The 57,128-nt window shown below is 55.9% G+C and carries 55 protein-coding genes (2 of these 55 cut by a window edge); 27 read left to right on the top strand and 28 right to left on the bottom strand.

Features of this window, described 5'->3' with window-relative positions; all coding sequences use genetic code 11:
• The 4 genes in view from ffh to rplS are tightly spaced (at most 50 nt apart) and all read left to right on the top strand, a layout consistent with a single transcriptional unit that may run on beyond the window.
• Positions 1-546, top strand: partial view of a signal recognition particle protein gene (ffh, locus tag AB1L30_RS02785; RefSeq protein ID WP_367011830.1) — the 3' end only. It extends 912 nt beyond the left edge of the window; the window shows 546 of its 1,458 coding nt (coding positions 913-1,458); the start codon falls outside the window, past its left edge; it ends in the stop codon at positions 544-546.
• Between the two features lie 50 nt (positions 547-596).
• Positions 597-1,052, top strand: coding sequence for a 30S ribosomal protein S16 (rpsP, locus tag AB1L30_RS02780; protein ID WP_367011829.1), 456 nt, complete (start codon positions 597-599; stop codon positions 1,050-1,052).
• A 14-nt stretch (positions 1,053-1,066) separates the two neighbouring features.
• The gene (trmD, locus tag AB1L30_RS02775) at positions 1,067-1,783 is read left to right on the top strand and encodes a tRNA (guanosine(37)-N1)-methyltransferase TrmD (RefSeq protein ID WP_367011828.1); all 717 of its coding nucleotides are present in this window, start codon (positions 1,067-1,069) and stop codon (positions 1,781-1,783) included.
• 26 nt (positions 1,784-1,809) lie between these two features.
• Positions 1,810-2,160, top strand: coding sequence for a 50S ribosomal protein L19 (gene rplS / locus AB1L30_RS02770; RefSeq protein WP_367011827.1), 351 nt, complete (start codon positions 1,810-1,812; stop codon positions 2,158-2,160).
• 82 nt (positions 2,161-2,242) lie between these two features.
• Here the strand turns inward: rplS and AB1L30_RS02765 are convergent, their stop codons facing one another.
• The 3 genes from AB1L30_RS02765 to AB1L30_RS02755 form a co-directional block, all read right to left on the bottom strand.
• On the bottom strand, positions 2,243-3,052 hold the full coding sequence (locus AB1L30_RS02765) for a GNAT family N-acetyltransferase (protein ID WP_367011826.1): 810 nt from the start codon (positions 3,050-3,052) through the stop codon (positions 2,243-2,245).
• 124 nt (positions 3,053-3,176) lie between these two features.
• Positions 3,177-3,680: a dihydrofolate reductase gene (locus AB1L30_RS02760; RefSeq protein WP_367011824.1), complete on the bottom strand. Its 504-nt coding sequence runs from the start codon at positions 3,678-3,680 to the stop codon at positions 3,177-3,179.
• A 132-nt stretch (positions 3,681-3,812) separates the two neighbouring features.
• Positions 3,813-5,378, bottom strand: coding sequence for a hypothetical protein (locus AB1L30_RS02755; RefSeq protein WP_367011823.1), 1,566 nt, complete (start codon positions 5,376-5,378; stop codon positions 3,813-3,815).
• Positions 5,379-6,048: 670 nt separating this feature from the next.
• Here AB1L30_RS02755 and AB1L30_RS02750 point away from each other — a divergent pair.
• The 11 genes from AB1L30_RS02750 (at position 6,049) to AB1L30_RS02700 (ending at position 16,700) form a co-directional block, all read left to right on the top strand.
• Positions 6,049-6,474, top strand: a complete 426-nt coding sequence (locus AB1L30_RS02750; RefSeq protein WP_367011821.1) for a prepilin-type N-terminal cleavage/methylation domain-containing protein — start codon at positions 6,049-6,051, stop codon at positions 6,472-6,474.
• Between the two features lie 202 nt (positions 6,475-6,676).
• Positions 6,677-7,342, top strand: coding sequence for a redox-sensing transcriptional repressor Rex (locus AB1L30_RS02745; RefSeq protein ID WP_367011820.1), 666 nt, complete (start codon positions 6,677-6,679; stop codon positions 7,340-7,342).
• 387 nt (positions 7,343-7,729) lie between these two features.
• Complete coding sequence (locus tag AB1L30_RS02740; RefSeq protein ID WP_367011819.1) at positions 7,730-8,491, top strand: Crp/Fnr family transcriptional regulator; 762 nt, start codon at positions 7,730-7,732, stop codon at positions 8,489-8,491.
• 70 nt (positions 8,492-8,561) lie between these two features.
• Complete coding sequence (locus AB1L30_RS02735; protein WP_367011818.1) at positions 8,562-8,903, top strand: zf-HC2 domain-containing protein; 342 nt, start codon at positions 8,562-8,564, stop codon at positions 8,901-8,903.
• 302 nt (positions 8,904-9,205) lie between these two features.
• Positions 9,206-9,925 (top strand): 30S ribosomal protein S2, encoded by a 720-nt coding sequence (rpsB, locus tag AB1L30_RS02730; protein WP_345084294.1) that lies wholly within the window; start codon positions 9,206-9,208, stop codon positions 9,923-9,925.
• 169 nt (positions 9,926-10,094) lie between these two features.
• Entirely contained in the window at positions 10,095-10,958 is an 864-nt protein-coding gene (gene tsf / locus AB1L30_RS02725) for a translation elongation factor Ts (RefSeq protein WP_367011817.1), read from the top strand.
• 164 nt (positions 10,959-11,122) lie between these two features.
• Entirely contained in the window at positions 11,123-11,869 is a 747-nt protein-coding gene (gene pyrH, locus AB1L30_RS02720) for a UMP kinase (RefSeq protein WP_367011816.1), read from the top strand.
• A 106-nt stretch (positions 11,870-11,975) separates the two neighbouring features.
• On the top strand, positions 11,976-12,452 hold the full coding sequence (locus AB1L30_RS02715; RefSeq protein WP_367011815.1) for a PH domain-containing protein: 477 nt from the start codon (positions 11,976-11,978) through the stop codon (positions 12,450-12,452).
• A gap of 141 nt (positions 12,453-12,593) precedes the next feature.
• Positions 12,594-13,154 (top strand): ribosome recycling factor, encoded by a 561-nt coding sequence (frr, locus tag AB1L30_RS02710; RefSeq protein ID WP_367011813.1) that lies wholly within the window; start codon positions 12,594-12,596, stop codon positions 13,152-13,154.
• A 302-nt stretch (positions 13,155-13,456) separates the two neighbouring features.
• Entirely contained in the window at positions 13,457-15,367 is a 1,911-nt protein-coding gene (locus AB1L30_RS02705) for a peptidylprolyl isomerase (protein WP_367011812.1), read from the top strand.
• A 193-nt stretch (positions 15,368-15,560) separates the two neighbouring features.
• The gene (locus AB1L30_RS02700; RefSeq protein WP_367011811.1) at positions 15,561-16,700 is read left to right on the top strand and encodes a hypothetical protein; all 1,140 of its coding nucleotides are present in this window, start codon (positions 15,561-15,563) and stop codon (positions 16,698-16,700) included.
• Here AB1L30_RS02700 and AB1L30_RS02695 read toward each other — a convergent pair.
• The gene (locus AB1L30_RS02695) at positions 16,697-17,161 is read right to left on the bottom strand and encodes an OsmC family protein (protein ID WP_367011810.1); all 465 of its coding nucleotides are present in this window, start codon (positions 17,159-17,161) and stop codon (positions 16,697-16,699) included. The two genes, AB1L30_RS02700 and AB1L30_RS02695, sit on opposite strands and share 4 nt — an antisense overlap.
• 201 nt (positions 17,162-17,362) lie before the next feature.
• Here AB1L30_RS02695 and AB1L30_RS02690 point away from each other — a divergent pair, with 201 nt between their 5' ends.
• Together AB1L30_RS02690 and carA are read left to right on the top strand one after the other, a co-directional pair.
• A complete protein-coding gene (locus tag AB1L30_RS02690; RefSeq protein WP_367011808.1) occupies positions 17,363-18,619 on the top strand; it encodes an aminotransferase class I/II-fold pyridoxal phosphate-dependent enzyme in 1,257 nt (418 codons plus the stop codon).
• A 409-nt stretch (positions 18,620-19,028) separates the two neighbouring features.
• Positions 19,029-20,183, top strand: coding sequence for a glutamine-hydrolyzing carbamoyl-phosphate synthase small subunit (carA, locus tag AB1L30_RS02685; RefSeq protein WP_367011807.1), 1,155 nt, complete (start codon positions 19,029-19,031; stop codon positions 20,181-20,183).
• On the opposite strand, the gene AB1L30_RS02680 is transcribed toward carA, so the two are convergent.
• Both AB1L30_RS02680 and AB1L30_RS02675 read right to left on the bottom strand, forming a co-directional pair.
• Positions 20,180-20,632 (bottom strand): SRPBCC domain-containing protein, encoded by a 453-nt coding sequence (locus tag AB1L30_RS02680; protein ID WP_367011806.1) that lies wholly within the window; start codon positions 20,630-20,632, stop codon positions 20,180-20,182. The two genes, carA and AB1L30_RS02680, sit on opposite strands and share 4 nt — an antisense overlap.
• A gap of 86 nt (positions 20,633-20,718) precedes the next feature.
• The gene (locus AB1L30_RS02675) at positions 20,719-21,396 is read right to left on the bottom strand and encodes a type II CAAX endopeptidase family protein (RefSeq protein WP_367011805.1); all 678 of its coding nucleotides are present in this window, start codon (positions 21,394-21,396) and stop codon (positions 20,719-20,721) included.
• Positions 21,397-21,828: 432 nt separating this feature from the next.
• Between AB1L30_RS02675 and ppdK the strand changes: the two genes are divergently transcribed.
• A complete protein-coding gene (ppdK, locus tag AB1L30_RS02670; RefSeq protein ID WP_367011876.1) occupies positions 21,829-24,459 on the top strand; it encodes a pyruvate, phosphate dikinase in 2,631 nt (876 codons plus the stop codon).
• A 99-nt stretch (positions 24,460-24,558) separates the two neighbouring features.
• Here the strand turns inward: ppdK and AB1L30_RS02665 are convergent, their stop codons facing one another.
• The 12 genes from AB1L30_RS02665 to AB1L30_RS02610 form a co-directional block, all read right to left on the bottom strand.
• A complete protein-coding gene (locus AB1L30_RS02665) occupies positions 24,559-25,770 on the bottom strand; it encodes a PcfJ domain-containing protein (RefSeq protein WP_367011804.1) in 1,212 nt (403 codons plus the stop codon).
• Between the two features lie 365 nt (positions 25,771-26,135).
• Positions 26,136-26,549: a DoxX family protein gene (locus AB1L30_RS02660; RefSeq protein WP_367011803.1), complete on the bottom strand. Its 414-nt coding sequence runs from the start codon at positions 26,547-26,549 to the stop codon at positions 26,136-26,138.
• Positions 26,550-26,636: 87 nt separating this feature from the next.
• A complete protein-coding gene (locus AB1L30_RS02655; RefSeq protein ID WP_367011801.1) occupies positions 26,637-27,194 on the bottom strand; it encodes an SRPBCC family protein in 558 nt (185 codons plus the stop codon).
• A gap of 61 nt (positions 27,195-27,255) precedes the next feature.
• Complete coding sequence (locus tag AB1L30_RS02650) at positions 27,256-27,744, bottom strand: DUF1579 domain-containing protein (RefSeq protein WP_367011800.1); 489 nt, start codon at positions 27,742-27,744, stop codon at positions 27,256-27,258.
• A 30-nt stretch (positions 27,745-27,774) separates the two neighbouring features.
• The gene (locus AB1L30_RS02645) at positions 27,775-28,176 is read right to left on the bottom strand and encodes a YciI family protein (RefSeq protein ID WP_367011799.1); all 402 of its coding nucleotides are present in this window, start codon (positions 28,174-28,176) and stop codon (positions 27,775-27,777) included.
• Positions 28,177-28,295: 119 nt separating this feature from the next.
• Entirely contained in the window at positions 28,296-29,546 is a 1,251-nt protein-coding gene (locus tag AB1L30_RS02640) for an RNA polymerase sigma factor (RefSeq protein ID WP_367011798.1), read from the bottom strand.
• A 56-nt stretch (positions 29,547-29,602) separates the two neighbouring features.
• Positions 29,603-29,968 (bottom strand): STAS/SEC14 domain-containing protein, encoded by a 366-nt coding sequence (locus AB1L30_RS02635; protein WP_367011797.1) that lies wholly within the window; start codon positions 29,966-29,968, stop codon positions 29,603-29,605.
• Between the two features lie 213 nt (positions 29,969-30,181).
• Positions 30,182-32,401: an acetylxylan esterase gene (locus tag AB1L30_RS02630; protein WP_367011796.1), complete on the bottom strand. Its 2,220-nt coding sequence runs from the start codon at positions 32,399-32,401 to the stop codon at positions 30,182-30,184.
• An 85-nt stretch (positions 32,402-32,486) separates the two neighbouring features.
• Complete coding sequence (locus tag AB1L30_RS02625) at positions 32,487-32,657, bottom strand: hypothetical protein (protein WP_345084233.1); 171 nt, start codon at positions 32,655-32,657, stop codon at positions 32,487-32,489.
• Positions 32,658-32,697: 40 nt separating this feature from the next.
• Positions 32,698-33,399, bottom strand: a complete 702-nt coding sequence (locus tag AB1L30_RS02620) for a hypothetical protein (RefSeq protein ID WP_367011795.1) — start codon at positions 33,397-33,399, stop codon at positions 32,698-32,700.
• Positions 33,400-33,500: 101 nt separating this feature from the next.
• On the bottom strand, positions 33,501-34,022 hold the full coding sequence (locus AB1L30_RS02615; RefSeq protein ID WP_367011794.1) for a hypothetical protein: 522 nt from the start codon (positions 34,020-34,022) through the stop codon (positions 33,501-33,503).
• Positions 34,023-34,082: 60 nt separating this feature from the next.
• Complete coding sequence (locus tag AB1L30_RS02610; protein WP_367011793.1) at positions 34,083-35,363, bottom strand: CCA tRNA nucleotidyltransferase; 1,281 nt, start codon at positions 35,361-35,363, stop codon at positions 34,083-34,085.
• A 133-nt stretch (positions 35,364-35,496) separates the two neighbouring features.
• Between AB1L30_RS02610 and AB1L30_RS02605 the strand changes: the two genes are divergently transcribed.
• A complete protein-coding gene (locus AB1L30_RS02605; RefSeq protein WP_367011791.1) occupies positions 35,497-35,841 on the top strand; it encodes a rhodanese-like domain-containing protein in 345 nt (114 codons plus the stop codon).
• A gap of 6 nt (positions 35,842-35,847) precedes the next feature.
• Here AB1L30_RS02605 and AB1L30_RS02600 read toward each other — a convergent pair whose 3' ends face one another.
• The 3 genes from AB1L30_RS02600 to AB1L30_RS02590 all read right to left on the bottom strand — a co-directional run bounded on the left by AB1L30_RS02600 (position 35,848) and on the right by AB1L30_RS02590 (position 39,231).
• Entirely contained in the window at positions 35,848-36,741 is an 894-nt protein-coding gene (locus AB1L30_RS02600) for a ThuA domain-containing protein (protein ID WP_367011790.1), read from the bottom strand.
• A 115-nt stretch (positions 36,742-36,856) separates the two neighbouring features.
• On the bottom strand, positions 36,857-37,939 hold the full coding sequence (locus AB1L30_RS02595) for a DUF481 domain-containing protein (protein ID WP_367011789.1): 1,083 nt from the start codon (positions 37,937-37,939) through the stop codon (positions 36,857-36,859).
• Positions 37,940-38,226: 287 nt separating this feature from the next.
• The gene (locus AB1L30_RS02590; protein ID WP_367011788.1) at positions 38,227-39,231 is read right to left on the bottom strand and encodes a hypothetical protein; all 1,005 of its coding nucleotides are present in this window, start codon (positions 39,229-39,231) and stop codon (positions 38,227-38,229) included.
• Positions 39,232-39,590: 359 nt separating this feature from the next.
• Between AB1L30_RS02590 and AB1L30_RS02585 the strand changes: the two genes are divergently transcribed.
• A complete protein-coding gene (locus tag AB1L30_RS02585; protein WP_367011787.1) occupies positions 39,591-39,851 on the top strand; it encodes a hypothetical protein in 261 nt (86 codons plus the stop codon).
• A 114-nt stretch (positions 39,852-39,965) separates the two neighbouring features.
• Here the strand turns inward: AB1L30_RS02585 and AB1L30_RS02580 are convergent, their stop codons facing one another.
• The 3 genes from AB1L30_RS02580 to AB1L30_RS02570 all read right to left on the bottom strand — a co-directional run bounded on the left by AB1L30_RS02580 (position 39,966) and on the right by AB1L30_RS02570 (position 43,563).
• The gene (locus tag AB1L30_RS02580; protein ID WP_367011786.1) at positions 39,966-40,952 is read right to left on the bottom strand and encodes a hypothetical protein; all 987 of its coding nucleotides are present in this window, start codon (positions 40,950-40,952) and stop codon (positions 39,966-39,968) included.
• 132 nt (positions 40,953-41,084) lie between these two features.
• A complete protein-coding gene (gene ligA / locus AB1L30_RS02575) occupies positions 41,085-43,112 on the bottom strand; it encodes an NAD-dependent DNA ligase LigA (RefSeq protein WP_367011785.1) in 2,028 nt (675 codons plus the stop codon).
• 76 nt (positions 43,113-43,188) lie between these two features.
• Positions 43,189-43,563 (bottom strand): cupin domain-containing protein, encoded by a 375-nt coding sequence (locus tag AB1L30_RS02570; RefSeq protein ID WP_367011783.1) that lies wholly within the window; start codon positions 43,561-43,563, stop codon positions 43,189-43,191.
• 171 nt (positions 43,564-43,734) lie between these two features.
• On the opposite strand from AB1L30_RS02570, the gene uvrA reads away from it, so the two are divergent.
• The 7 genes from uvrA (at position 43,735) to AB1L30_RS02535 (ending at position 53,769) form a co-directional block, all read left to right on the top strand.
• Entirely contained in the window at positions 43,735-46,578 is a 2,844-nt protein-coding gene (gene uvrA / locus AB1L30_RS02565) for an excinuclease ABC subunit UvrA (protein WP_367011781.1), read from the top strand.
• A 3-nt stretch (positions 46,579-46,581) separates the two neighbouring features.
• Positions 46,582-47,385, top strand: a complete 804-nt coding sequence (locus AB1L30_RS02560) for a hypothetical protein (protein WP_367011780.1) — start codon at positions 46,582-46,584, stop codon at positions 47,383-47,385.
• Positions 47,382-48,416, top strand: a complete 1,035-nt coding sequence (locus AB1L30_RS02555; RefSeq protein WP_367011778.1) for a ThiF family adenylyltransferase — start codon at positions 47,382-47,384, stop codon at positions 48,414-48,416. The genes AB1L30_RS02560 and AB1L30_RS02555 overlap by 4 nt, the downstream gene beginning before the upstream one ends.
• A gap of 108 nt (positions 48,417-48,524) precedes the next feature.
• Positions 48,525-49,106: a hypothetical protein gene (locus tag AB1L30_RS02550; RefSeq protein WP_367011777.1), complete on the top strand. Its 582-nt coding sequence runs from the start codon at positions 48,525-48,527 to the stop codon at positions 49,104-49,106.
• Positions 49,107-49,246: 140 nt separating this feature from the next.
• The gene (locus AB1L30_RS02545; RefSeq protein WP_367011775.1) at positions 49,247-50,296 is read left to right on the top strand and encodes a hypothetical protein; all 1,050 of its coding nucleotides are present in this window, start codon (positions 49,247-49,249) and stop codon (positions 50,294-50,296) included.
• Positions 50,297-50,700: 404 nt separating this feature from the next.
• The gene (locus tag AB1L30_RS02540; protein ID WP_345084183.1) at positions 50,701-52,419 is read left to right on the top strand and encodes a response regulator; all 1,719 of its coding nucleotides are present in this window, start codon (positions 50,701-50,703) and stop codon (positions 52,417-52,419) included.
• A gap of 159 nt (positions 52,420-52,578) precedes the next feature.
• The gene (locus AB1L30_RS02535; protein WP_367011774.1) at positions 52,579-53,769 is read left to right on the top strand and encodes a metallophosphoesterase; all 1,191 of its coding nucleotides are present in this window, start codon (positions 52,579-52,581) and stop codon (positions 53,767-53,769) included.
• Between the two features lie 109 nt (positions 53,770-53,878).
• Here the strand turns inward: AB1L30_RS02535 and AB1L30_RS02530 are convergent, their stop codons facing one another.
• The 4 genes from AB1L30_RS02530 to AB1L30_RS02515 form a co-directional block, all read right to left on the bottom strand.
• On the bottom strand, positions 53,879-54,952 hold the full coding sequence (locus AB1L30_RS02530; RefSeq protein WP_367011773.1) for a DUF932 domain-containing protein: 1,074 nt from the start codon (positions 54,950-54,952) through the stop codon (positions 53,879-53,881).
• Between the two features lie 68 nt (positions 54,953-55,020).
• Complete coding sequence (locus AB1L30_RS02525; protein ID WP_367011772.1) at positions 55,021-56,235, bottom strand: DEAD/DEAH box helicase family protein; 1,215 nt, start codon at positions 56,233-56,235, stop codon at positions 55,021-55,023.
• Positions 56,236-56,431: 196 nt separating this feature from the next.
• Positions 56,432-56,845 carry a YraN family protein gene (locus AB1L30_RS02520; protein WP_367011771.1) on the bottom strand — a complete coding sequence of 138 codons (414 nt, stop codon included), beginning with the start codon at positions 56,843-56,845 and terminating at the stop codon, positions 56,432-56,434.
• 6 nt (positions 56,846-56,851) lie between these two features.
• Positions 56,852-57,128, bottom strand: the 3' portion of a protein-coding gene (locus AB1L30_RS02515; protein ID WP_367011770.1) for an amidase family protein. 1,310 nt of this gene lie beyond the right edge of the window; only the last 277 of its 1,587 coding nucleotides appear in the window; the start codon falls outside the window, past its right edge — the gene reads right to left on this strand; it ends in the stop codon at positions 56,852-56,854.

Genomic DNA, 57,128 nt, shown 5'->3' with positions numbered 1-57,128 from the left:
GCCCAGCGTGAATTCGATCAGGAACAGGTCCAGAAGACCCAGGAACGACTGCAAAAAGGGCAGTTCACCCTGGACGACTTCCGCAAGCAGCTCGATCAAATTGCTCGCCCAGGTCTGATGACCAAGATGCTCGGCTTGATGCCAGGCATGGGTGAAATGAGCAAGATGCTGCAGGGTGGCGATCACGAAAAAGAGATGAAGCGTCTCGGCGGTATGATCGACTCGATGACCGCGGCTGAACGAAACGATCCGAAAGTGATCGACAACAGCCGACGTCAGCGTATCGCCAAGGGTGCCGGTGTTTCCCCGCAAGAGGTCAACGAACTGATCAAACAGTTCGACAGCATGGCTTCGTTGATGAAGGGAATGGCTGGTGGCGGCATGTCCAGCGCGATGGACATGATGCGAAAGCTTCGCAGCGGAGAGTTGATGGACCCGACTGGCAAAATGAAAAAGGCCAAGCAGGGAACCGGCAAACGATTGACGTCGAAAGACGTTGCCAAACAAAACAAGCTTAAAAAGAAGCTCAAGAAACGACGTCGTTAACCTCGTCGTTGAGCTTAGTTCGTCAGAAGGTTTACTTTAGGAGTAACGTAGTGGCAGTTCGCATTCGCATGAAGAAGATGGGCCGGACTCATCGTCCGTTCTATCGTATTTGCGCCATGGATTCTCGCACCCCGCGAGATGGTAAGGCTATTGAATACCTCGGAACCTACGATCCTTTCGTCAAGGAAAAGGATGCTCGCGTTTCGTTGAAGACCGACCGTGTCGATTACTGGCTCGGCGTCGGTGCACAGCCTTCCCCGAAGGTTGCCGTTTTGATTCGTAAGTACGGCACCAACGGTTCGCACGTGGCTGCACGCGAAGAAGCCTTGGCTCGCATGGCGACCAAGACTGCTTACGTTCCTCCGAAAGTGGAAATCAAGGAACCAGAACCAGAAGCTCCAGCACCTGCCGAGGGCGAAGCCCCAGCAGAAGAAGCTGCTGCCGAAGGTGAAGCCGTGGAAGCTGCCGCCACCGAAGGTGGTGAAGAGCAAAAAGCGGAAGGCTAAGGCCTTAGCCTGCCATGCGGTTCGATATCCTGACGCTGTTTCCAGAGATCTTCTCCGGCTATCTCGGAGAGAGCTTGCTCAACAAGGCGATCGGGAAAGAACTGGTCGAAGCCCATGTCTACAACTTGCGGGACTGGGCCAACGACAAGCACAATCGAGTCGACGACCGGCCCTTTGGCGGCGGACCAGGAATGGTCATCCGTGTGCAACCAGTTGTCGAAGCCATCGAGCAGATTCGTCCCTTGGCCCCGTCGCCAGGAAGATTGATTCTGCTCAGCCCGCAAGGCAGAACCCTTGATCAGCCCCTGGTCGAAGAACTCGCCCAGGGACCACGACTGACCATGATTTGCGGCCGCTATGAAGGATTCGATCAACGCGTGATCGATCTTTTGCAGCCGGAAGAGATTTCGCTAGGAGACTTCGTCCTCAACGGGGGTGAAGTCGCGGCGATGGCAATCATCGACACAGTGATTCGCCTGATCCCTGGCGTGCTCGGCGACGAGCAAAGTGCGGTGGACGACTCCTTCAGTGAAGGCAATCGTCTGCTCGAATTCCCGCAGTATACGCGGCCTCGCGAATATCGCGGCCTCGAAGTGCCTGAGGTTTTACTCGGTGGCAATCACCAAGAGATCCTCGCCTGGCGGAAAGCTCAGTCGCTGGAAAAGACAAAAATACGGCGAGCCGATTTGCTCGAGAAGCAAGCGGACGATGCCAACGAAAATAAACGTTAATACGCTGTAGCAGAAGGAAACTGGCAATGAGCCAAGAGTTGATGAAAAAGGTCGAAGCGGCCTACCAAAAGAGCGAAGTCGATTTCTTCGAAATCGGCGACACCGTCGAGGTTCACACCAAGATTCTCGAAGGTCAGAAGGAACGTATCCAGAAGTTCATCGGTACCGTGATCGCCAAGAGCGGCAGCGGCACCCGTGAAATGTTCACCGTTCGCCGCATCGTGGCTGGCGAAGGTGTTGAAAAGAAGTTCCCACTTCACAGCCCACAAATCGCCAAGGTGGAAGTCACTCGTCGCAGTGTCGTTCGCCGCGCCAAGCTGTACTACCTCCGCGATCGCGTTGGTAAGGCAACCCGTCTGCGGGAACGTCGCGTCTAATCGCGATCATTCTCCTACAGCGAGACGAAATCAAAGCACCGCCTGCTGGAAACGGAAGGCGGTGTTTTTCTATGCGCCGATCTCAGCCAGGTATCCGCGTGAAGCAATTCACTTCGCCAAACTTTCCGAAGCCAAGACGTTTGTACAGAGACACCGCTTGCTCCGAAGCGCAGAGAGTGACCAGGTCGTAACCTTGCTCTTCAATCAGGGAGGTCAAAGTCAGCGTCAGCGAAGAGGCAACACCGCGGCGGCGATAGGCTGGCAGGACCGAGATGTTATAGATTCCTCCGGCATTCGATCCGAAGTAGGCAGACCCAACTCCGGCAGGTTCGCCATCGACCAGGGCTAAAACATGCTGCAGCTTGGCATCTTCATGAAGGCCAGCCTTTAGAAGAATCTTTCGCCAAGGTTCCTGCGGAAATGAGTTATCGCTGAACAAGCCCGTCATGATCTCTACCCACGTGCGAAGCTGCGGGGCAGAGCGGACGAGCAAAATCTCTACATCGAGACTCAGCAGTTCAAAATCGACCCCATACGGCCGCGCGGCCATCAAGGTTTCACGGGTTGTGTGTCGCAGGCCATGCTGGACGAGGGCTTCTCCCAGATTCGTTGGTCGAGTTGTCGGGCCAACCCACCAGGTAACCGGTAGATTTCGTTCGCGGAATGGCCCGACTGCGGCTTCGATCTCTTCGGCCAACTTCTCGTCGGCCAGGTTGGCAACAAAGATACTATTGAAATAGGGATGATCGATATCGCTGACGAGCCGGTACCAGCGATCCTCTTGGGTCAGCGAAACTTCCGGGCAGTTGGCCCAGTGCAGACAAAATTCGGTATCGTTTTGCTCGATCGCCAAGGCAATCGCCGCGTACTCGTCCGGCTCGAAATATTTCAACGGGGCATCTCCGGGAGATCGATCGAAAGGTCCGCTGCCTTTCCCTCACTCCCGGACACTGAAGTGGGAAAAGGGTTCACCGTGCGCGCCGTTTGATGCGTTGCGATATCTTCGATCTCGGTGGTCAGGCAGGTGTTCCTTTGGAACGGCGTTTTCTCTCGCGATAGACGAATTCGGCGTAGTCGATTTCGCGGACGATCTCCCAGTCGTTTTCGTCGAACTCAGGAAAGTAGCGGTCGCCGTCGTAATCTTTTTTGATCTCGCTGAGGTAAATCCAATTGGCCAGCGGAAGGGCCAGTGCGTAAATCTCGGAGCCGCCGGCGACGAAGATTTTCATTCCGAACGAATAGGCCTTTTCGAGGGCCTCTTCAATCGAGTGGGTGACGATCGCGTTGACATCGGGTTCGCCACGCGAAACGACAATGTTGTGAACGCTGGTTAAATCGGGCCCGAAGATCTCGTACGACTTGCGACCCATGATGACGGTTTGGCCGCGCACGTTATCTAAGAACGTCTGATAATCTTCCGGGATCTCCCACGGCATTCCGTCGCCAATTCCGATCACGCGGCTGGGAGTCATCGCACCAATCAGGATCACCGGGGGAGGGGAGTTGTCGGGACGCGTCATTTTTGAAAGCCTTTCAGCGAGGGGCAAGAAACAAAAAAAGCGGCTCGAGACCGAAGTCTCGAACCGCCTCAAACTACCAGGCCAGTACCTCAGACTCTCCGGCAGAGAGTCAAAGGAGCCGGTTTTGCAACGTTACGCACCGCAGCCACAATCGCTGGCGGGAGCAGCTTCGCCACCGCAGCATGGGTCGCAGCAAGGAACCGGGCAGCAAACCGTGACCGGAACCGTCTTGCAGACAACCTTAGGGACGCAGCGGGTCACCGTGTAAGCAACCTGCTTTGGCACACACTTGGCAACCTTGACGGTCTTCGTGGTGTGGACAGGCTTCTTGACGCAGTAAGGAACCTGCTTGGTGTGGGTCTCTTGGACCATCTTGCACACCTTGTAAGGAACTTCCTTGGTGTGGCATTCCTTCACCATCTTGCAGACCTTGTAGGTGCAAGTCTTGGTACGCTGTTCTGGCACCATCTTGCAGACCTTGTAGGTGCAAGTCTTGACGCGCTGTTCAGGAACCATCTTGCAAACCTTGTAGGTGCAGGTCTTGGTCTTGTTTTCCTTGACCATGTGGCAGACCTTGTAGGTGCAAGTCTTGGTGTGCTGCTCAGGAACCATCTTGCAGACCTTGTAGGTGCAAGTCTTGGTACGCTGTTCAGGAACCATCTTGCAAACCTTGTAGGTGCAAGTCTTGACGCGTTGTTCCTTTTCCATGCGGCAGACTTCGTAAGGAACCTGCTTCTTGATCACTTCCTGCTCGTAGCGAACGCAGTCGATGGTCTTTTCAGTGACTTCTGGAACCCAGACCTTTTTGCAGCAGGTCTTTGGTGGGCACTGAACTTCAACAACCTTGGTTTCGCCTGGGCAGTAGACGCACTTGCAGCAGCAAGGGTCCCAAGTCCAGCAACCTGGTTCCTGGATGCACTTCTTCACGACTGGACCAGGGATCGTTTCGGTCTTGGTTTCCCAGTGACCGCCACAAACCTTGACCGTCTTGGTGTAGTGAACCGGCTTGCAGACCGTTTCGCACACTTCACGCATCTTGGTTTCACGAACTGGCTTGCACACGGTGTAGCAGATGTCCTTGGTCTTGGTTTCCCAGACTGGCTTGCACACGGTGTAGCAAATTTCCTTGGTCTTGGTTTCCCAGACTGGTTTGCACACGGTGTAGCAGATGTCCTTGGTCTTGGTTTCCCAGACTGGCTTGCACACGGTGTAGCAAATTTCCTTGGTCTTGGTTTCCCAGACAGGCTTGCACACGGTGTAGCAGATTTCCTTGGTCTTGGTTTCCCAGACAGGCTTGCACACGGTGTAGCAAATGTCCTTGGTGCGGGTTTCCCAGACTGGCTTGCAGGTGGTGTAGTTCACCGTGCGAGTCTTGGTTTCCCAAACTGGCTTGCACACAGTGTAGGTGCAATCTTTGTAGCGCGTTTCCGTTTCGTAGGTCACGCAATCCACAGTCTTGTCTTCGTAGACCGTTTCATAAACAGTCTTGTAGCAGGTTTGTTCCTGCTTTTCGTAGACGACCTCTTTGCAGGTCTTGTTAACGGTATAGCACTGCTTTTTGCAGCACTCGTAAGTTGCTGGCTCACAACAGCCAGCGTTACGGAAGCTGAACAATCCGCCATAAGCGGCTTCAGCCGAGTTCGCCGAAAAAGCAGCCAACATGACCGCTAGGATCGGCAATCCCAATACAGCTCGCATTTTCCTTCTCCTTCGATGACAAAACGCCGTACGACTAAGGGCCTGGCCTGGTTTGGGCAAATCCTTGCCGTGTCCTGTGCCCTCAAACATTGAATCGTGCAATATCTCCTGCTATCGCCCGTTTACCTGGACTGCTTACTCAGAACGTCTTTTCTGGCTGTCATTGACTGCCCAAGTCGCCCATTCAGCTTCCAGATGTCCTTCTGTATCGTCAATTTGGGATGTCTGCTTGAGATCGAACAAATAGGTGTTTTTCAAATCCTGGGAAGAGTGCGGTGAATGCACAGAGTGCATGCATCAGTTTGAATGCGCCAATTGAGCATAGTGCTACTTGCTGGGCGCGTTGTAACGATCGCAGGGCCTTCGTCACTTGCACGAGAAATGCGGTCAAAACTGAGTGTTGGCGAGAATTTGGCCCGTCGTTGGGCCGACATGAAGGCACTGCTGGCATTGCCGTGATGTCAGCTTCCCCTTAGCCAAAAATTGGGGCTGGTATTTAGGCGAAATATTCTTGACCGCGCCACGCTGTGACGTATCTACCTTCAGATGGAAACAACAACCGCTGCATTTGACGTAGCTTTATATTGCCCCCGCGGAAGAAAACCTGACTGGCCTAGCCGTGAGAAACAGAGCTTGCCCGCCAGTAATTTATGACTTGGAGTCTTGGGACATGTCGCATTCAAAGAAAAATGGTTTTACGCTGATCGAAGTGCTGATCGTCGTGGTGATCCTGGCCGTTCTGGCAGCTACGGTCATCCCGCAATTCACCGACTCGACCACCGATGCCAAAAAGAGCAGCGTGCTGTTCAACTTGCACACGCTTCGCTCGCAGATTCAACTCTATCGAGCTCATCACGATGGCAAGGTCCCTGGGGCCGCGCTGACCGAACTGACGATCGCCACCGATGCCGATGGCAACGCCGGCGGTTCGTTTGGTCCTTACCTTTCGAAGATCCCGGTCAACAACTTCACCAACAGTGCGACTGTTTCTTCGACCACCGGAGCACCTTCGGCAGTCGTTGAAGGGGCCGGCTGGTTGTACGACAGCACGACTGGTGAAATCTGGGTCAACGATGCGGACCTGCTCAACGAATAATCGCCCCGGCGAGAACTCGAAAAGATTTCACAAAAGCCTGACTGCATCCTCAGTCAGGCTTTTGTTGTTTCTTGTTGGTCCCCAGGATCCGTAACCACCCTTGTTGGGCAGTTAGCCCAGAGAGTAGAGTTGAAATACCCTGATATTCACCGATCCGAGAAACAACCTAGGGCGCTTCCGCGTCACTGCGATCACGCACGTCATGGCGAAGAGCAAAGACAATAAGAAGTCTTCCAGCGATCAGCGCGTCTCTAAGGCTGTAGTCAGTCGTCTGAGTCTCTATCTTCGCGAACTATCGCGGCTGGAACGCAATGGAATCGAGACCACCAGCAGTACCAAGCTGGGCGAGATGCTGGGCTTTTCCGATGCCCAGGTTCGGAAAGACCTGGCGAACTTCGGCCAGTTTGGCTATCCCGGGGTGGGGTATCGCTGCTCCGAGTTGATTGCGACCATTCGGCAAATCATGGGGACCGATCAACGCTGGCCGGTGGCCCTGGTGGGAGTCGGTAACCTCGGTCGCGCACTGCTGGGGTATCGCGGATTTTCCAACCAGGGTTTCAATACCGTGGCCGCCTTCGATCTCGACCCAAAAATTGTTGGATCGGAAATTGAAGGAATTCCGGTTTACAGTCTCGAGAACGTCGACAAGATCGTTGAAGAGAAATCGATTCAACTGGCGATTCTCGCCGTGCCTGCTGCGGCAGCTCAAGAAGTCGCAGAACGGCTCGTGGCTGCGGGGATTCGAGGGTTTTTGAACTTTGCCGCGGTCACCCTTCGCTTGCCGGACGAGGTGACGGTAATCGGAGTCGACCTGGCGATCGAGATGGAGCAGTTGTCATTCGCGATGACTTCGCGGATGAATAGCTAGTTTGCCCCTGAACCGAATCTTTGTTGTGGGGTCCTCTTGTCGAAACGAAAGGTTTTCCGGTACTATCTATAGTCCCTGAAACGGGAATTACCCCCTAGTGTAATGGTAGCACTACAGATTTTGGCTCTGTCAGTCGAGGTTCAAATCCTCGGGGGGTAGCTAAGCACGTCTGAAAATGGCGTGCTTTTTTTATGCGCGGTTCATCCCCCATGGGCCGAGATACCTTTCTGCTAAGGGGATTTTATCTTGCGAGTGTTGGATGGCTAACGTTCGGAAGGCGACTTCCAGCGTAACATCTCAGTGGTGACGGCATCCCAATGGGAACCAACCCAACCACGATTGCCTCGCCGATGGCGAGGTAGCTTGTCGCCCTCAAGAGGAAAACCTATGGCGGGACACATCTGGTACCTCAAAGCATGCCGTCTCTTCGAGACTTGCACGACCGATCAGATTCAAAGGCTCGAGACTGCGAGCCGATCCAAGACCATCGCCAAAGGAAGTCCGGTCTATTTGCCGGCCGATCAAGCAGACTCGGTGCTGGTGCTTGCCAGCGGTCGCGTCAAAATCTGTCACCTGACCGGCGACGGTAAGCAGTCGATCCTGGCGTTCATCGAACCAGGCGAAATTTTCGGCGAGCTTGCGATCTTGGATGTCGGCAGCCGCGACGAATATGCCGAAGCGGTCGAAGAATCACGCGTCATCGCCATCCCAGGCGACGCAATGCGGCGTCTGATGGAAGAGCACGCCGATCTTTGCCTGGGGGTCACCAAGGTCATTGGCTTTCGCCGTCGACGCATCGAACGTCGGGTGAAGAACCTACTGTATCTCTCGAATCGCGAGCGGCTGAGTCATCTACTGCTGGAACTGGCCGAGCAGTATGGTCGAGAAACGCAGAAGGGAATCGAATTGTCGATTCGGCTTTCGCACCAGGATCTGGCGAGTATCGTAGGAAGTACCCGCGAAACAGTCACCGTCGTCCTGGGGGCGATGCAAACCGAAGGGTTGATTGAACTGGGACGCCGGAAGGTGATTCTGAAAGCCCCGGACCGTCTGGCCCATCAGATTGGGATCGAACCGATTCGTCTCGATTCGAACGTGCAGCGGAACACGCCTCCGACTGTCTATTTGCGACATTCCTTCGGAGCCTAAGACGGATCTTCCGGATGGTTGCCATATAAAAGGAGGCCACCTTGCGGAGGGTATCTCGAAAGCAATTGCCATGTCTGAACGCGAGCCTTGGATTAAATGCCCTGCTGGAGAGCTGTCGAAGCTTCAGCAGTCGCTCCAGGCACGCGACGCCCAGACGCTTTCTCGCCGGCGATTTCTGATAGCTGGGGGTGGGGCTGCCGCGGCCGTAGCGGGTGGTGGCTTGTTTGTCCTGACGTTGGGACAGGGACAAAAAGACTGCCAGAATCTGACCTGCATTGCAGCGGTAGAATTAATGCCGAGCTATATCGATGGCACGCTCACCGACCAGCAGGCCCGGACTTCGTTGGAAGCCCATCTCGACCGCTGTCCCAAGTGCCAGCGTCACCTGGAAGAGCTCGAAGCGTTGATTTAGCCTTCCGCTGGGGGGTTATTGACGATTTCGGTGGTTGCTGGTACCTTCATCAGCTTCCATTTCCCCTGCAGGAGTCTAGTAGGGGAACGACTAAGAACCGGGACGGTTTCCTTAACGGAAACCAGCCATGGTTCGACCGTCCAGCTACGACCAGATCGCCGAAAACTGTGTGGGAAGTGAGGTTTTCGGGCTCACGATAGGTCGCGGCATAGGTATCGCTTCCACTTGGCTGGTATGGCGCCAGCATAAGAGCCTGGGACGTTCGATCAGTGGCAACCCATTGAAAGAAAGGAATTTGCGCCATGTCCAGCGGACAACAGTTCGTTCAGGAACTCGTCGAATGCGGCATTCACTTCGGTCACCGCACCAGCCGGTGGAATCCGAAGATGGCTCCGTACATCTACGCGAAGAAGAACCAAATCCACATCATCGACGTCCGCGAAACGATTCGTGGTCTCCTGCGTGCCAAGAAGTATCTGGCCCAGGTCTCTGAAGGTGGTAGCCTCATTCTGTTCGTCGGTACCAAGCGTCAAGCTGGTGCTGCCATCGAACGTGAAGCCGAACGTTGCGGCATGCCGTTCATCAACGAACGTTGGCTCGGTGGTACGCTGACCAACTTCCGCACCATTCGTAGCCGCTTGAGCCGTCTGGAAGAGCTGGAACGAATCATCGAAGGCGATGAACTCGCCAAGTACTCGAAGAAGATGCAGTCGTCGCTGCAGCGTGAGTACCGCAAGATGTACCGCAACCTGAACGGTCTGCGTACGATGAACCGTTTGCCAGAAGCCCTGGTGATCGTCGACCCGAAGAAAGAAAAGAACGCCATCAAGGAAGCCCAGTCGCTGGGAATCACGACGGTGGCTTTGACCGATACCGACTGCGATCCGGATCAGGTCGACCTGCCAATCCCAGGCAACGACGACGGTATCCGTTCGATCGAAATGTTCCTGAAGCTGATGGCCGACGCTGCCATCGACGGCAAGCATCACGCTGCTCAGCAGACGGAACAAGCTGCCAAGTAAGCTTTGTTACCAGCAGAGGGGTCCCCGGTGAACCTTGAAGGAGAAATCAATCTCCTTCAAATGTTAACCGAATCGGCCTTCGCCGAGGGAATCCCGCAGCGGTAGAATTTTCCACGTAGAGCTCCCCAAATTCTTAGAGCGACCAAATTCGAGCATTGGAGATAAGACGATGACGGCAATCACCGCCGGTGCGGTCATGGCACTTCGCGAAAAGACCGGCCTTCCTATGATGGAATGCAAAAAGGCCCTGACCGAGTCGAATGGCGACGAAGAAAAGGCAATCCTGTGGCTGCGTGAAAACGGTAAGGTCAAGCAATTGAACCGTACCGATCGCACCACTGAATTCGGCCGCGTCGGCATTTACACCGATGGCGAAAAGGGTGCCATGGTTGAATTCAAGTGCGAAAGCGCTCCAGTTACCCAACTGGAAGAGTTCATCTCTTTGGCTGACGACCTAGCCAAGGTGCTGGCTGAAAACCCAAGCATCACCACCGCCGAAGAACTGTTGGCTCAGCCGTCCAACGTCAAAGCAGGTAGCACCCTGGGTGACCTCAAGGACGACATGTTCAACCGTATTCGCGAAGTCTTTAACGTAGGTCGTATGATCCGCGTTGAAGGTTCGACCGGTGGTTATAGCCACAACTCGAGCACCGTCAGCGGTGTTCTGGTGGAAGTCGAAGGCGACAACGCCGCTGCTGTTCGTGACGTTGCCATGCACGTGGCCGCCATGAGCCCATCGGTGCTGAGCAAGGACGACATCGATCCTGCTCTGGTCGAAAAGGAACGTGCGATCCTGAAGGCTGCTGCGATGAACGAAGATTCGAGCAAGCCTGAAAACATCATCGACAAGATGGTGGAAGGTCGTCTGCGTAACTACTACGCCCAGGTAGCTCTGCTGGAACAGCCGTTTGTTAAAGAACCAAAGCAGACCGTCGCTCAGTACGCCAAAGACAACGGCGTCACCATCAAGAACTTCACGCACTGGGTGATCGGCGACGACGCTCCAGCCGCTGAAGAAGGTGCTGAAGGCTAGTCCTTCCGGCGGATGCCAATCGATCAAAACTGAAAAATCCCTCGGGTTCATTGCCCGAGGGATTTTTTTATGCGCATCGTTCTCCTGCACAGGGCAAGCGATCTCGGTTAAAATCTGCCCACTGCGTCAACTTTGACACCATAGCCCCTGAGAACGGCCCAACAATGTCCGATACGCCTGAAAATGCTTCTCCCAAATACAAACGCATCATTCTGAAACTCTCGGGCGAAAGCTTCTCGAGAGCAGGCGAACGGGGGATTGCCATGGACGAAGTGGTCAGCATTTCGCGCCAGATTCGCCAGGCATCGGAACTGGGCTGCCAGATCGCTGTGGTGATCGGCGGTGGAAACATTCTCCGTGGTGGTCAGTTCAAAAATGAAAGTGCTTCCATCCAGGAAGCGACTGCTCACTACATGGGAATGCTGGCGACGGTGATCAATGGTCTGGCGCTGCAAGATGCTTTGGAAAGCCTCGATATGCAAACGCGTCTGATGACGGCGATTCATATGCATGGCGTGGCCGAACCATACATCCGCCGCAAGGCAGCTCGTCATTTGGAGAAAGGTCGCATTGTGATTCTGGCCGCCGGAACCGGCAGTCCGTTTGTCACCACCGATACTGCGGCCGCTCAGCGAGCTTTGGAACTGGAAGCCGACATCTTGATGAAGGCAACCCGTGTCGATGGCGTTTACAGCGACGACCCAGAAAAGAACCCGCACGCCGTTTTCTATCGTACGCTCGGTTTCGACCAGGTCGTCAGCGAGAACCTCCGCGTGATGGATGGTACCGCGATCAGCCAATGCCGTGAGCATGGCATGCCGATCCTGGTCTTTAATTTCAAGACCGACGGCAATATCCAGAAGGCTGTCCGAGGCGAACAGGTCGGCACGCTGATCAACCCGAAGTTGTAATTAACAGCGGTTGCTATCCGTAATGGATCGCAATATTGCACCTCCTCGGGCGAATTTCTTTTCATCGCAGAGGCGTTCGAATTGATTTTTCGAGGAGGTTCGACCCATGTCACCGCAGGTCTATCCAGCAAAAATCGCTCCCGCAATCACCGCTCTATTGGCCGGCGGGGCGATTCTATTATTGGCGCTGGGTGTGGTCACGCTCTTGCTTCCACGGTCCGGTGAGCTTCCCGCACTCGCATTTATGGCCACCGGTGGTCTGATGCAGGCGATCTGGATGCGGACGACCTACACCATCAACGGATCGCACCTGGTAATCTGGTCCGGGCCGATTCGCTGGCGAGTCCCGCTCGAAGCGATCACCAAGATCGAAAAGACTTCCAGCACGGCGCTGATGATGGGGGGGACTCATCTGAGATTCGCGCTATCGCCGGAAGCATTGATGATTTACTACGAGAAACGACCAGGCCAAAAATGGTTCGGGCTGGTCGAGCCTGCGGTATTGATTTCACCGCAGAATCGGGACGAGTTTATCCAAGCTCTGCAGGAAGCGGCTCCAGCGGCAAATGTTGTCACCGCATAGCCTTGGGGCAATTGATTCTGCCAACAGAAGAGGCTGGGGTTATCTTTTCACGCTGCATTGCGTGGTGTAGGTTATTCTCGGAGGCCAACCCCGCCTCCATGGTCAATTAGCGAGGATCATTCCTGCGAAAAAGGTAACAAGATGAACGCGGATCAAATCAAGCAAGACGCTACGCAGCGTATGGAAAAAGCGATCGACGTCCTGAAGAACGGCCTCAGCGGCGTTCGTACCGGTCGGGCCACCCCCGGCCTGGTCGATTCGCTGCGAGTGGAAGTTTATGGATCGCTGCAGCCGATCAAGCAGATTGCCTCGGTAAGCGTTCCAGAACCGAGCCAGTTGTTGATCCGTCCTTACGATACTGGTGCGATCAAAGACATTGAAAAGGCAATCGTCGCCAGCGATTTGGGCATGGCCCCGCAGAGTGATGGTCGTGTCATTCGTTTGAACGTTCCGCCATTGTCGACCGAAGTTCGTAAGAAGCTCGTTTCGCGTATTAAAGACCTGGCGGAAGAATCGCGAGTTTCGATCCGAAACATCCGTCGCGATGCCAACAAGGCTGCCGATACCGCGGAAAAGGACAAGACGATCAGCGAAGACATTCGCGACGACATCAAGACCGACGTTCAAGACCTGACCAAGAAGTTTGAAGATCAGGTCAACGAACTGGCTAAGAACAAAGAAAAGGAAGTGATGGAAGACTAGTTCGCTTCCTCGCTTCACCCAATCGATTATCGATCGAGATGAAATTCAAGCGGCACGCTTGGTCCCAGTGACTGATCGTGCCGCTTTTTTTGTGCGCTGGCCGCGATGCTTGAGGCAACGCTTGCAAGGGCTTCGCTCTGCTAGCGTTGGCAATGCTGGAATTCGTGGCAATGGCATCACGGAATCAATCTTGACCCGCTCTCGCGGTACTTCGTATATTCCGCTGCCCGAACCTAGTGGTATCGGAAACTCGAACACCTCTCCTTGAGAAAATCTTGCAAAAAATTTTTGGAGCAAGCGGAATGACTGGCAAGGATGCTACTCGCCGACTTCCCCTGGGTAAGTCCTGGGTACTGGCAGCCGTTGGTTTTGTGATTTTGACCGTTGGTGTTGTCGCCTGGCGACAAATCTCCGGAGGTCCACAACAGGCCGAAGCTCAAGCCCCGGTTCAACGCCAGGCTCAAGCGGCACCTTTGGCCGCTCCGGCTGAGGAAGTCGCCCCAGCTGGCCGCCCCAGCGGAAAGATTCAGACGGTCGCGGTTGTTAATCGTGAACCAATCACTCGCGATGCCCTCGGCGAAGAAACCCTCCGTCGTCACGGCGAACAGGTTCTCGAGAGCCTGCTCAATCGCCACCTGATCGCCATGGCATGCCAGCAGAATGGCATCCAGATCAGCGAAGCGGACATCGACAACGAAATCAACAATATCGCCAAGAAGTTCGGCCTCTCGGTCGATCGCTGGTTGGGACTGTTGCAGGAAGAACGTAACGTGACGCCTGGTCAGTACCGCCGCGACATCATCTGGCCAACGCTGGCTCTGCGAAAGCTGGCCGCCGGTCAGTTGGAAGTGACCGACGCCGAAGTTCAAGTCGAAATGGACAAGAACTACGGCCCGAAGGTCAAGGTTCGTATGATCTCGGTGAATGATCGTGGTCTGGCTGAAGAGCTGCGAGCCAAGGCAGCCGCCAACCCGGACGCTTTCCCGGACATGGCCAAGAATCACTCGCAAGACGTCAACAGCGCGGCTGCTCGCGGGTTGATCCCACCAATTCGCCGTCACATCGGTAACAAAGAAATCGAAGACACCGTCTTCGCACTGCAGGCTGGGGAAGTTTCTCCAGTGGTCTTCGTGGCCGGTCAGTACTTGATCTTCAAGTGCGAAGAGCACCTGTCTGCCGATGAAATCCCAGCAGGCAGCCTGAATGGTATCCGTCAGCGCATGGCCGACGTCGTTCGCGAATCGAAGATGCGTGAAGCCGCTGGCGACATTTACGAAAAGCTGCAGGCCAGTGCCCAGATCGTGAATGTTTACAACGATCCAAGCAAAGCTTCCCGGATGCCTGGGGTGGCCGCCACGCTGAACGGTCAGCCGGTCAGCCTGCAGGAACTAAAAGAAGAATGCATCAGCCGTCACGGGGTGGAAGTCCTGGATGGCGAAATCAACCGCAAGATCCTGCAGCAGGAACTGACTCGCCGTCAGTTGCAAGTCACCGAAGCAGATCTCGAGGCTGAAATTGTTCGTGCCGCCGATTCGTTTGGCTTCCTCACCAAGGAAGGCAAGCCCGACATGGAAGCCTGGTTGAAGCAGGTTACCGAAGAACAGGGCGTTTCGGTCGAACTGTATGTCCGTGATGCGGTCTGGCCAACGGTTGCCTTGAAGAAGTTGGTCGACGATCAGGTCAAGATTTCCGACGACGACATTCAGAAGGGCTTCGTCGCCAACTACGGCGAACGTGCCCAGGTCCTGGCGATCGTTCTGGACAGCCAGCGTCGTGCTCAAGAGGTTTGGGAAATGGCTCGCCGTAACCCAACCGAACAGTTCTTCGGCGAACTGGCACGTCAGTACTCGATCGAGCCAGTCTCGAAGAACAACGACGGTCAGGTTCCTCCGATCCGCATGAATGGCGGTCAGCCAACCATCGAAAACGAGGCCTTCCGTCTGCAGGCAGGCGAGATCTCGGGCATCGTCGCGGTTGGCAACCAGTACATCATTCTGTACGGGTTGGGTCGCACCAAGCCGCTGATCAACAACATCGAAGACGTTCGCTCGGAACTGGTCAAAGAACTGCACGAAAAGAAGCTGCGTCTGGCCATGGCCGACAAGTTTGAAACCCTGCGTGAATCGGCCCAGATCGACAACTTCCTGGCCAACACCACCCAGGCCGGTAAAGCATTCGACGCCGCCGTTCGTCAGCAGATGCAGCGTAAGTAAACGCTCGCTTCGCTGATTGAAATTCAACAAGAACCCGATCGTTCCCTCTGGATCGATCGGGTTTTTTCATGCGCCGAACTAGCTGGTATTTCGTTCGAAAAATTCCAGATGAAGTCGCTACATCTTTAGGGTAGGATGGAGAGGCCCGGACAACGCGGGTCTCCTCATCATGCTCCCTGCCAGGAATCTATTCATGCGTGCTTTGTCTCGCCCCTTTGCGGTATGGCTGCTTCTCGTGGCGTCGTTGGTTCTCGTCCCGACGACCTGGTGTCTGGCGGAAGATTCCGATCCCGCCCATCCTAAGCTGAACATGGTGCTCTACGTTCCATCAGATGTAGATCCGCCGGCCGATATCGGTAAACGTTTTATTCAGATCGCAGCTTATACCGAGCAATATCTCGTCAGCGAGATGACCCGGGCAGGCTATCCACCCGAAGTGAAGCAGATCTTCCCCCGCGATGAAAAAGGCAACTTCAAGTTCCTTTTTGTGAAGGGCGAGCATAAAGCGGACAGCGATCGCTGGGAGAAAGGAGGCGTGAATATGGAGATCATCGAGGCGGCCGTGAAAAAGTACGAACTGCCCCGATCACGCCACGTCTGGTGGATCTGGATGTATCTTGGTGATCCACCTAAGCGGTACTCGAACTATCGAGGAGCCGGCAACTCGATCGACGGCGGCTGGGCGATTTGCAATTACACGAACATCCCTGGCGAGATCGATCCGAAAGTCCCGCTGGCGGCCGGCTTTCATTTCGACTTCACCTTGAAGGCCTGCATTCATGAACTGGGGCATGGCTTCGGATTGCCTCACCTTGGACCGATGGCCCGCGACCGCCGCGGCAACACGCTGATGGGACCACAAGCGAAGGTCTACGCGAAGAAGGTCGATGACCGCAAGAAGGATGTTTACCTGTGCGATGCGTCGGCGGCCATGCTGTGGAAGCATCCGATTTTCAGCGGCACCCACGACCAGCGAGGACAAAAACCACAATTCAAGATGAAGAACCTCAAAGGTGAGTTCAACCGGCAGGGACGTTACCTGGAGCTGACCGGCGACATCGAGACCGATATTCCGGCCCATAGCGTCGTGGTGATTGAAGAAGGAACCGATGGCTACTTCCGCAAATCATTCGCGGGCCGAGTCGACGAGAAGGGGCACTTCTCCGTCGACGTGAAAGAGCTCGATCACGAGAAAGGGGATCTGCGAATCTTGTTCTGCTTCGAGAACGGTATCTGCACCGGCGACGGTAAAGGGTTTGGAGACCAGAGTGCGCTCACCCAGCCGTACGAGGTCACGCGGCGCGGTATCGAACTGATCGGAGCCGGGGACTAGGCCTGAGGCTGGACGCGAATCTCTGATTTCACGGAGTTCGCGATGAAGCACAGGTCGTGCGCTTCGTGATGGAGTTTCTCGATTTCGTCCCACGTAGGCTGCTTCTCCCCACTGAAGACCGTTCTCGGCTGAAGCGTGACGCGCTGGACCGATGTTTTTCCATCCGTGTCCTTGCCCATTTCGCCGGTCGGTTGGTCTTCGTACGAGTCGACCCGCCAGCGATGCTTGGCCGCCAAAGCCAGAAACCAGAGCATATGGCAGCTCGAAATCGACGCGATGAACGCTTCCTCGGGATCGACTCCGTGCGGATCGGACATCGGAACCGGGATCACGTGAGGGGAGGACGAGGCCGGAACGACCGCTCCGCCATCGAACTGCCAGGTATGGGCTCGGCTGTAGCGTTTGTCGAGAAAGTCTTCTTCGCCACGCTGCCAGCTGAGTTTTGCCGAGTACTTTTCCATCTTCCGGAGCCTGTCATGATGTTTTCGTGGGCCGAAGCGAACTCTAGTTCGCCTTGTTTGTCCATTCTGTCAACCAAGAGGTGCCGAACGATTCGTCTCGCCTTGGCTTTATGGTTTGTCGATTTTAGAATAGGCAGGCCGAGCCTTCCTATAAAATTCGGCAAGTTTATTCTTTCACCACCTAGTTGAAACACGACCTCCATGTCTGATTCCGTCCAATCCTCCGAACCGTCCAACGACCCTCCTTTCGAGGTCCAATTCGCGCAGCGCGTTTATCGCTTGCCGCCATACATGTTCGGGCGGATCAATGCCTTGCTGTACGAAAAGCGAGTTGCCGGGAACGACGTGATTGACATGGGGATGGGCAATCCATCCGATCCCCCTGCCGACTACGTGATGGAAAAGATGTGCGAGGCCGTCAAAGACGTACGCAATCACGGTTACAGCAAGTCCAACGGTATCCGTAACTTGCGCCGTGAGGTCTCGGCCAAATACCTAAAAAAATATGGCGTTCGTCTCGATCCCGAATCGGAAGTGATGGTCTGTCTGGGGTCGAAGGAAGGCTTCTCGCACATGTGCCTGGCGATGATGGGCCCGGGCGACACGGCGATCGTTCCGGCTCCCTACTTTCCGGTTCACACCTATGCGGTCGCCTTGGCTTCCGGCAACGTGATCTCGCTCGACGTCGCCGATAGCGAGAAGTTTCTGTCGAACATCGCTTACACCTGCGAACATCTGTATCCGAAGCCGAAGCTGCTGATCATTTGCTATCCGCACAATCCATCGACCGTCACGGTCGAGCCGGAATTCTTTGTCGATGTGGTGAAAATCGCCAAGAAGTACGGCCTGATGGTGATTAGCGACTTCGCTTACGCCGACGTCGCTTTCGATGGTTACAAACCCCCCAGCTTCCTTTCGGCTCCTGGGGCCATCGACGTGGGCGTTGAGTTCACCACGATGAGCAAGGGTTACAACATGGCTGGCTGGCGTGTTGGCTACTGTGCCGGTAATCGGGAGATGATTCGCGGGCTGGGCACGATCAAAGGCTACTACGACTACGGCATGTTCCAGGCCATCCAGATCGCATCGATCATCGCTCTGCGTGAAGGGGATGCCGCCGTAGAGGCTCAAAGCCAGATCTATCAGGGCCGCCGCGACGCGTTGGTCGACGGTCTGCACCGCCTCGGCTGGGAAGTCACGCCACCGCGAGCCGGGATGTTTGTCTGGGCCAAGATTCCAGATAAATGGCTCGAACGAATGAACACCATGGATTTTGCTATGATGCTACTAGAGAAAGGCGACGTTGCTGTCAGCCCTGGTAGCGGTTTTGGTCCAAGCGGCGAAGGCTATTTGCGTATGAGCCTGGTCGAAAACGAAAACCGTCTGCGTCAGGCTGTTCGCCAGATCAAGGGTTGCCTGAAAGATGCCGAATCTGGTTCGGTGGCAACTTCGAGCTAATCGCAACGCGATTTGTTAATATCCCGGATGGCTATCGGAGGTTTCCCCTTCGATGGCCATCTTACGGTGGATCTTTCTGCCCAAACCATGTCGCCGCAGCTCTTGGCGACAGATTCCCGTACCTCTGGTTATAAGCCCCTGTACGAGTGCTTGCAGAGGTCTATAATAGCGGAAATTTGCCCGCTCCGAGGGGCTGCACTAAGTGCATTAAAAAAGGAAAGCACCTGCTCGCCGAAACAAGTGCTTTCCCAAAGGCTGTCCAAACTTTCGCTTGGAGACCCACAGCCGTACTCCTTGGTATCGGGAGCACCTTCGGGAAGACTTTAACCATGTCCCTGATGGGAATGGTTTCCTTCCTGTTTCGTCCTCGATAGTCCGCCGCGATACTTGAAGAAGAACGCAATCCGAAATGACTCAGCCTGCCAAACTTGCTCTGGAAGATGGAACCGTATTCACCGGAACTGCGTTCGGAGCGATCGGTGAAGTGGCCGGAGAGGCTTGCTTCAATACCTCGATGACTGGCTATCAGGAAATCCTGACCGATCCCAGCTATCGCGGTCAGATCCTGACCATGACCTATCCGTTGATCGGCAACTACGGGGTCAACTCCGAAGACATGGAGAGCGCCAAGATTCACATGGCAGGCTTCATCATTCGCGAGCCCAGCCGCGTGGTCAGCAACTTCCGCTCGGATGGTTCGCTCGACGAATTCCTGAAGAAGAACAACGTCGTCGGTATGTGGGGCATCGATACGCGAGCTCTGGTTCGCCGCCTTCGTTCCGCCGGTTCGATGAAGGCGATCTTGTCGAGCGTCGATCTCGACGACGCCTCGCTGGTTGAAAAGGCGAAGAACAGTCCTGGCCTGGTAGGCCGCGACCTGGTTCAAGAAGTCCTGCCCGATCAGCAAAAGCTGTGGGAAGAAGACCTCAGCCCATGGATCAAAATGGGGGACAAGGCTCGTGCCGAAGGTAGCCGCAAAGAACAAGACCTGCACGTCGTCGCTCTCGACTACGGCATGAAATGGAACATCCCACGTCACTTGCGCGATTTGGGCTGCAAAGTGACTGTGCTGCCAGGAACCGTTTCCGCCGATGAAGTGCTGAGCCACAATCCTGACGGCATCTTCCTTTCCAATGGCCCTGGCGACCCAGAACCGTTGACCGGTCCGATCTCGACCATTCAGGGGCTGCTCGGCAAGAAGCCAATCTTCGGTATCTGCCTGGGGCATCAACTGCTGTCTCTGGCATGCGGCGCGAAGACCTTCAAGCTGAAGTTCGGTCACCGTGGAGCGAATCAGCCAGTTCTCGACATGGGTACCGAGAAGGTCGAAATCACCTCGCAGAACCATGGCTTCGCGGTCGAAGAAGAAAGCCTGCCAGCTTGCCTGGAAATCACCCACCGCAATCTGAACGACAATACGATTGCTGGCGTGAAGCACAAAGAGCTGTCAGCGTTCAGCGTGCAGTACCATCCGGAAGCTTCGGCTGGTCCGCACGATAGCGAATACCTCTTCAATCGCTTCCGTGCCGCCATGGATGCCGAGAAGGGTGCTGCTACCGCTTAAGGCTGTAGTAGCTGGTCAATATTGGCCAGCATGCGTTGCCATCCCTCGGCGGTCCGCTCGACGTATTCAATCCACTCGGCATCCATCTGATGAACGATGGTTGCCTCGCAACCGGTGGCAGTGGGGTGAAGCGATAGCGTGACGATCGAAGGATCTTCTTCCTGGCTGGCATCCACAATCCAGGTAAACGCAATCTTTTCTGGACGCTCTAACTGCAGATAGCGTCCCCAATGCTCCGCGATGCTTTCTCCGCGTCGATCGGAAAAGAAGAACTGGCCGCCAACTTTCGGGTCTACGTCGACCCGCACGATCTCACCCATCAGGCCATGGCTCTTCAGCGAATGGCTCAGCCAGACACGAATCGACGCCGGTTCGAGCCAGGCATCGTAGACCTTTTCGGCTGCGACGGGGAATGTATAGCTTGTGCGAGCTTCGATCTTTTCACGCATTGCAAGTTCTCTTCAAAGCGGAAAGTGCTATCTCAGCCAGGTAGCATGCCGCGTGAACCAAACGCGTGCAATCAGAAACGGCGAAGCTATTCCGACGCGGTGTCGTCTTCTTCAGGCGTCGATTGACGCAAATAGACCAAAGCAAACCAGTCGTAAAGTGCGTGAATGACGATCGGCACAATCAAATCACCGGTCCACCAGAACCAGATCCCCAGATACGCCCCCATCAAGCCGCTGATGATGAAGTATTCCTTCGTCATGAAGTGGACCACGCCGAAGAGCAGGCTGGTCAAGATAATCGGGACAGCGGGACCAGCATTCGAGCCGACTATCTCTTGCAGAAATGTCTGAATGACACCGCGGAAGAGCGCTTCTTCTCCGATCCCTGCGGCCAGGCTGATCAGCAGCAGTTCGATCACCGTCGCTTCACGAAACAGCGGAACGATCTGCCGCTCCATGTAGTCGTTCAAATCATCCAGGCCTTCCATCTCGGTATGCTGCAGCCACATGAACGCGGCCAACAGCGGCACGGTCGCGAGGGCTCCCAGGCCCATCGCCCCCAAAATTGCCGTGATACTGCCACTATTCCAACTGGCACTGATCCACGGAGCGACCCCCACAGCCCAGCCCAGACCGATCGCAACGAATGCCAGAAACGACTCGAATAAGACGGCCGTTCGAATAAACCACTCTGCCCGTTCGCGTGCAGGCACGGTCGGTCCGATGGGATCTTCGAAATCGTAATCGTCTTCGTCGTCAAACACGCTAATTACCAGGAAACACGGTGGTCGCCAGGGAGGGGGGAAGGCTTGCCGGGGCAACCGATCGAAGATGACCCATCGTTCCGGTTTAGGATCGATCTTAACCCAATCGCAACGAGAATGCCTGCTGCATTGTCTCGTTTACCACGCCTGGCGCCAAACCGTCAGACAGCGTCCAGCCGGCCGATTCCCGGAATCTGCCTTGTTAATCGACGCAAAATGGGGGCTGGTTGACGCTTGCTTGCATTCTCAAGTAAACTTTTCAGCTTATATTCGCTCGAAATGCGGCCCCTCTGTATAGAGCTAACAGGACCAACCTGTGAGCAGGCAGAAAGGGTGAGCCCTCAAACCGATCAACACTCCAGCGTTTGTGACATTCAAAGGTTTCCAGACATGGCCAAGAAAAAGGCAGCGAAGCAATCCAAGCCTACGAAGATGGTGTACTACTTCGGCAAGACCAAGACCGAAGGCAAAGATGTCGGCAAGGATCTGCTAGGCGGTAAGGGCTTGAACCTGGCCGACATGACCTCGATCGGTCTGCCAGTTCCTCCCGGTATCACCATTACCACCCAGGTCTGTGCCGACTACTACAAGGCTGGTAAGAAGCTGCCTAAGGGGCTGATGGACGAAGTTCACGAAGGTGTCGCCACCCTCGAAAAGGAACTGAAGAAGAAGTTTGGCGACAACAAGAACCCGCTGCTGGTTTCGGTTCGCTCCGGTGCTGCTGTCTCGATGCCGGGCATGATGAACACGATTCTGAACCTCGGTCTGACCGACGAATCGGTGGTCGCCCTGGCCAATGCTACCAGCAACCAGCGTTTCGCTTACGACGCTTACCGCCGCTTGATCGACATGTTCGGCGACGTGGTGATGGAAGTCGATCGCGATCACTTCGAGCACGCTTTCACAGCGATCAAGAAGAAGTACAACGCCGGTCAGGACAACGAAGTTCCTGCCGAAGGTTTGATCGAACTGTGCCACGAGTACAAGGCGATCTACAAGAAGTACACCGGCGAAGATTTCCCTCAAGACCCAATGAAGCAGCTCGAGCTGGCCATCGAAGCGGTCTTCAAGTCGTGGAACACGACCCGTGCCGTTCGCTACCGCGAAGTGGAAGGCATCCGTGGTCTGCTGGGTACTGCCGTTAATGTCCAGAGCATGGCTTACGGCAACATGGGCCAGGACTGTGGTACCGGTGTGGCCTTCACCCGTAACCCATCGACCGGCGAAAACAAGTTCTATGGCGAATTCCTGATCGACGCTCAGGGCGAAGACGTGGTGGCTGGTATTCGTACCCCACAGCCAGTCGCTGAAATGAGCAAGTGGAACAAGACCGTCTACAAGCAATTGCTTGAAATCAAAGACACCCTGGAAGCTCACTACAAAGACGTCCAGGACATCGAGTTCACCATCGAAAAGGGTGAGCTGTTCATGCTGCAGACTCGTAACGGTAAGCGTACCGGTGCGGCTGCCGTGAAGATCGCTTGCGACATGGTCAAAGAAGGTCTGATCGACGAAAAGACTGCTCTGCTCCGTATTCCAGCGAACGACCTGACCCAACTGCTGCTGCCAAGCTTCACGCCAGAATCGAAGAAGAACGCCAAGGTTCTGACGATCGGTCTGCCAGCTTCGCCAGGTGCGGCGGTCGGTGCATTGGCCTTCACCGCTGAAGAAGCTGTCGAACGTACCCACGCTGGCGAAAAGGTGTTGCTGGTCCGTAAAGAAACCAGCCCGGAAGACATCGACGGCATGCACTCGGCCGTTGGTATTCTGACCTCGACCGGTGGTATGACCAGCCACGCTGCTGTGGTTGCTCGTGGTTGGGGCCGTTGCTGCGTCGCCGGTGCCGGTGAAATCGAAATCGACGAAAAGGGTCGCAAGATCAAAGTCGGTGGCAAGACCTACAAGCACAGCGACATCCTGTCGATCGACGGTTCGACCGGCCAGGTCATGGAAGGTTCCGTTGAAACCAGCGAACCAAAGCTGTCGGGTGACTTCGCCAAGGTGATGAAGTGGGCCGATCAGTACCGCACCCTGGGTGTTCGTACCAACGCCGACACCCCGAAAGACTCGCAGCGTGCTCGCGACTTCGGTGCGGAAGGTATCGGTCTGTGCCGTACCGAACACATGTTCTTCGAAGAAGATCGTATCACCAGCATGCGTGAAATGATCCTCGCCGAAACCGAAGAAGATCGCCGTGCCGCTCTGGCCAAGCTGCTGCCTTACCAGCGCGAAGACTTCGTCGGTATCTTCACCGCGATGAAGAACCTGCCAGTGACCGTTCGTCTGTTGGATCCACCGCTGCACGAATTCCTGCCGCACGATCCAAAGGCTCAGAAGGAAATGGCCGAAATGCTCGGCGTTTCGCCAGCCAAGGTCAAGTCGCGCGTCGCTGCTCTGCACGAAGCCAACCCGATGCTCGGTCACCGTGGTTGCCGCTTGAGCGTGACCTATCCAGAAATCCTGGAAATGCAGGTCACCGCGATCGTCGAAGCTGCGATCGAATGCAAGAAGAACCGTATCAACGCCATGCCGGAAATCATGATCCCGCTGGTCGGTACGGCTGCCGAACTTTCGCTGCTGCGTTCCAAGGCAGAAGAAACCATCGAAAAGACCAAGGCCGACAAGGGCTTCAGCGGTCAGCTCGATATCCTGATCGGGACCATGATCGAAATTCCGCGTGCAGCTCTGACAGCGAACGAAGTCGCCGAGTACGCTGAATTCTTCAGCTTCGGTACCAACGACCTCACGCAGATGACCTTTGGTTACAGCCGTGACGACGTCAACACCTTCCTGCCAGACTACACCCGTCTGGAAATCCTGCCGACCGACCCATTCCAGTCGCTCGACACCACCGGTGTTGGTCAGCTGGTCGAAATGGGCGTCACCAAGGGACGTCAGGGACGTGATGGCCTGAAGTGCGGTATCTGCGGTGAACATGGTGGCGATCCTGCTTCGATCGACTTCTGCCACACCGTTGGTCTGGACTACGTGAGCTGCTCGCCATTCCGCGTGCCAATCGCTCGTCTGGCCGCTGCTCAGGCTGCGATCCGTCACAACAAGTAAGCAGTTGCCACGCCTCGCGTGGTCTGCTTCGGCGAAATGATAAAATGCGAAACGCCGACCTGAACTCAGGTCGGCGTTTTTCTTTTCTTGAGTGCCCAGCTAAATCTCCAGCTTCAGACCTTCCCGCTCGGCCCAGTACTCTAAGATCCGATGCGAGTTGTCGTCGATCTGGTTGTTGCACTTCCCTTTGGCTTGAACAATGCTTTTCTCGTTCGGCATAACCTCGATCGTTGCCATCCGTTTGGGAGAACCTTGCTCGTGCAAACGCAGGGACCAGATCGAACATTGGTGCTTTGCACACGAGTCGATGTAGGTCGCTACGCAGTGATCCATCGCGGCTCCTTCCAGGATCAAAGCCCGATCGCTTAGCAGTTCGAACATCAGCCATTTGACGTTCCCTTCCTGGTGGACCATCGATTGAAATGGCGAGCTATCCCACTGGAAGGTCTTCATCGCCAGCTCGGGCCGTTTGGCCAGGATTTGTTCACGCCAGTTGACCATGTGCCGCCGGAGCGACTTGAGCGTGCGGCCTTTCATGGTGAAGTCTGGCTGCAGGGGACGTTCATCGGCACCACGTCCCCAGACTTCGATCCCAGGACGAAACTTCTGCTCTTCGATGAAGTCGTAGATCGCAAACGCTTCGTCTTCATCGGTCACGTTTTCGCGAACGAAGAATCGGAAGACCGTTTCCCAGAAGCTTTCATTGCCGACTTCGGAACCGGCAGTGGTGTACCTAGCAATATCTGTGGCGATCTTCTTGCGCACGCCGTAGCTTCGCAGTTGGCTCCAACGCATCGCCTCGGTCGGCGTAAAGTCGTCCGGGGCCTGCATGAAGAACCTCGCCGCCTTCGGAGGCAGGGGGATCGCAGAACGATCCGGGAACTGTCGAACCCCTTTGCCTGATGCGAGGTGCAAATAAAGTGCTTCGTGCCAGCGCACGGCGGTTGTGCTCAGCCACGAGTAGGCCATGAAGTCCGGCACCGGATAGCGCTCGAACAAATGACCCATCAGCGAACGCAGCGTTACGCGGTGACTCAGCGGCACTCCTTTCGCTTGTGGTGGAATCCACGATTCAGGAGTGCTTGCCCAGTGAAGTCGTTTCTCGGCAACGGTCTTCAGCGTGCGGATGTAGGCTCGCAGTTCCATCGGATCGCGAATCGGCCGACCAGGACCAGGGCTTAGCAGATCGGAAAGGCGGCGAACCTGAGTGACGAGATTCCAATAGGCACGTCGATTGTTGCCGCCACTTGGCTGATGGCAAGCAAGGAGCTCGTCCACGATTTGGTGAAAGTAATGATCACGAGATCTCATAGAAATCCATGCTCTCTATCGATATGTACGGACCTATCGTCAGCGCAATCAACGACTGACGACGTTAGTGAAGGTCAGGTCAAAGACGACCTGGCTAGATATCCACTTGTCCGCAATACAAGAGCATGGCTTGAAATCCTGGCGTCTCTGCGAACGATCGCAGGGCAGTTTGAGTGAACAACATCGGCGGGAAAAATCGAACCAAGATAGTTCGCCCGCATTGGCAGAAGAGAGACAAGTCGCCTGAGAAAGGTTCGCCCGGAAATTGATAGGCGCATGAAAAAGGCCCTGAACGCGTCACCAGGACAAACGTCAGGGCCTTGGAATGAATCAAACGAATTCGATTCTCGGGGCATCGCAGCGAGTTAGCTTCGCCAAGGAATCAGCGACCAGAGTCGACGATCTCGCAGAAACACACCCAGCCAGATCAGGACGCCAATCACCGATTGGATGATGAACGGATCGCCGACACGCCAATGCGTGCAGATCGCGCCGCCCATGTAGCCGGTCAGCAGGATCGCTCCCAGAATCGACGTGTAGGGGACCAGATAGATGATCGCGATCACCAGTTCCAGCACGCCCAGCGGAAACCGCATTTCCAGTGGCAGGCCCAGTTGCGAAAAGCCTTCTTCGACGGGAGCACCGCCAGCCAGCTTGCCGAGCGCACTGGCAATCAGCAGCAAGCCAACGAGGCCTGATAGGACCCGCCCAGTCCACTTGGCTGCCGCAGGCGTTGCCCCTGGTGGGACGGGAGTTGGTTCTGGGGATGGTTCATTCATCTTCGTTGTCTCGTCGTTTGTGCCTGGTGAACGGGATAGCTGATTGTATCTCGGTTGCGTCTCAAATGTATCTAAGATTCGGCCTCACTAAGTTTCCGATGCGGCGGCTTGCTGCTCACTCAGTTCCTTCAGGGAAGTAAGTCCCTCGAGGAACTGATCGCCGCACATCTTGTCGACATTCAAAATCAGGTGGGCGAATTTCGCCATCATGTTCAGCTTGCCGGACATGCTCCAGGTGACGACGGTGCCGCCATCTTCTGGCTGAAACGTGAACAGCACATCGTTGTCGCACTTCATCGGAGCACTCATCTTCAAATCGATCGCAATCGATTCGTAAGGCTGGCTGGCGACAATCGTTGTCGAGCCTGATCCGGTGTTGCCATTGCCGTTCCATTGCATCTCAGAGCCGACGCCCGATTCCGGACCGGTGATCGTCTTCTGCATGTTGGGATCGAGCTTCTCGTAAGGAGACCAAGTTTCCCAGGCCGCCATGCTGTTCACATGCGGGAAAATGACCTCGGCCGGAGCATCGATTTTCAGCGAGCGAGAAATGGCGAACTCGTTCGGACGGAACGCCAGGACAATCAGTAAGATCACCACCAACGCGACCAGGCCTGCGATGAGGTATAGAACGATAGTGAGCATTTTTCGTGGCACCGAAGTGGAAGACATCGGGCGAAACTTTCAAACAGGAAGGCTCGGGGGACTACTTTTGCCGGTAATAGTGGGCGGTCATGAACGGATGCCAGACTTCGTTGTCGTCGATCACTTGCGAACGCAAGATGCGATGATCGGCGTCGACGATTTCGATGATGTCCTGATAGGCGACCGTCCCCTCGCTGACGAAACTAGGCCCGTTCGCATTTAGCGTCAGGACTTTTCCCGCATCGTCCAGGCTGCCTCGTTCGTAAATCCAGAGGTACGTCATGATCGACGCGATGAAGGTTCCGACGAACGCTTTCTGCTTCGGATCATAGCCCAGCGTCAGGATCGTTTTACCTTGGCAGTCGGCCATCGTCTCGCTGGTGGTTTCCATCTCGCCCACGACCCACAGGTCACCAAGCTTGCGAACCACTTCGGTTCCTTCGCTCGTATGGGGCGGTTCGTCCGGGCCCATGACCATTTCCGATTTCATCGTCCAGGTGCCGACCAGGTTGTCGAGCCAGGCATGCTCGGCTTGAGCTTCTTCACGCATTGGTATTCTCCAGGTGTCAGGGCAAAAGGGTTAGTTCTCAAGTTCGGCAGCCAAACGCTGCGACGTTTCCATGATCATCAGGTTGGTGGCTTCGTCGGCCGGACGAATCTCGAACGGTCCCATGCGAACGCCTGGATGCTTCGACATCAGTTGGATCGCATGGTTCAAGTCGCGGGCCTCGAGCAGCAAGATGCCGCCGATTTGTTCTTTGGTTTCGGCAAAGGGACCATCAGTCACGTCGACGTCGGAGTTGCGGTAGCGGAGGGTCACGCCATTCTTCGAGTTATCGAGTGCTCCGCCGCCCGCGAAATGGCCTCCTTTGCGGAGCTCGTTGTCGTATGCCATGCACTCTTCAAAGATCTTTTGGCTGGCTTCCGGGCTCAAACTGTCCCAGACCGATTCGTCGATATATCCGAGGCAGACAAATTTCATGTCACTGATTCCCATTACAAGAATTTAGGTGTTTGCCAATTGGTCGTTTGATAAGCGACCATTTCGACAACGTGCGAAAAGAATTTTGAAAAAGAATCGGATCGCCAGGCAGAGTTGCCTCAACGAAGCTCGCGCAGGCGACCTTCCAGAAACCGTCGTTCCGGTTCTTGCTTGGCCAATTGAAGGGCTCGCTCGTAGGAGGCGATTGCCTCGGTATTTCGGCCCAATCGGCGGCACAGATCAGCTCTCGCAGCATGCGCCAGATGGTAATCTTCCAGCGAGCCAGAAGAAAGGATTTCGTTGACCAAAGCGAGGCCAGCTTCGGCACCGTCCCGCATCGCCACGGCGACCGCGCGGTTCAGATGAACGACCGGCGAGGGCTCGATGCGTGCCAGAACATCATACAGGGCAACAAGTTGTGGCCAGTCGGTCTCGGTCGAGGAAGCTGCTTCGGCGTGCACTGCGGCGATCGCTGCTTGGATCGTATAGACGCCAAACCGACGCGTGTTGAGGGCGTCCTGGATCATCTGGGCACCCTCAGCAATGGCTTGCTGATTCCAGAGCGAGCGGTCCTGGTCTTCCAGTAGGATGATATCACCGTTGGGGGCCGTACGGGCCTGTCTTCGCGATTCCTGGATCAGCATGAGTCCGAGCAGGCCCATCGCTTCAGCGTCGGGTAGAAGCGACACCAGCAGCCTTCCCAGGCGGATCGCTTCTTCGGAAAGATCGCGTCGCGTCGCCGTTTCGCCAGACGAAGCCGAATAGCCTTCGTTGAAGACCAGGTAGATCACGGCCAAGACCGAATCAAGCCGCGTTGGCATCTGCGGGATCTTGGGGACCTCGAACGGGATCCCGGCGTCGCGGATCTTTTGCTTGCCACGCACAATCCGCTGGGCGATGGTCGGAGGCGAAGTGAGAAAAGCCGAGGCGATCTCTTCCGTTCGCAGGCCACACACTTCGCGCAAGGTCAACGCGACTTGGACGGAGGCTGGGATTGCCGGGTGGCAGCAGGTGAAGATCAATCGCAGGCGATCGTCTTCGATTTTCTCGTCGTCGATGGCGGCGAACTGGTCGTGGTCGGCATCGAGTCGCTTGGCAATCTCGCCGAGCGATTCGTCGAAACGAATACGCCGCCGGATGGTGTCGATCGCCTTGAACCGGCCCGTCGAAACGAGCCAGGCACGAGGGTTATTCGGGATACCCTCGGCCTCCCATTTTTGAACCGCGCTGGCAAAGGCTTCGTGCATGGCCTCTTCGGCCAGGTCAAAGTCTCCCAGCAATCGCACCAGCGTGGCAAAGATGCGGCGCGATTCGTTGCGGTAAAGTTCGTCGACAAATTGACGAACCGATTGCGGATCCTCTTCCACCATCGTGGAGAGTTCCTCCTGACGTTTGTGCGGGGAAAGAGGAACGGCCGACCGAGGATTTATTCTTCCTCAACCAACCACTTCTTGGCTTCTTCCAACTTGGTGTGGTCGAAGTACTTCACGTTGGCGGAAGTGAATGGCTTGCAGAAGACTGCCATGCCTGCTTCCCACTTCGATTCGCCGACGATCGCCAGACGCTTGATGTCGCTCCAGTGCTTGGAATCGAACTTGATGTCGTCCCACAGAGCACCCATGGTCCAGCCGTGGAAGTTATGCAGTTCGACCAGGAGGCGGAGCTTGCCGAACTCTTGGATCTGCTTTTCGACTTCCGGAACGAACGTTTCGTAATCGGCAGCCGTCAGCTTGCCAGTGATACGAACGATCGTCAGATCTTTCAGATGCACAACTTCCAAGTTATCACTCATTGCGTGTCGCTCCCTTTGTTTGCATACGTTTCCGTGGGTGTTGAATCAGCCCCAGTAGGCATGTTCATTCTACGGGGCAGCGTGGGCCAGTTGAATCCTAGGAGACGTTTTCCCAAAAGGGGAGTCCCCGAACCATCGAAACTTGCCTGCGCATTATGCCTCAGAGTCACAGCTTGCCAGCCAATACGGGTGGAAAGCTGCCAATGCTGAAAACTATTTTTCTGAACCAACGCCGCCGAGTACGTTCAAAAGCCAATCTACCGGAGGCATATCATCGTTGTCGTCGGTCAGTTGATCTTGCTTTTCGGCCAATTCATAAGCGTGACGGACGATCTTCCGGCTGGCCGGATCGGTCTCGCCAATCACTCGCATTAACTTGGGGGCCGCCATGGCTAGAAAGCCTGGGACGTCTCCATATTTCGCCCCGCCAGGAAGCAAGTTGGGGGAACGAATCGAGTCGACCTCGCCGAACCGAAAGCCATCGGTCTGCAGCAGTGCAAAGTCAAACGCCTCAGGCTGCTGGGCCATCGCGACAGCCCCGATGGCCGCCATCTCACCTTCGAGGCCAACCAGGCCGATCGATTTCGGCTCGCGGTCGTGCGTTCGCATGAAGGCGACCGAGGTGAGAATATCATGCACGCGCTGGGCAGCGACACTGTAGTTGTAGCCCAGCGTGTAAGCGGCGGCCTCGCGTTTATTGTCGACGCGTGGGGTTTGTTGAAGCGGCTGGCCATCTGGCAGGAACTCGCCTTGGTAAAGCAAGTCGACGCCAGCGACCGAAACCCCAGCGGAAACCAGCTTGGCGACTTCCGCCTTCAAACGGCCACCTTCATCGAAGAGCCCCGCTTTGCCCTGACTGGTCAGCCAGACGACGGTGTGCCCGTTCCAGTTGTCTTTGGGGTAAAGAAACAGCGTCGGTAACTGTGTCTTGGCGGTGGTATTGTTCAGCAGACCTGCGATCAGAAGATAGTCTTCCTGCTGCTCTTTGACTTTGATCGAAATATCGAGCGAACCTGGTTGGAAATCTGTTTCGGGCAACATCGCCTCGAACGCGGTCGAAACCATCTCGCGGTACTTGCCAAATGCCGCCGGATCGCCAGTCAAAAGGGGCTGGATCTGCTTTTTCGTTTCATTGGTCCAAAGTTCCAGCAGGTCTCGCTCGAACTCAGGCTGGTAGGTGGGTCGCGTTTCATTCGTCCAGACCGAAAGCTCGTCACGCGAGAGCCGCTGGAAAGGACGTTCGTCGACCGACGCGTCCAGACCCAGCAGCCGATTGAACATCATATACATCGCCTTCCGCGAGACCGCGTTGTAATTGTGGCCGAACTCGGTTCGGGCGGTCAGTTCGACTTGATCTTCCGCACCGAGCAAGGCGTACAGCTTCTTCAGGTCGGGATAGCCTTTCGTCTCGAACTCGACGGTCCAGTCGTCCGCCGCAGTCAAACCTTGCGGCTTTGGTGCGAACAAGGCGGCGAACTCGACGTTACCGGTGCCGATACGCAAAAGCGAGCAGTTCTCGCAGGTACATCCTCCCTGCATCGCGGTGGAAACCATCACAGCCGGGAAGCATGTCGAGACGCGAGGATCGATCGCGGCGACCAGCATTGTTTGTGTGGCACCGCCACTGGCACCGGTGACCGCCAGTCGTTTGCGATCGACATTCGGAAGGGCCTCAAGAACATCGAGCGAACGAATGCAGTTCCAAATCTGCAGGCCCATGACCGACTGCAAGTGCGATTCGGCCTGGGGACTGAAGAAGCCCCAGCGCTGGTTGGTGTTCATCTCTGCACGCTGGCGAGCGAACTTGTGGACCAGGTCGAACGAAAGTTGTTGGCTGTCGGCATAGCCAAGCATATCGATCTGCAGTACCACGCAGCCCATCCGAGCCAGGTGAACGCAGCGCGCCTGGATCGGGTTTTTGGCCGCTTCCCGATCGGTCTCGGCACCGTTGGCCAGTTGTTCGTCGAGACTTTTGTCGTCGGCGACGTAGTAACGGCCATTTTCCCAGTGACCATGCGGGCACAGCACGCCGGGCAGGGGACCTTGTTTGCCGATCGGTTCGTATAGGTTGCCGGTGACAAACAGTCCTGGCATTCCCTCGAACTTGACGTTCGAGACCGCATAGTCCTCGAACTCGCGGCGGCCGGTTTGTTCGAAGTTCAAATCAGTCTTGGGAGGCATCGGCCAGAGACCGAGCGCCACTTTCAGTTGGGTGCGGACCTGCTCGGCGCGGGCTTGCCACTGCGTGGCGCTCTCAGGCGGAGTGAAGGGAAAGTAGCCTTCCAGATCTTTGGGAGGTGCTAGCCGGGCATCGTCGGGTAGTTGTCCCTGAGGAAGGACTCGGACCGACTGCTGTGCGGCAACGGTCGATACCAACAGAAAAGCAAGCAGCATCAGACTGCCTGCCACATGGGAAGCATGAGTTGATCGCATCACGTAGTTCGTCCAGAACGGAGGTAGGCGAGGGACGAGGAGTGCTTAGCAGTTTACGTGACGCGTGAGTGGGATGCGAGTCTTTTTAGGAGGCCTTGAGCTTTTCGATTTCTTCGCGGGTCTTGATGATTTCCTGCTCGACCGCTTCCACCTCGCCTGGCTCGTCGGCTTGAGCTTTGACGCCGGCCAGCTTTTGGTTCAAGGTCTGCATCTTCTTCTGCAGGATATCGAGACGCTTCTTCTGCTTCTTGTCCATGAAGACTTCCTGAATGTGGTCGTTGAAAAGGGTGGTTTTACTAGCTGTTGGACGCCACCGCAACAATCTCACGCATCTTTTGCATGGCGATCATTGCTTCGATGCCCTGCAATCCGAAGCAGTGGTGAATGAGCATCAGGGCATCGTTGTAGCGGTTGTGGGTGACATGTTCCCGAATCTTCATCGCTTTGGTAACAACGATCGGGTCTTCGGTGTACCGGGCCGAGAAGGCCTTGGCACATTGCATTCCGACATAGGGAGAGAGGCCCAGAATCTGGGCAATCAGGTCACCAGCAGGGTCGAGTTCCCCTTGTTCGATCAGCGATACAAAGCGTGCAAATGCGGGAGCTTTCGGCTGACTTACTCCAGGGGCTGGCAGACCAATCATATCGCCTCGATCGACGACTACCGGTACGTCGGACGAGGGTTGCTTGGCCATTGGGAAGTGGGGCAGGCGTACGTTCTCTGCGGCTACCTCTTCCTCCTCTTCTTCCTCAAGATCGTAGACCGGAGGAGGTGATTCACTCGCTGAATCAGCCGGAAGATTCGAGATCATCTGGTTGAGATGCGCCAGCCTGTGCCCCATCTGGTCGTACAGCGATTCGATCTCACTGAGGAACGACTCGCCAGCGGCATCTGCTTGGATTTCTTCGGCTTGCTCTACGATGGCCTCAGTCATGCGGGCCAGCAGTGTATCGCGGGCCTGTTTCAAAATGGCCAACGCCTGGGCGGTATTGGACATGGGGATCAGCACCTAACGTCGAGGGGGGAGATGAAGGAGGGGCAGCCATGTTGGATATGGCTTGCCCGCATCTTCCATCTTAGTCAGTCCGCCCTCAAACGTTAAGAATTCTCGGCTGGGGAAGGCTTGGCCGCGGCCTCCGAGGCCGGAGAATCGTCAGAACCGGAATGCTTGGGCACTCGATCGGCCACTCGCAGGGTGCCAGCCATCAGCACCACGATGATGGCCAGCGTGGCATTCACTTTCAGCCAGAAACCCTCTTTTTCCCGGAACTTTTCGGCGTTTTGGCTTCTGCCGACCAGCAAGCTGGCAATGTAGAAAATGACCAGGGCGATCAGCAGCTTGATGCCAGCGACGCCATGATAGTACTTCTGCGGAAAGTCGTACCGGGTGGCCTGCAGAACCAGCGAGACAATTCCGCTAATCAGCAGCAAGCCGGCGCAAATCATCACCACTTTGGACCATCGCTGGCGAATGGCTGTTTTCAGTTCTGGCTTTTCGGCGAACTCGGTCGCATTCATGGCCGGGTGCAGTGCAATCACCATGTAAAGCGTTCCGCCGACCAAGATAATTGCCGGCAAAATATGAGCCCAGCGAATCACCAAATCGAGCAGCATTTCCATTGAAGTATCCTTGTGGTAGGTCCGTAGTTGTCTTGTCGGTGGTCGGTTGAAATCTCGGTGTTACGAATCATTCCAGTGAGCCTTGGCAAATGCGAGGGCCTCGGCTGTGGTGTGGATTCGTTTTTCGAGTTGTTCGTCACGGATCGCCTCCAGCAATGACTGGAAACGAGGCCCCGGCTTGAAGCCTGCTTCAATCAGATCGGTGCCGGCCAGCAAGGGATTTGGGTTGAGATCTTCTTCCGGCAGGCTCATCCGCGACTCGGCATATTCCACGCCGGTGGTCGAGTTATACCGTGCTGTCTGGATTGCTCGGCCGACTTCGATCAGCAGCGGAGCATTCTCTTCGATCAGCAACCGCTGCAACTTCGGCCAGGCAACCTGATCAGCATGGCGAACGGTATGTTCGTGGCGGATAAGCCATTGGATCGTCTTGGTCTCGTCGTTGGTCAGCTTCAGCCGCTGGCACACTTCCAGCACCGGAGCAATCGGCTTGAAAGGATGTGTCTCGGCCAGGTCTCGCTGGCAGGTATACCGCAGCAAGATCGCCATCGCCGCCCTAAAGTCAGGCGTCCGGAGCCGCTGTAGGCCATGGTACGTTTCGCTCCAACGCAGGGCATGGCCAACGACCGGAGCGACCTCCGGCAAGATCTCGTCGAGCAAGGTGAGGTCGCGTAACATCCGCACGCCGATCATGCGATGTTTGTCGGCCAAAATTCGCCGCAACTCGGCAGCGACGCGTTCGGCGCTGACCACGCTGATGTGGGTCGCATATTCGCGGATGGCATGCTGCGTTTGTAACTCCAGGGCGAAGTTAAACGTCGAACTGAACCGGACTGCCCGGAGCATCCGCAGTTTGTCTTCTTCAAATCGCAGAAAGGGATTGCCAATACTGCGAACCAGGCCCGCTTTCAGGTCGCGTTGGCCTCCGACAAAGTCGAGGACCTGCTCTTCGATCGGATCGTAGAACATGCCATTGATCGTGAAGTCGCGACGCTGAGCGTCTTCTTCGGCAGACGTGAAGCGGACCTCGTCGGGGCGGCGACCGTCGCTATAGCCCAAGTCGGTGCGGAAGGTGGCGACTTCGACCTGGCCGCGACGTTTGCCTCCCTGGACGGTGATCACGCCAAACGAGGCACCAATCGGCAAGGTTCGATCATGGCCGAACAGGTCCCGTACTTCGTCCGGCGTCGCATTGGTAGCGACATCGAAGTCTTTCGAGGGGCGATTCAGCAAAAGATCGCGAACGCATCCCCCCGCCCAGAGGGCCTGAAACCCGGACTGTTTCAAAGTCTGGATGACTTCGATCGAAAATGCCCGCGTTGCGGCGAGATCGAGACTCATGGTTTCACTGGCCAAGGTAAGTGGGGCGAAGGGGAAAGCATCCACCTTAGCAGATTACGTCCTACTGGACGATGGACAGGGCTATCCCTTAGATTCGACCTTGCGAGTCCGTTACACTCTCCAGGAAATAGGAATGTCTGAAGAAACCAGCCTGCCGATTGAGACGACCTGTCTCGATGTGAACAACCTGCAAAAAGAAAACGCCGATTTTCTGCTGCTCGACTGCCGCGAACAGAACGAGTTCGACCTGGTGCGGATCGAGGGCTCGACGTTGATTCCGATGAGCGAACTGCAAGATCGCGTCGGCGAGCTCGAACCGCATCGCCAGCGGCACATCGTCGTGCATTGCCATCATGGCGGGCGAAGCATGCGCGTGACGCAGTGGCTTCGCCAGCAAGGTTTTCCGAAGGTCCAGAACATGGCCGGCGGAATCAATGCCTGGGCTCAGGACATCGATCCGAGCATGGCGACCTATTAGTCTCGGCTATTTCTTTTCTTCGTAAGGCCGCTTCGACAATTCGTGCGGCTTCGGGAAGTCGTCGGGAATGGGCTGCGTCACTTTGCCGGTCGCAGCCCACTCGGTCCCACGCAGAAACGTGGTGATATAGCCGACGCATTCCATCGAATAGTCGCCATGACCCATCGGTGTATGGAAGACGCGACCTTTGCCGTAATCGATGGTCATGATCATTGGCTCGTGCCGGCCGCTGCCACCGGTCGCTGGATCGGCATAGGCCGTGGCGAGAACGGTCATGTTTTCCGCTGGGCCACGTAGCTGATCGTACAGCTCGTCTTGAACGTGCATCCAAGACTTGGGCATCCCTTCGGTGATCGGGTGATCGCCATCGCGGACGACGACTTGAAACGGATGCTGGCGACCATGATGGCCGCCATTGCCCGGCTGGGTATCACGAACGAGCTTTTCTTCTTTGTCGAAGTAGACATACGGTCCGCTCTTGGCGTTACGTCCGCCCCAGCCACCCAGGCCGATGATTCGGTTATATTCGTCCCAGTCGCCAAAGGCATTGTTGGCGGCGTGCACGACGACGAAACCGCCACCTTGCTTCACATAGTCAACAAAGGCCTGATCGGTTTCGGCTGGCCAGCGTTGGCCGTTGTAATTGCTGATGACGACATCGTAGTCGGCGAATTTCGGGGCGAAGCCGGCAGTCGAGTTCGACTCGGTCGATGCGCCGTCGACGGTGAACTTGCCACTCTCTTCCAGATATTGCTTCATCATCTGGGTCGTCTTCGGCCATACGCCATGGTTGTTCTGGCCATCGACAAGGAGTGCCTTCAGCTTGGCGTCTTCGGCTTGGGCAACAGTCGAGAAGGCGGCCAGCAGCAGGCAGGCACAACTCAGCAAAAGGGTACGCATGGGTGGTGGCTCCGAGGGGGAATTTCCTTAGGTCATGTCGAGAGGTGTCACTCGACGCGTCTCAAGTATAGATAAACCTAAGGATCCATGCGAAAGAACGGCCCATTGGGATGGTTTAGAATTCCCAAAGTAGCAAACAAGCGTAGTCCAGGTCGTTTCTTTTGCGATTGTTGGGCGTACTATCGTAGCGATCGTTGGCACTGATCTTCAGCGACAGGCCTTCGCGGATCGCGACGGTGTAGCTCGCCTCGTTCGTAAAGCGGTACCCCTGGTCGGCTTCCATCGAGGGATAGAAGTCAAAGTTCATTGCCAGCTTTTGCCCTACCGTGATCGAATGATTGAAGTCGAAGCCCAGATTCGCTTCCGGGACAATCCCTTTCTGGGGGCTGCCAAACTCTTGATTAAAACCCGCACCACCATTGAGCGTGAAGTCGGTCATGTCGGTCTTATAGGCCTTGTAGCTCACACCACCATTGAAGACCAGGCGGAGGTCGAAGGCTTTGAACTCGTCGTATTCGAGATTCGTGTTCTCGTAGAGCGACCAGTCTTTATAGACCTTCAAAGGCCATTCCAGCTTGTGCTTGAAGAAGGCGTTGTTCTGCGTGAGGCCTTGCGGGCCGGCGGTTCGCAGATGCTTGAATTCCGATGTGAAGATCGTGTATTGGCCTTCGCGCTTGATTTTTGAGCCGACGCGCAAGCTGTTCGATTCGGTATTACCTGTTTGGCCGTTCAAACCAATCTCGGCACTTTTGCTCCACTTCGATTCACCCAGCCAATAGTCGATATGGCCATATTGGCCGTAGGGAACGTAATCGAGGTAACCATAGGAAGGTTCTTCTTCCACCGGCTCACCTTCTTCTTCGCCTTCCATGGTCTCGCCATCCTGCTTTTCCCCTTCCGGCTTTTCTACCGTTTCGGCTTCGGCTGGCTGGGCTTGTTCGGCGAGAGTTGGCTCGGCAGGCAAAGGAGGCAGCAGCTCGGGAACATCGAAAGAGCCATCGATAGACGATTGCACGTCATCGGCCGGCATCAGGTAATGAACGAACTCGGCCGTGGAAATATCGCCGGGCGATTGTTCGAAGTAGCTGAGTCCAATCGAATCAAACGATTCGATTTCGTCACCGGTAGCCGGGACTGCTATCGCTGCCAGCGTTAGCAGAGCCAATGCGAAGATGGATTTTGGGGAGAACCATCCCATACGGGGAATTTCCTTCTCGAACTCCTGGGAGGGGAATCATGGAGAGGAGTCGTATAAGGAAATTCCGGTATGAAGCCAATACCAATCATTAGCGCTCTGAAGAATTCCCAGCGTCAAGCTGGCGGAAGCGAGCAAGAAACAAAAAAAGAGCGTCCCTGGCTGCAAGCAACTAGGGACGCTCTTTGGTGCTGGCGTACAAGGACTTATGACCTCCGTGCCGCCGTATTTAACTGCACATGTTTTGTCGATCGCGTGGCTCTACCGGCATCGACGGTGGAGCAGTCGCTTTAGCGTACCTTGGCAGCGGGCGCGACAAGGTCGGCAACATACGGTGGAGCATCCTGAGTCAGATGCTTCACAAACCGTTGCAACTCCACAGCATTGATCGGAAGGAGTCGCTGCTGCGTGGTCAGGCTCTGGACTGCTTTCCACGGTGCTCCGAGTGAGTACGGAGACGAAGCGGGCTTCGGGTTTGGCTCCCGAGCTACCAGCTCCCCCAGGGTGGACTGTCCATCCTCCATGGTGCGACCAGCGCGATTCAATTGTTTTTGCATCGTCAGAAGCTGTTCCAAAGATTGAACCGCAAATTGAGAATCTCCCGTCTGGCAGATCAAATCGGCTTCAATCTGGATCATCTGGTTCGCAACGCGTCGAGCTTTTTCGGTGCGAGAAGCATTTTCAGCCAGTTCCCGCTGCATGGCAAAAATATTGCTCATCACCAGGTCGGCTCGCTTCGAGTGCTCTGCTTGCAGCAAAACGTTGTTCTGCATGTTCACCAGGTCGGCCAGCGTCAGCTTGGCACGGCGAACGTCGTCTTGAGCCAGAATCAACTGCGAGTTCAAGCTGGCCGACTGGTTGAAGACGTTCTCGGCTTGAATGGCCGCAGGGTACTGCTGAGCAACGCGATCGTGCAGGCTCGCAATGCGATCGAGCGTGACTTCGGCGTCGTTTATCGCCAGTTCAATCTTCGAGAGGCGAGCGAACTGTGCCAACAACTTGTCGTTGATGGTGCTGACGCGCTGCGCCAGATCTTTCTGCTGCTCGAGCGAAACGAGCAAATCGTTTGTGCCAGTGATCGTCTTGGCAGCCTTGCCGAGTTTCTCGACTGAACGATCCATCCGCGATACGCGAATGTTCAGATCGTGTAGCTGCTCCTCCGACGGGCGAACGGCAAAGATGTAAACCAGGATCACCCCGAGAATGATCCCAAAAGCAAATGAACCCCAGCTATAGGGTTCATACCCGTGTTCTTCCCCATCGTAGTCGTGGGTGTTGCGATATCCGTCCCTCATCGTGCACCTGCCTCCTGCGGCCAGCGTTGATCCAAATTAGCCAATCGTTTCCGTACGATAGCACTGGTTATCGTCAAGCTTTATGCAAGCATGCAGGTCTTTTTAGCTTGCCCATTTTCAATGCGGGCTCGCGCGATCAGATTGTGCCGAGTGTTCAGGTTGTGCGTCTGATCAGCCTTCAGAAGGGGGCAAAAGCGAAGATTTCAACGTTGTTCTTTCCTCGATGGTGCCAGCACCTGGTTGCCGGGCGATCAGAATCTGCCAGAAACAGCACCGATTTGCCCTGGACCTGGGAACCTGGACTTTGATACTCTCCGCCCCCACGTAAGTCTCGGGCGGTTCACGAAAGGGTACTGAGTATGAGCAATTTCAATTTCTTTGAATGGATGCGCAACGGGGTCAAGTCGGCCGTGTTGCTCGGCGTTTCCGACGCCGTGGAAGAGATCGGCATGCCGACCGAAGCCGATGGGTCGGACAACAACATCCTGGGCTTTATGCAGAATGCCAAGGCACAGCAGAAGCTGACCAATTCGTCGAGCACCACCAACAGCAGCACGCGCGGCGGTACTCGTAAGCGTTTGGGTCGCTCGCTAAAAGACATCGAGCCATCGACCAAGTAGTCGACGCTGGCTAATCCAGCAGATCACAAAACAGAAAAAGCCATCCGTTGTTTCAAAGCGGATGGCTTTTTTCGTGCGGTTGTTGTTTCAATTCGCAGAGCAAAGTCGCAGGACCTAAGCGGCCTTGGCCTGCGAACTCTTCGTCGTGGTCGACTTCACAGGGGGCGCGATCTTGCCGGCGATTGGGTTTGTTTCCGGCTCAGGCTCCGGTTGCGGTTCTGCTTTCGGTTGCTCCACGCGAGGGCGTCGCGGGTTGAACAGTTGTGGAAAGGCCTTCTTCAGCCGACCATGCCACCAGAACTTATTACGCCACAGAGGAACAGGCTTGAAGTCAGGCGTTTCCCAGTCTTTGGCCGCGATACGTTCGTGCATTACGGCGGGATGGGTGCCGCGATAAGGAATGCACGACTGCATGTCGTAGATGTATTCGCCCACCTCTTCCAGCGGACGGTCCTTGATCTTGGTGACCTGTTTACCCTTTTTGTCGAACACGTAAAACTGCTCGAACTGGGCACTCTTTTCGGCCATGGCCTTCGGGGGACGGACGTAGCCGTAGTGGAAGACCCGGGCATTGATCATCGCCGAGTTCAGCCGTCGGCCATTCTTACCGAAACCACATGCATCGCCCACGCTGCGGATCTGGCGATCGTTGCGAACGATGCGGATTTGCCGGCGATAACCGAGTGGATCGCGAATACTGTAGTCGCCGCGGAAGTGAAGGTAACGGAAGCGGAGCCCTTCGACCCAAGGCTTATTCCAGTTGGTTTCCATCGCCTTGCGAATGGCGGGATAGTCCGATTCGTGGATAACTTCGTCGGCCTGGATATAGAAGCACCAATCGCCGTCACAGCGATCGAATGCCAGGTTGGTTTGGTAAGCGAGGACTTCGCCCGCTTTGCGCATCGCCGGATCCCAAGGCGTGATCTCAATCTCGATCTTGGGATCGCCGATGGACTGGAGCACTTCCAGCGAATTGTCGGAGCAGTCGCCGACCTGAATGACAAAACGATCCACCAACGGGAGAACCGATTTGATACTCTCGACAAATGGGTAGCCGAAACGAACGCCATCCCGCAGGATCGTAAAACCACAAACTCGCATTGAAAGCATCCTTGCGACGCTAGCATATCGGTCCGGGTAGATCTGCCCGCCCAGACCGAATTCGATTGTTCCTTAAGATGACACGGACAATATCAAATAGTCCGTTTTGAAACTAACCCAATCTGAGAGAGGTTAGTCTGTGCTGGCGGCCGACTCTTTCTCGGCTAACAGCTCAGCGAACTGGTCTTCGGTCAGCACCGGTACCCCCAGCGACTCTGCCTTCGCCAGTTTGCTGCCTGCCTTCTCGCCGGCCACTAGATAGCTGGTCTTTTTCGAGACGCTGCCCGAGGCTTTTCCCCCTCGGTCGCGGATGAGCTGCTCGATTTCGTCCCGGGTAAACTTCTCGAGCGAGCCTGTCACGACGAACGACAGGCCATCGAAAACCGCCGGGCCAGACGCTTCACTCCGTTTGGCCGACTCCATCGAGACACCCACGCCTTGCAGATCGGCAACCGTTTCCTGACCGAACTCGCTTTGGAAGAACTCGCGAACCGACGCCGCGATCACCTCGCCGATGTCCTCGATCTCGGCGATCTCTTCCTGCGAGGCTTCCATCAGTTTCTCGATCGAACCGAAATGGACCGCCAGGCGTTCGGCCCCACGGGCACCAACGTGGCGAATCGAAAGGGCGTTCAGCAGCCGGCCGAGCCCACGTGACTTGCTCTCTTCCGCCGCGGCGACAAGCTTGTCTCCGGACTTCTTGCCCATGCGGGGCAGGGCGGCGATTTGATCGGAGGTCAATCGATACAGGTCGCCGTAGGTCTTCACCAGCTTCTCGTCGACCAGCATATCGACCAGCTTGTCTCCCAGGCCCTCGATATCCATCGCGTTGCGGGTCGCGAAGTAGCGAATCCGTTCTTTAATCTGGGCGGGGCAGCCTTCCCAATTGGGGCAGCGAATGTAGACGCCCCCTTCATCTTTGACCACCGGCGTGTTGCATGAAGGGCATTCGGTCGGGAAGGGGAACGGCGGCAGGTCGGTCTTACGTTCGTGCTTCTCGGTCCGGACGATATGCGGGATGATCTTGCCCGCTTTCTCGACCACCACGACGTCGCCGATCCGAACATCCTTGCGGACGATTTCCTCGGCGTTGTGCAAGCTGGCTCGCGAAACGGTCGTTTCGGCCAGCTCGACTGGCTCCAGGATGGCGACCGGCGTGATTGCCCCGGTTTTGCCGACTTGGACTTCGATATTGTTAACCGTGGTGATCGCTTCGTATTTCTCGAACTTGTAGGCGATCAGCCAGCGCGGGCTCTTCGAGGTCGAGCCCAGCTTTTCCCGCTGCTCGAAGCGGTCGACCTTCAAAACGAGGCCATCCACTTCAAACTCAAGTTCGTGCAGCGACTCGATCAGTTCCTGGCAGTGCTCGATCGCCGACTCGAAATCGACAAACGACTGCACAAAGGGAGTTGCCGGCAAGCCATACGAGTTGAGTTCCTTTAAAAACTCGGAGTGCGACGTTGCCTTCAGTCCTTCGACATATCCCACACCATGGCAGAAGACCCGCAGGTTACGTTCGGCGGCGATCCGTGGATCAAGCAGACGAATCGTACCGGCGGTCACGTTACGCGTGTTTTTGTAGGCAGGCTGGCCGGCGGCGGCCTGCTTTTCGTTCAGCTTCACCAAGTCGGCGTTGGTCATATAGACTTCGCCCCGAACTTCGAGGACCGGGGGAACGTCGTCACCGGTGAGCCTGAGTGGGACATCGGCAATGGTTCGGACGTTGTGGGTGATATCGTCCCCCACGGTTCCGTTGCCACGGGTAAGTGCCCGCGTCAGGACGCCATTTTCATACAGCATCGAGACCGCCACGCCGTCGATTTTCAGCTCGACGACCCAGGCAATCTTTTCGTCCGGCAGAAGCTTGGCGATTCGCTCGCCATACTTTTGCAGTTCTTCAATGCTGTAGGTGTTGTCGATGGAGAGCATCGGGATGCGATGCTCGAACTGATCGAGGTGCGAGACCGGCGCATCACCGATTCGCTGCGTGGGGCTGTCGGCCGTGATTAGCTCAGGGTTTTCCGCTTCGAGCTGCTTCAGCTTGTTGAGAAGCTGATCGTATTGGAGATCGGTAAGTTCCGGATTCGCTTCGACGTAATACTTACGGTCGTGAATGCGGATCTCGTCGCGCAGTTTCTCGATATCCGTCTCGATCGACATGACAAACCTTCCAATGTTGCCCGAGCTTGGCTAGGGCAGGGGATCAGGGCTTCTCGAAAGCAGAGGTTACGTGCGACTAGTCCTGGCACTCAGGCGGAAACTGGGCATTGTTGGCCGCATTCGGGACCAGGCAGAGGAATTTCAGCGGAGTGTCGCCCGTATTACGGAACTGGTGGATCTCGTCCGGTTCGACGAGAATGGCATCGCCCGCTTTGATGGGACGGGGCGTTTCGTTCTCTAGAATGACACCTTCCCCGGCGATTACGTAAACTTCGTGCTCGTAGGGGTGATGGTGGTGTGGCGTATGCCCGCCTGGGGCGACCTCGAATTGACGCATGGCGAACAGTGGGGCACCGTCCCGTTCGCTGATCAATTGCTTCACCTGGCACCCGGCAACGCCGGCCATTTCGACCTTGGTTGCTTCTCCCTGGTCGATATTTTGAATCTTCATCACGCTACCCAAATACGATTTGGCCTGGAAATAGGGAACATCTCAAAACTTATCGCACCCCCAACCGCTGAACAAGCGGACACCTATTCCCCTGGTATTCTCAGGCCGAAATTCCCGGTACCATAAAAAATTCATTTGCCATGATGGAAAACCTCCAGGGAAAGGCGAACCTTGTCGACACTGCAGATCGAAGCCCGAGGGGTCGAAGTTCATAACCTGAAAAAGGTCGACCTCGACATACCGCATCGCCAACTCATCGTCTTCTGCGGCGTGAGTGGAAGTGGAAAAACCAGCATGGCCCTCGATACGTTGTATGCCGAAGGGCAACGACGATATATCGAGAGTTTTTCCGCCTACACGCGGCAGTTTCTTGACCGGCTGGAAAAGCCCGATGCCGACCGGATCGATAACATTCCACCGGCGCTGGCCGTTACCAAAGTTAACGATACCCGCTCTAGCCGCTCGACCGTAGGCACGGCGACCGAGACAACCGATTATCTGCGACTGCTGTTCAGCAAGATAGGAACGATCGTCTGTCCTGGCTGTCAGCAGCCAATCACGAAAGATACCCCTGGCCGCGTCGCGGATCAGATCATCGCTTCCGAGGGAACTGGCCGCATGATGGTCGCCTTCCCGGTCGTTTGCGAGAAGGACGAATGCGAAGGGGTGATCACGCAGCTTCGGGAGGATGGTTTCAGCCGCACGATCGTTGGTGGCGAGACTGTTTCGCTGACGCCAGATCTCGACGAACCGCTCACCAAACGTCTGGAAGCAGGCGAAACGATCTCGGTGGTCCTCGATCGTCTTACCTTCGAGTCGCTGAAGGTCGAACGCTTGCGAGAATCTTTGGAAGCTGGCTTCGCCCACGGTGACGGCGTGTGCGAGATCCTGGTTCAACCGCAAGAGAGTGGGACGCTGCAAGGGCATGGCGTTTCGGTTGAGATCGACGGACAACGATGGCAGAGCCTGCGTTACAGCACGCAGCTTCGCTGCGAAGCGTGTCAGCTGGAATTCATCGAGCCTGATCCACGGTTGTTCAACTTCAACAGCCCGCTGGGGGCCTGCCCCGACTGCGAAGGCTTCGGCAACATCATCGACATGGACATGGACCTGATTGTTCCAGATCGACGCAAATCGATCGCGGAAGGTGCCATCGCTCCGTGGAACACACCGGCCTACAAACACGAGTTGGAAGAGCTGATTGCCCTGGCGCCTGACTACGATATTCCGATCAACGCCCCCTATCGCGACTTGACCGAAAAGCAAGTCAACTTGATTGTCGAAGGGGTTCCGGAACGAGAGTTCGGCGGGCTGAAAGGTTTCTTTGCGTGGCTCGAACGTCGCAAGTACAAGATGCACATGCGAGTGTTCCTCAGCCGCTGGCGAAGTTTCCGCATGTGCGAGGCCTGCCATGGTACCCGTCTTCGGCCAGAAGCGTTGGCTGTTCGGGTTGGGGGCAAGAACATCGCCGAGATCTCGTCGATGAAGATCGTCGACGCCTTGGCTCACTTTCATGCCCTGGAACTTTCGGACTATCAAAGTGCTCTGTGCCGCCAGGTGATGCCTCAGGTGCTAGCGCGACTGCAGTACTTGTGCATTGTAGGACTGGGCTACTTAGCATTGGATCGTTCGCTGCGAACACTCAGTGGTGGCGAAGCCCAACGGGTGACGCTGACCAGCACCCTGGGTTCTAGCTTGGTGAACATGCTTTACGTGCTGGATGAACCAACGGCCGGGCTGCACCCCAGCGACATTGCCCGGTTGAACGAAGCAATTGTCGATCTGCGGAATCGAGGCAACACAGTGGTGGTTGTCGAGCACGAAGAGACGCTGATTCGTGCCGCCGACCAGATCATTGAATTCGGTCCCGGCGCCGGCGAACGTGGCGGTGAGATCATGTTCCAAGGCTCTCCCAACGAAATCGAAGGGGACGAAGACAGCCTCACCGGTGAATTCCTTTCTGGCCGCCGAAGTGTTGTGCGGAAACGAGATCGCCGTTCGACGACCCACGGCCGCGTTCGCCTGAAGGGCGCTCGGGGCAACAACCTGAAAGACTTGGAAATCGAGTTCCCGCTCGGCGTTTTGACCGTGGTGACGGGCGTCTCTGGGGCCGGCAAAAGCTCACTGGTCGATCAAACGCTTTACCCGGCACTTTGCCGCCGCAAGCGAAAAGAAAATATTCAAAGCCTGCCCTACGACGACGTCTTTGGGGATGGCCAGATCGACGATGTCGTTTTGGTCGATCAAGGACCGATCGGACGTTCGCCGCGATCCAATCCGGTGACCTATATCAAGGCGTTCGACGAAATTCGTAACGTCTTCGCCTCGACCATGCAGGCCCGGACTCGCAATCTGACGGCCAGCCATTTTAGCTTCAACGTCCAAGGTGGCCGCTGCGAAAGCTGCAACGGCGACGGGCACATCGCTATCGACATGCAGTTCATGGCGGACGTTTATGTGAAGTGCCCTGAGTGCAAGGGGCAACGCTACAAGAAGGAAGTCCTCGAGATCACCTATCGCGGCAAGAGCATCGCCGACGTCTTGAATATGACGGTGCGTGAGGCGTTCGTCTTCTTCCGTGGGCAGCCCAAAGTTCAAGCCAAGTTGAACCTGCTGAACGAAGTTGGCCTCGACTATCTGCGTCTGGGACAGCCGGCCAATACGCTTTCGAGCGGGGAAGCGCAACGTTTGAAGCTGGCCGGAAATCTCGCGACGACCAAAAAGGCTCGAACGCTATTCTTGATGGACGAACCGACCACCGGTTTGCATTTCGCCGATATCGTTCAACTGCTCGACTGCTTCGCGAACTTGCTGCAGATTGGGCACTCGTTGATCGTGGTCGAGCACAACATCCATGTGATGATGGCGGCCGACTACATCATCGACCTTGGCCCAGGTGCCGCCGACGAAGGTGGCAACGTAGTCGCCATGGGGACGCCTGAAGAGATCGCGGAGAATCCTGCCTCGGTGACCGGCAAGCATTTGGCGGCGGCTCTTAAGACGTTGAAGGCGTAGGGCATGCTGCGTCAGGGGAAGACCTCTTCGCTGGAGGTGGAAGTCTGGTACGTTCCGGGCGATTTGACCACTGCGGAGCCGAAGTACCTGGAAGGCCCTTTCATCCAGGGAGGCAAGACACTGACTTCCCGCTTGCCGTTTCGCCCCGCCATGCTTGGGGAGCAAGCGGCTTGGAAAGCGATCGTGCCGGAGCCAAGTCTTTGGACGCCCCAGGCCCCGGCCGTTTATCGAGTCAACGATACCGATCAGGTGATTGGCCTGCGTGAACTTCGCGCTCGGGGCGAAAGCTTCTATCAAAATGAATTCCGCTGGCTGATCCGCGCGGCGTCGAGTTCGTCTGGTGAATTCGTCGGCTGGCAAATGTCCGATCTGGTGCCTATCGTCAGGCGGCCAACGCCTGAGATGCTTCAGACTGGCACGCTTTCGGGCCAGCCTTTGGTTGTTTGGCTGGATGGACCAGTGGATGCCATGCTGGCCGAAGCAAGTCAGGCCGCGGCGGTTCAGATGGTGATTCTCCCCGCGGAATCGAACCCAACAGGACTGGTCCATTCACATCTGCTGATCGGTGCGGCGATCTCAGGGGAAAGCACTCTGCCGGAATGGGCTCATTTCGTGGTGGTGCCGGAAGAATTGTTGGCGGAAGGTTGGACCCCCAGTCGTCGACTTCCGGTCGTGGCCACGCGACAATGGAAGACTGATGGGGCATCGCCACAGCAACTTCGGACCGACTGCGATCGATTTCAGGCGGAACTAAGTCGAGGGGCCGAGTATGCCGGCCTGTGGCTTCTAGCGAAAGATAATCAATGACCGATCCCTTTGACCGCTATGCCCGTCAGATGAGCTTCGCGCGATTCGGTCGCGAAGGCCAGGAGAAGCTCTCGCAGTCGACAGCCTTGGTCGTGGGGCTGGGGGCTCTTGGTTCGGTCATTGCGAACACACTCGCTCGGTCTGGGGTCGGTACGCTGCGGATCGTCGACCGCGACTACGTCGAGTGGAATAACCTTCAGCGGCAGTTCATCTACACTGAAGAAGACGTTCGCGATCGCCTTCCCAAAGCGATTGCGGCAAAGAACCATCTGCAAGCGGCCAACGCCGACATTCGCATCGATGCGCAGATTGCTGACGTCGATCATCGCAATATCGAGCAGCTATGCCAGGGCGTCGATGTGATTGTCGATGGAACGGATAACTTCGAGATCCGCTTTCTGCTGAACGATGCGTCGCTGAAGCTGGGGATTCCCTGGGTTTATGGCGGATGCATCGGTGCCGAAGGACAGACGATGACCATCTTGCCGGGCGAAGGCGCCTGTCTGAGGTGCATCGTACCCGACTCGCCCCCTCCAGGCACAACGCCGACCTGCGACACGGCAGGCATTCTGGCACCGATCATCGGGGTGATCGCTTCGATGGAGAGCATGGAGGCGCTGAAGATCTTAAGTGGCCATCAAGACCAGGTCAGCCGCACGCTGAATGTGATCGACCTTTGGGACAATCGCCTGCGGCAAGTGAAGCTTGGCAACGTGGCTGGCAATGCGAGTTGCCCGGCCTGTGGTCAGCGCAATTACGAGTGGCTCGATGGCAAGCGTGGCAGTCAATCGGCGGTGCTATGTGGTCGCGATGCGGTGCAGTTAAGCTTCCCCGATGGAGACGCGATCGACCTGACCGCGTTCGCGGAAAAGCTGAAGCCGCTGGGAAGTGTCGAGGCCAACGCGTACCTTCTGCGGGCCAATATTGGCGAGCACGCTTTCACGCTATTTGGCGATGGCCGCTGCATCGTTCACGGGACCAGCGACCCGGCCGAAGCACGCACGCTACATGCCCGTTATATCGGGACTTAGCTCCGCTGGTATTCTGGTTTCAGCCAGCCGATCGCAGTACAATACAGATAGCAACAGACGGCTATTCGCATTCGTAGATTAACCCCCATGCGAGCAAGGAACTTTCCCGTGACACAACAACCTCACCATCCGTTCAATGAGTCCGATTACCAACACATGTTGGACGCAATGTTCGTGAAGCAGAACGAGGAGCTTTGGAGTCGACTGCGGGAACAGATTGCTGAAGAACAGCGCGTTGATGAACTGTCCAAGGCAATCGGCATCGACGACAAAGAGCTGATTCAATCGCTGCTGGATATGGGCATTACGGCTCGAAGTATGGCCGCACTCACGATGTACCCAATGGTAAGTGTCGCCTACGCGGACGGCATCTTGGGCATCGAAGAACGCGACCTGATTATGAAGATGGCTGGTGAGTGGAACATGAAACCGGGCGATCCAGGTTTCGAGGTTCTGAACGACTGGCTATCGTCTGGCCCAACCGAAGATGGCCTGGCGACCTGGCAGAAGTACATGCAGGCCATTCTGGCCCAGATGAATCCGCAGCAAGTTGCGGAAATGAAAGAGTGCATCATGAAGCGATCGCGGGCCGTGGCCATGGCGGTCGGCGATGTGCTGGGCCGCTTTGGCGATCGTACCAATAAGGCGGAAGATGCCCGCCTTGCCGAGATCGAAGCGACCTTCCCGTAAACCCGGGGGGGCTTTGCCTAATCTTTTTCCGCGAATCGTTTGCAAGATTTCTCGATTCGCTGCAAACTGGGTAGTTCCCGGGGGGAGTAGTGCTCGCTCCCTCCGTTTCCTTTTCCAGCTCATCCCAGTTTGTGATGTCCATGCAGCGATCGCTCGCGCGCCCTTCATTCTCGGCTGCCATGCTCGGAATCGGCCTGATTGGCTTGATTTCCTGTCTGGCTCATGCTGCCGATCAGGGCAATCCACTGGAAAGTCGAGGGTTCGAGAAATTCGGCTCGAAGTGGGTTCTGAAGGAAGAACTGGCGCTGAAACGCGATATCGACACGCTGGAAGAAATCGTCAAACGGACGACTCCTCTGCGTCGCCAGGTCGAACTGGCCGTGGCCGACAACGCCCAGCGTTGGCAGCGTCAGCAGGTCGCCTCGAAATTGATCGACCAGATTGCCGTTGCCATGAAACGCAACGCAGTGGGGACCGACGAAGAGAAAAAGGTCCAGCAGCAGATCGATCTTTTAAAGCGTGAACTGCGGGACGGTGTCGCTCCTGATCGCTTCGGCGGTCAGCCTCACATGCGGGCCATGCTTGAATCGTTGACGTTGATGCATCAACAAGCTTCGGTGTTGGCGATTCGCATCGAAGCACAAAGTGGCCAGATCCATGCTCGCTATCACGAATTGCCCGAGTCCGCACACATGTGGATTGCCGAGCAGCCACGTGAGAATCTGGGACCGCTATTCCGTGCCGAGCAGGTCGAACAGGTTGTTCGCAAGGCGCGAGCATCGATGAACCTGGATGAGATTCCGTTGTTTCTTCAAGGACAACAGAAGCGAATCGGAATTGTCCTAGGTGACCAGTATCCGACGGTCGTTACGGTTTCCCCTAAGACCAACGCGCTGATTCTCACCTCGAACATGGCTTACTCTATCGGGCTGCGAAGTCTCGGCGAAGTCGAATCGATCACCCTGCCAGGCGGGCAAAAGGCGAGTGCGCGAAGCGGAAAGCTTACGCAGCTAAGGATCGGCACCATCTCGATGCAAGATGTGTCGGTTATGGTTCTGGAACCCTCCGATGAGCATCTAGGGGGCTATCTTGGCCTCAGGATGCTTCAGGCCTGGAACCCCCAGTTTGCCGACTCAGGAGTGGGGCTCTCTTTAGATCCCACCACGCAAGTGTCAACCGCCTCTCGTTAGTGGGGGATCCGATCGTCCGATGGAACGATTGGGCAGGGTAAGGCAAGGTTGGAGGACTTCTACTTTCGACCTGGATTTTCCAAGAATTCGGGGGACAATGCTTCCATTACGATAGATAATGGTAACAATGAGTAGCCTGGGAGAATCTCCCGCGAGTCACACATAAAATTTCGATGAGGTGCCCCAAAATCTTTGCGAATTGGGTTTTCCTAGTTTCGGAATAAGCATTATGAATAACATCGCGTCCCGGGAAATTCGGCAAAGTTTGCGTGTTGGTTAATTTTTGCCCATTAGATCGCCGAATCGGTACTAGACGGGCTTTGAATTGTACACACGGAAACTGAGCGTATAATTTCGTTTAAGTCGGTTTGACGCGATAGCAAATTTGTTTGGGAGTATTGGGGTTGGCGGCGAAACCCAAAATCCTGTGCCTGTGCGATGCGACCAACGATACCAATGTCGTTGAGGAACTTCGCCAGGATTTTGAAGTCACGGAAGTGCATAATCCACTTCGCGTGATTGCCAAACTTCGAAGTGCCCCCTATAGCGGCCTGTTCATCTCGACTTCGCATCAGGAAGTCTCGAGTCGCATCAGTAATCTGCTCGAGAACGAGCACATCCTCGACGGTATGCCCGACGGTGTTGCGATGTTGGATCGCGATAACACCATCCTGTGGGTAAATGCCTGTTTGGCGCGTTGGGCCAACCGAGGCGATCTGGTTGGCCAGAACTTCTACGCAGCCCTCAACAGCCCCGAGATCCTTGGTCCGGATTACTGTCCGTTTCATACGGCCATGACGACCGGGGAGGCGAGCGGGTCGACGCTTCGCACGGAAGACAATCGTTACTTCCATGTACACGCGGCCCCGGTCATGACACCGTCGGCTCCGCCGAATAACCTCATCGTTACCGTCCGCGACGTTACCGATGAAGTCATTCAGCGACAAAAGCTCGACGCGATTCACCGGGCTGGGATGGAACTCGCCGATCTGACGACCGAAGAAATCTTCAACATGGAGGTTTCCGAGCGGATCGAACTGCTGAAGAGCAACATCCTGCACTACACGAAGGATCTCCTCAGCTTCGACGTCATCGAAATTCGACTGCTCGATCAGCGAACCGGAGAACTGGTTCCGCTGCTGTCAGTGGGCATCGACAAAGAAGCAGCCGAACGCGAACTGTACGCCCAAAGCACGAATAACGGCGTGACCGGCTTCGTTGCCTCGACCGGCAAGAGCTACCTTTGCGAAGACACCAGCAAAGACCCGCTTTACCTGGAAGGTTTCAAGGGAGCGAAGAGCTCGCTGACCGTTCCGCTGCTGCTGCACGATCAAGTCATTGGATCGTTCAACGTTGAAAGCCCAGAACCACGGGCCTTCACCAACAGCGATCTGCAGTTCCTCGAGATCTTCTGCCGCGATCTGGCGGTCGCCTTGAACACGCTGGAATTGCTCGTCGCTCAGCAGGCCAATACGGCGCAAGCAAGTGTCGAAGCGATCCACAGTGCGGTCGCTTTGCCGATCGACGAGATCTTGAACGATGCTGTGAACGTGATGCAGCGTTACATTGGCCACGATGAAGAAGTGGTCGAGCGTCTGAAGAACATCATTCAAAACAGCCGCGACATCAAACGCGTGATCCAACGCGTTGGCGAAAAGATGACGCCTGCCAAGGCGGTTCCAGCTTCGGCCAAGCAAGAGCAGCGTCCGCTATTGAAAGCGGCTCGCGTGTTGGTTGCCGACGCGGACGAATCGGTTCGCAGTGCGGCTCACGCCCTCTTGGATCGTTACGGCTGCGACGTCGAAACGGCACACGACGGAACCGAAGCTCTTTGCATGGTTCGGGCCGGACTACATTCCACCGGATACGATGTCATCATCAGCGACGTGCACCTGCCCGATATGTCGGGGCATCAGTTGATGGTGAAATTGGGCGGCATTATCTCCCCCGTCCCGATGGTCCTGATGACCGGCTTCGGCTACGACCCAGGCCACTCGATTGTGAAGGCTCGCCAGGCAGGCCTGCTGCCGAACGCGGTCCTCTACAAGCCATTCCGCCTCGATCAACTGGTCGAAACGGTTGAACGGGTTATGACCGCGTTCGCGGGTACGCACTCTACTTAACGCACTTCTTCTGGAAGCTGTCGTTTGCTCGTTCCGTTTTCGGGGCGAATCGCAATGTAAAGTTCCGTAGGGCTGCCGCGATGTCGTCTGGTACCACCAGAGGATCCCACCTATTCTTAAGCGGTCTTAGGGCAACAACCACCAAAACTTCGGCTCATAATGTATGCACTCATGGCGGTGCTGATGCTGATCGCAGGCATCGGCCATCTGGCAATCTGGACGCGACTTCACTGCTTTGTTCATAGTCTTCCTTACAAGCAGTGGCTGATTGATACGGCCGAGTTCACAACCTACATCATGTCGGTGCTGATTCCTTCGCTGTTCCTGGTGTGGTGGATTCAACAACCTCTCGACTGGCAGGCAGCCGACGGAGAACCGGTCACCTATTCGACGCTTTACTACGTTTGGCTAGTCTACGGAACGCTGTCGGTGATCGGCTTCTTCATGGCGACGTTTTTGTGGCTGCTTTATCAGCGTGATGCTCACATCGCCGCAGGCTATTTCAACGAACGCCTGCTCGCGTCGTTCAACTTTGACGAGAAGGCTCCGCAGTGGCTCACTTCGACCAGTACGAAGATCGCCAGCATGATCCCAGCGAACCAGATTCTACGGCTGGAAGTGGATCGCAAAGAACTTTTTCTGCCGCGACTTCCGCAAGAGCTCGATGGCTTCACGATCACGCATCTTTCCGATCTGCATCTGAAGGGGCACATGGCCGAGGACTTCTACCGCAAGGTGGTCGACCAGGCCCAAGACCTGCAGAGTGAAATGATCATGATCGCAGGCGACATCTTCGATCGTGACAAGTGCTTTCCGTGGACAGAAACGCTTGCCGGTCTGACGGCCGACTGCGGGACCTATTTCATCCTTGGCAATCACGAGAACCGTTTGCTGGATAAGGGCATGGCCCGCAAGGTATTGGTCGACGAGGGAATGATTGATCTGGGTAGTCGACATCTGACGCTGATGATTCGCAATTATCCCGTGTTGATGGCAGGCAACGAATTGCCCTGGCATCCACCGGCCGCCGATTTAGACAACTTCGATCCAGGCCAGTTCGAGCAGCGCCCTTTCCGGATTCTGCTTTCCCACTCGCCAGACCAGATCAACTGGGCGCGGGCGAACGATTTCGATTTGATGCTGGCCGGGCACAATCATGGCGGACAGATTCGCTTGCCGGTGATTGGTCCCTTGGTCAGCCCTAGTCGTTACGGAACCAGGTACGCTGGTGGAACTTTCTTCGCTGACCCAACGCTGATGCACGTTAGTCGTGGGATCTCAGGCACTAGTCCTTTACGTTGGAATTGTCCGCCAGAGATTACACAGCTAGTCCTGCGAACCCGCGCCTAAGGTTTGCTCCCTCTTCGAACGCAGCAAGCCCCAACAAAGCGGCGGTGTGAAGACCGGTCACTTTGGTTGGGGCGTTGCCAACACTCCAAGGGCAAGTGGAGTTGTCAACTCAGTTCATCAAGGCGTTGGCAGGCCGATTGTCGGTGACAAAGAAGTCGGCGAATTCGGGGGCTTCGATCGCGGTCCCCTCCATGTCGTATTCGTCGGAAATCAAGCTGCCGATATAAGCCTGAAGCGTTCGCGAGGCTCCTTCATCGGCGTGATGCGTGGCGACCTCGCTGGCGAAGTTCACCAGGTCGTACACTCGGCACTTGGCGGGCAGAACTCGCAAACGCTTCTCGCTGAGGGCATCTAAGTTGGTCAGCCCATAAAGCTGGTTCATCCGGCCGGTCAGTCGATGGAAGTCGGTCAGCACGTTGGGACGGTCGAACGACTTCGCCCGATCCCATTTGAACAGCAACTTGTAAAGCTTGTTGCACTCGTTCAGCGAAGCCCACGAGGTTTGTGAACTCTCGAAGCGTTGCCGCAGACCTGCATAGCCTTCGCCGTTGTCGTAACTTTCCAAGGCTCTGGAAATACAATGGCCGATATCTTTGCCCAAGCTGATGTCGCTGCGGAAGGCTCGGCTGTAGCCAATTGCCCCGTTGCTGCACAACATCCGAAGGAACGACAGGTAAATCTTCGGTTGGCTGAACCCATCGATCGGGGTTTCCATGACGAAGCGATGCTTGAACTTGTCGCCGCCGATCTCGAAGTCACAGTCCCCGCTGCGTGGACGATGCGTGCTGGTGATGACTCCTTCGGTGTACTTGATGTCTTTTCCGCCGTAGTGATCGAGCAGTGCTCGAACTTCTTCGTGGGTGATCACCGGGCGTTTCGGATTGCTGACCGAAAGCAGTCGAGGTCCTTTCGGCCCGCCACGTTCCAGGCAATAGCGGACCGAGTCGTTCGGAGCTTTCTCCGAAATTCGCTGGAAGACTTCGCCATGATCGAAGTAGCGGAAAACGCTTTCCGAAAAGCCAAACCGCATGAACATCGACTTCCAGAATCGTCGCGTAGGACGAACCTTCTCGCCGTTCAGGTCCAGGCCGGTCACTTCGACGCGGCCAGATTTTTCGTCTCGTTGAGCTTCCACCCGAAAATCACTTACGCGGGCATGGCCATATTCAAAATTCCATCGCATGGTCAGGGATCCTTCCAGGAAAGTTGGGTTCTCGATTAGGCACAGTCGAACCAGATCGCAGCCGACGCTTAAAAGCGGCTGCGATGCTGTTCCCACATCGGACGGGTCTCCTTGAGGGCGGCGACCAATTTCGGAAGTTTGACTTGGGTACCGGCGATCAGTCGACGCGATCGCTGGCTGATTGCTTCAATCTCGCGATTCATCTTGAGACTGTTCCACTGATCGCCGGTCCACACGTATTGCTCCGTTGCCGCGGCGGTTTTCATGATCGGATGCGGTGTCTGCTGACACTGCACGACTTGCTTGAACGCCAGTTCGGCATGTTTGCGAAAGACTCGCCCGCACATCTGGATGGTGCAAGCCTTGCTCGATGGACGACAGAACACCGTCTTCAGGTCGGGGCAATCGAAGCCCTCCGTCAAGATGTTCATGTTGATCAAAACCTCGATCTTGCCTGTCAGGAAGTCGGCCAATTGTCGATCGCGATCGCTTTTGGCGGTCACGATTTCGCTGCGAATGCCACGCAGGGTCAGTTGGGCCTGGCATTCGACGCATTGGTCGTGGCGGTGGAAGAAGACAATCGACTTCCCCCACCGCTGGATGTCCGCCGCATAAGTTTCAGCGACGGCTCCCGGGGTATATTCTGGAATGGTGTAGTGGTGATATTGGCTAAGGTAGCCATCTTGAATCAGCTGATGGATGCCAGCATCGCGGATCACATGATCGAAGCACAACTTCACCCGGTCGCCACGGAACGGTGTCGCGGTCAGGCCGACGATGTACTGCGGACGAATCGAGCAGTGCAGGTTGGCCATGCTCATGGCGGCGTCGTGCTGGGCTTCATCCACGATCAGCATGTCGACTTTGGGGGGATCTTTGTCGAACGTCGAGATCAGTTCCAGCTTCACATCGAAGCCGCGAGCCAGGTTTTCTTCCTGGGCTTGCTTCAGCAAGTTGCGTCGCATCGAGACCCAGCCGATCGATAGGCCAAAGTGCTTTTGCATCCACTGGGCGATCGCCAGGCCCATGACTGTTTTGCCGCTGCCAGTGGGGCTTTCGATCAAGACCGAAGCACTCGAGCCGGCGAACTCGTCGAACGGATCGGCGGCGGCGTTGAGCAAGGCTTTGATCGCCTTGGTGACGATTCGCAGTTGGTAAGAGCGAGGCTGCGCGGCGACTCCCTCGAACAGGTCTTCCAGTACCGAAAGCTCGGCAAAGGCCGCCTTCGATTCGACCGATTCTTCCATCCAATCACACATTTGCAGGCCAGTATCCACAGCCATGACAGACTTCTCCATATCTCAGCAAGGGCGATGATTTTGTGTCGTGTGCAGCCGGTGGAAGACATTTCCTAACCGCGACACACGTACTATCGATCAGGCCGATGACACGTTGGGTCACCCGCTGAGAGAAGCCGAAAAAAGTTTTCGGAAATTGCCTGGGACGCAGTTTAAGTTGTTGATGGCAAAGAAGATGCGGCTAAGAGTGCATTTGGAACTTGCCGGTCGCCGGGAAGGCATTTTCAAAATGCCGTACTTCCGGATGGCGAGAAGAAGCAGGCCAGACGATCGCGATGACATCGAATCGACCGGCACAATTGCCCAGAAGGTCATGCCGTTCCATGTAGGCCAAAGCGGCCCGGGTCAGGCGTTGTTGTTTCTCGCGATCGACTGCTTCATCGGGCGAGCCCTTCTCTTCGGCCGAGCGGGTCTTCACTTCGACGAAGACAATCGTACGATCCTGAACGGCGACGATATCGATTTCACCCAGGCGGGTTCGATCCTGCCGGGCAATGATGGTGTAGCCCTTCTTTCGCAGATACCGGCAAGCAAAACGTTCCCCTCGCTCGCCGAGCGACTGCGGTGAAGACCAACGCTTGAGCCAGTCCCACATCGTCGATCACCGCTTGGGAATCGTGGTCGGAAGTTGTTGGATATCGGGATAGCCGGGCAGCGTGCGATAGTGGGACTCGAGAGCCTCCATCACATCGAGCACGACATCTTCCTGCCAGAACCGACCGGCAACCTGAACTCCGACCGGCAGGCCGTGGCTTCCTCGTTCGACCTGGGCGGCGAGCTTCTCGCTGGCATCGTTTCCGGTTCGATCCGATTCCTCGTCTTGCCGCACGGTGGTCGCCGCGACGTTGCCGCACGGGACGCCCAGCAGATTGGTAATC

The sequence above is a fragment of the Bremerella sp. JC817 genome (assembly GCF_040718835.1).
Classification (GTDB): domain Bacteria; phylum Planctomycetota; class Planctomycetia; order Pirellulales; family Pirellulaceae; genus Bremerella.
Note: the sequence above shows the minus strand (reverse complement) of the source record. Positions and strands in the feature narration are given on the sequence as shown.

Bases quoted from the DNA above. Each gene is read 5' to 3' on its own strand.
- AB1L30_RS02595 (WP_367011789.1), bottom strand. From the start codon at position 37,939: ATGGGATGGTTCTCCCCAAAATCCATCTTCGCATTGGCTCTGCTAACG.
- AB1L30_RS02745 (WP_367011820.1), top strand. From the start codon at position 6,677: ATGGCGAAGAGCAAAGACAATAAGAAGTCTTCCAGCGATCAGCGCGTC.
- AB1L30_RS02660 (WP_367011803.1), bottom strand. From the start codon at position 26,549: ATGAATGAACCATCCCCAGAACCAACTCCCGTCCCACCAGGGGCAACG.
- AB1L30_RS02695 (WP_367011810.1), bottom strand. From the start codon at position 17,161: ATGGAAAAGTACTCGGCAAAACTCAGCTGGCAGCGTGGCGAAGAAGAC.
- trmD (WP_367011828.1), top strand. From the start codon at position 1,067: ATGCGGTTCGATATCCTGACGCTGTTTCCAGAGATCTTCTCCGGCTAT.
- AB1L30_RS02570 (WP_367011783.1), bottom strand. From the start codon at position 43,563: ATGAAGATTCAAAATATCGACCAGGGAGAAGCAACCAAGGTCGAAATG.
- AB1L30_RS02635 (WP_367011797.1), bottom strand. From the start codon at position 29,968: ATGAGTGATAACTTGGAAGTTGTGCATCTGAAAGATCTGACGATCGTT.
- AB1L30_RS02665 (WP_367011804.1), bottom strand. From the start codon at position 25,770: ATGAGATCTCGTGATCATTACTTTCACCAAATCGTGGACGAGCTCCTT.
- AB1L30_RS02735 (WP_367011818.1), top strand. From the start codon at position 8,562: ATGTCTGAACGCGAGCCTTGGATTAAATGCCCTGCTGGAGAGCTGTCG.
- AB1L30_RS02755 (WP_367011823.1), bottom strand. From the start codon at position 5,378: ATGCGAGCTGTATTGGGATTGCCGATCCTAGCGGTCATGTTGGCTGCT.
- frr (WP_367011813.1), top strand. From the start codon at position 12,594: ATGAACGCGGATCAAATCAAGCAAGACGCTACGCAGCGTATGGAAAAA.
- rpsB (WP_345084294.1), top strand. From the start codon at position 9,206: ATGTCCAGCGGACAACAGTTCGTTCAGGAACTCGTCGAATGCGGCATT.
- AB1L30_RS02525 (WP_367011772.1), bottom strand. From the start codon at position 56,235: ATGGCTGTGGATACTGGCCTGCAAATGTGTGATTGGATGGAAGAATCG.
- AB1L30_RS02760 (WP_367011824.1), bottom strand. From the start codon at position 3,680: ATGACGCGTCCCGACAACTCCCCTCCCCCGGTGATCCTGATTGGTGCG.
- AB1L30_RS02640 (WP_367011798.1), bottom strand. From the start codon at position 29,546: ATGGTGGAAGAGGATCCGCAATCGGTTCGTCAATTTGTCGACGAACTT.
- AB1L30_RS02545 (WP_367011775.1), top strand. From the start codon at position 49,247: ATGCAGCGATCGCTCGCGCGCCCTTCATTCTCGGCTGCCATGCTCGGA.
- AB1L30_RS02740 (WP_367011819.1), top strand. From the start codon at position 7,730: ATGGCGGGACACATCTGGTACCTCAAAGCATGCCGTCTCTTCGAGACT.
- AB1L30_RS02555 (WP_367011778.1), top strand. From the start codon at position 47,382: ATGACCGATCCCTTTGACCGCTATGCCCGTCAGATGAGCTTCGCGCGA.
- AB1L30_RS02530 (WP_367011773.1), bottom strand. From the start codon at position 54,952: ATGCGATGGAATTTTGAATATGGCCATGCCCGCGTAAGTGATTTTCGG.
- AB1L30_RS02650 (WP_367011800.1), bottom strand. From the start codon at position 27,744: ATGCGTGAAGAAGCTCAAGCCGAGCATGCCTGGCTCGACAACCTGGTC.
- AB1L30_RS02690 (WP_367011808.1), top strand. From the start codon at position 17,363: ATGTCTGATTCCGTCCAATCCTCCGAACCGTCCAACGACCCTCCTTTC.
- AB1L30_RS02560 (WP_367011780.1), top strand. From the start codon at position 46,582: ATGCTGCGTCAGGGGAAGACCTCTTCGCTGGAGGTGGAAGTCTGGTAC.
- AB1L30_RS02535 (WP_367011774.1), top strand. From the start codon at position 52,579: ATGTATGCACTCATGGCGGTGCTGATGCTGATCGCAGGCATCGGCCAT.
- AB1L30_RS02700 (WP_367011811.1), top strand. From the start codon at position 15,561: ATGCGTGCTTTGTCTCGCCCCTTTGCGGTATGGCTGCTTCTCGTGGCG.
- AB1L30_RS02590 (WP_367011788.1), bottom strand. From the start codon at position 39,231: ATGAGGGACGGATATCGCAACACCCACGACTACGATGGGGAAGAACAC.
- AB1L30_RS02705 (WP_367011812.1), top strand. From the start codon at position 13,457: ATGACTGGCAAGGATGCTACTCGCCGACTTCCCCTGGGTAAGTCCTGG.
- AB1L30_RS02750 (WP_367011821.1), top strand. From the start codon at position 6,049: ATGTCGCATTCAAAGAAAAATGGTTTTACGCTGATCGAAGTGCTGATC.
- AB1L30_RS02655 (WP_367011801.1), bottom strand. From the start codon at position 27,194: ATGCTCACTATCGTTCTATACCTCATCGCAGGCCTGGTCGCGTTGGTG.
- AB1L30_RS02615 (WP_367011794.1), bottom strand. From the start codon at position 34,022: ATGGAAATGCTGCTCGATTTGGTGATTCGCTGGGCTCATATTTTGCCG.
- AB1L30_RS02715 (WP_367011815.1), top strand. From the start codon at position 11,976: ATGTCACCGCAGGTCTATCCAGCAAAAATCGCTCCCGCAATCACCGCT.
- ligA (WP_367011785.1), bottom strand. From the start codon at position 43,112: ATGTCGATCGAGACGGATATCGAGAAACTGCGCGACGAGATCCGCATT.
- AB1L30_RS02630 (WP_367011796.1), bottom strand. From the start codon at position 32,401: ATGCGATCAACTCATGCTTCCCATGTGGCAGGCAGTCTGATGCTGCTT.
- ppdK (WP_367011876.1), top strand. From the start codon at position 21,829: ATGGTGTACTACTTCGGCAAGACCAAGACCGAAGGCAAAGATGTCGGC.
- AB1L30_RS02580 (WP_367011786.1), bottom strand. From the start codon at position 40,952: ATGCGAGTTTGTGGTTTTACGATCCTGCGGGATGGCGTTCGTTTCGGC.
- AB1L30_RS02680 (WP_367011806.1), bottom strand. From the start codon at position 20,632: ATGCGTGAAAAGATCGAAGCTCGCACAAGCTATACATTCCCCGTCGCA.
- AB1L30_RS02645 (WP_367011799.1), bottom strand. From the start codon at position 28,176: ATGAAATTTGTCTGCCTCGGATATATCGACGAATCGGTCTGGGACAGT.
- pyrH (WP_367011816.1), top strand. From the start codon at position 11,123: ATGTCCGATACGCCTGAAAATGCTTCTCCCAAATACAAACGCATCATT.
- AB1L30_RS02585 (WP_367011787.1), top strand. From the start codon at position 39,591: ATGAGCAATTTCAATTTCTTTGAATGGATGCGCAACGGGGTCAAGTCG.
- tsf (WP_367011817.1), top strand. From the start codon at position 10,095: ATGACGGCAATCACCGCCGGTGCGGTCATGGCACTTCGCGAAAAGACC.
- AB1L30_RS02520 (WP_367011771.1), bottom strand. From the start codon at position 56,845: ATGTGGGACTGGCTCAAGCGTTGGTCTTCACCGCAGTCGCTCGGCGAG.
- AB1L30_RS02610 (WP_367011793.1), bottom strand. From the start codon at position 35,363: ATGAGTCTCGATCTCGCCGCAACGCGGGCATTTTCGATCGAAGTCATC.
- rplS (WP_367011827.1), top strand. From the start codon at position 1,810: ATGAGCCAAGAGTTGATGAAAAAGGTCGAAGCGGCCTACCAAAAGAGC.
- AB1L30_RS02620 (WP_367011795.1), bottom strand. From the start codon at position 33,399: ATGTCCAATACCGCCCAGGCGTTGGCCATTTTGAAACAGGCCCGCGAT.
- AB1L30_RS02605 (WP_367011791.1), top strand. From the start codon at position 35,497: ATGTCTGAAGAAACCAGCCTGCCGATTGAGACGACCTGTCTCGATGTG.
- carA (WP_367011807.1), top strand. From the start codon at position 19,029: ATGACTCAGCCTGCCAAACTTGCTCTGGAAGATGGAACCGTATTCACC.
- AB1L30_RS02600 (WP_367011790.1), bottom strand. From the start codon at position 36,741: ATGCGTACCCTTTTGCTGAGTTGTGCCTGCCTGCTGCTGGCCGCCTTC.
- AB1L30_RS02625 (WP_345084233.1), bottom strand. From the start codon at position 32,657: ATGGACAAGAAGCAGAAGAAGCGTCTCGATATCCTGCAGAAGAAGATG.